Origin of the sequence: Pediococcus acidilactici DSM 20284 (genome assembly GCF_000146325.1) — a bacterium.
GTDB classification, from domain to species: domain Bacteria; phylum Bacillota; class Bacilli; order Lactobacillales; family Lactobacillaceae; genus Pediococcus; species Pediococcus acidilactici.
On record NZ_GL397067.1, the window covers coordinates 1,634,860 to 1,691,873 of the forward strand.

The window sequence follows — 57,014 nt, forward strand, 5'->3', positions numbered from 1 at the left end:
ATGCTAATTCACCCTGATAAGGTTGACATCGAGATAATTCATAAAAAATTGTTGACGGTGATCGGTTCAGCCGAACGCCCATTTGGATATTGGACAGCCCTAGTTCACAAAAGGTTTCGATTTTAATTCGTTTGGAATAGGTTATACTAGACAAAAGATCAGCTCCTAAAAGATGGGTTTGTGGTAAACACCATTTTAAAGGAAGCTGATCCTTTTTGTCCGAACAGCGTTCGGATTAATTTTACAATCTACCGTTTACTAAAGTTTTTTTCTTGGAATCTGATTCCGTGTTTATTAAACCATCGACGAGATGTCATACAAGAATGACACCCTGACTGTGTATACATCATGGTCATTTTTCATTTACCCACTTTTTTATTTTATTTAAGAAAAAAATGATTAATGCTAAGTTAACTGATCTATCCGAAATTACATATTGGTGTAGCTAATAATATAAGTTGACACCCAGTTAACCCAACACTAGCAATCTCAAAAATTGGTTAATGGACACTCCACTTGATCGGAGATATGAAACACAAATAATTGTTTTACATACCTATTTTATTGTTGAAACATTTATGAAATAAATAGCATGCACAGGAAATATTGTGAATTTGTTCAACAGCTTTGATCGTATGGTTTCCTTGCATCACACCCTTGATAAGGGTATAGTTATGCTTGTAATCATTATAGAACGTTTGTTCAAAAAAGGGGAAGTGAATTTTATGCATTGGTTATGGGTTTTAATTGTTGGTGCTGTTATTGGCGCAATTGCTGGTGCCATCACTAATCGAGGCGTAGCTATGGGCTGGATTAGCAATATTATCGCTGGCTTAGTTGGCTCATCCATTGGTGAAGCTATTTTAGGCAGTTGGGGGCCAAATATAGCTGGTATGGCCATTATTCCGTCAATTATAGGCACAATAGTTGTTGTAGCAGTAGTTTCTTTCTTTTTAAGTCGTAGCACAAGATAATTTTCCCCTATATGTTAAACTTTTTAACAATCTTTTAAATGAATCCATGGTTGTTATTAGCTGGTCAATTACTGTAGTAATTGGCTTTTTTATAAATGTTTTACTTTAATTTCATGTAAAGCCACTCTAATTATTAACAAGCTGAAAGAAGTGGACAAATTGGCCATGCAAAATAGAAGCGGCAGAAAATATGGATTATTAAACTACAGTGTTTACGTCATATCTTTGGGAGGATTCCTATTTGGGTACGATACTGGTGTTATCAATGGAGCTTTGGCTTTTATGAGCAAGACTAGCCAATTAAATCTAACTCCTTCCCGTCAGGGAATCGTGTCAAGCTCTTTAGTCTTAGGGGCTTGCCTTGGTGCATTCCTATGTGGAAAATGTGCTGATAAATATGGCAGAAAGGGTACACTTCGTTGGGGTGCAGTTATCTTTACACTGGCAACTGTATGTTGCGCATTATCACTCAATTATATCTTTATGACCACATTTAGGTTTATCCTGGGACTAGCTGTTGGTGCTGCCTCAAGTCTTTCTCCAATGTATCTTGCAGAAATATCCCCAAGGGAAGTTCGTGCTAGCAACGTCAATAAGAATGCAATTTTTATCGTTTTAGGACAACTAGTAGCGTTTATTATGAATGCCCTTTTAGGCAGTCTATGGGGTAACTGGAATCCAATTTGGCGCGTTATGATTTTAATGGCATGTGTCCCCTCTATTATCTTATGGATTAATTCATTCAATATTGCTGGGAGTCCTAACTGGTTAGTACAAAGAGGGCATTTAAAAAGAGCACGTAATTTAGCTCGTCGACTAGGATTCAAAAAACAAACTGCTAACAGGATCATTGATGGGCGTAAAAAGAATATCAAAACAGAGACAAAGCTCACTTGGAACCAAATCTTTTCGAATAAACGATTAGTCTACTTACTCTTGATTGGAATCGTTATTGCCTTGATTCAACAAGTATCGGGTATTAATACAGTTATGTATTATGGCACTATCTTGTTAGAAAAGGTTGGTATGGGAGAACGTGGTTCTTTGTATGCGAATATACTAATCGGCTTAGCATCTGTCATCGCTAGTATCTTTGGAACCAGAATAATTGCCAATCACAACCATCTGAAAATGTTAAAAATTGGGTTAATGGGTAATATTATCTTCTTAGCGTTGTTAGGGGCTATTATGCACGCAAACATGCTGCCACAGGTAGTTACAAATACTTTGGTTCTAGCAATGCTTGTTCTATTTCTAGCGAACCATCAAGGTATTGTTAGCCCTGTTACTTGGTTGATTATGGCAGAAATGTTCCCTAATAGTGTCAAAGCTAGATTTATGTCAATTGCTACAGCAACCACATGGATCACTAATTTTTCAATTAGCTTAGTTTACCCATTGCTAATTAATGCTTTAGGAACAGCCACTGTCTTTTTTGTATTTGCCATAACAAATGGGTGCAGTTTATTTCTTTCCTTGACTGTTATTAATCAAGAGAAAATGGAAAAATCCTATCAGGAAAGTTCCAGCAAATAAAATTAAAATGAGGAAAATAATATGGCCAACTTTTATATCAATCCTAATAACGTTGTACACGAATTGCCTAAAAACAATCAGCCCAAATTTTTTATGTTTGGTGTTCCTAGCTACACCAATCTTGGTGACCAGGCAATCTCATTAGCCGAACGAAAATATGTCGAAGCTGAATTTCCAGAATACCAATATATTGAAATAGTGGAGGAAGATGATGATGAGGCTATTCCTGTTGTAAAGAAAAATCTAAGTAGTGCAGATATTATTGCCTTTACGGGTGGTGGCAATATGGGAAATCTCTATTTAGACCATGAAAAAGCACGTAGAAAAGTATTTTCAACTTTTACTGATAACCTAACTATCTCATTCCCACAGTCTATTCATTTTGAGGACAATGAAGCTGGGCTTTATGAACGAAAGTTAAGTCAAGAGGCTTACCAAAAAAACCCCAATTTAGTTTTAGTAGCCCGAGATGCACAGAGCTACCATAGAATGCAGACTACCTTCAATAATAAAGTCATTTTTACACCTGATATGGTTTTATATATGCAATCTAAGAAAGCCCCAAAATCGAAGCGTCAAGGGTCATTATTTGTTCTCAGACGGGACAGTGAAAAAGTTGTCAAAGATAAGGTTATCCAAAATATGAAGGCTTTGCTTAGAGCCTACCAACCTATTGAATTTACGGATACTGTTTTAGATACGGTTAAAACTATTACACCTGATACCCGTGAAAAATTATTCAGAAATGAATTAAGCCTATTTTCAGGTCAAAAATTAATTATTACTGATCGATGGCATGCAATGGTATTCTCAGTTTTAACTGGAACACCTTGTTTACTAATGGGAAACAGTTATGGGAAAGGTAAACACGCTTACTTTGATTGGCTAGAGCATATCAACTGGGTTAGTTATACCGATGAGGAAGATACCGAAAGGATTAAACAACAAATAAACGCGCTCATGGAAGCCAAAACTCACGCTTATGATCTTATTCCTGATTTTAAACAGTTACATGATTTAATTGCACATAATCGGTAGGGAAAAGCCAACTTTTTGATAACATTTTTCATTTGATGTTAATCAAAAAATTGGCTTTTTATATAACTTTTTTAGTGTATCTCTTAATAAGGTGGTCATATGAAAAAGAAAATCAACCTTCAATGCATATTATTAACATTTCTAACGTTCACAATGGGTTTGAGTCAATTTATTATAATAGGAATTATAAATAATTTATCGACAGATTTTAGAGTTTCTATCGCAGACATTGGGGCACTCGTAACCATATTTGCAATCGTTTATGCAGTTGCAACACCAATAATTAACTTATCTATTGGTAGTATCGCTTTGCATAAAGTTATGCTCTTTTTTATGCTGATTTTTTCATTTGGAAACTTATTGACAGCTATAGCTAGTAATTTTAATGTACTACTTATGAGTAGAATTATAACAGCCCTATCGTCTGGGCCTCTGATGTCGACTGCTGTTACCTTTGCAGCTGCAATTGCTCCTCAGAGAAAAAGAGCTTGGCTAATATCTTGGGTGTTCTCAGGCTTCAGTATTGCTTCAGTTTTTGGCGTACCTTTAGGTACTTGGATAAGTGATAACCTTAACTGGCGATTAACTTTTTGGACAATTTTTTTGCCTCAGTCTTTATTACTATCGTAGTTTTCTATTTGCTACCCCATAATTTAACACAAAATGGAACACATAACATATTCAAACAGTTAGCTATCTTAAAAGACAAAAAAATCATCTGGGGTATTCTGGTCCCGGTCTTTAATTTTAGTGCCATTTATATCATTTATACCTATTTGAAGCCAATATTAATTAAAGAGTTAAGTTTCTCCCACAATAATGTCATAATTGTTCTATTTTTGTACGGACTATGTGGATTGGTAAGCAACCAAGTGAGTGGGCGTATAGCAAACATGAAATGGAAACGCAATTTAAAAAAATTTTTTATTCTTCAAGCTATTAGTATCTTTCTTATATTCGTAAGTGGAAATTTAACATGGCTAAAAATCAGTGCCATTCTCATAATGGCTTTAACAATGTCTATTTCTAACTCACCCATGCAATTGTATTACATGGATATTGCCAAACAAAATTATCCCCAATCATTGGTTTTAGCTTCTTCTTTTAATTCAATTTTTTCAAATGTTGGAGTTGCTACCGGATCTGCAATTGGAGGATATGTCGTGGCCACTGTAGGCTTAAGCGGTTTGGGCATTGCAGGTAGTGTCTTTAGTGTTTTCACAATAGGTGTTCTAACAATATTAATTAAGTATAACTATAATTAATAAGATCTTTTAATGCCTGTACTGATTTTGGCAATTATTATTCAGGTTCAGCATACCAGAGAATAAGTCTTAATATTTATGTTAGCTTCTTCATGTGAGGATAGATAGAATTTTAATAAACCATCAGCCCAAATTTTTATGCTTGTAAAATAGCAAGCTACAAGATAGTATGGTGGTTTTAAAATTGACTCGATAGGAAAACAATTTATTATCATAAAACACCACTTAACAAAAAGATTAAGTGGTATATAGGAACAATTAAATGAGAGCGTAAAATATCTTATGTAAATGCATAAAAGATTTCTGAATTGTATAGAAATAGGGAATGCCTTCCCTTATGATATTTAGTAACCACAGAAAACATCACAGGAGGCATTCCCCATGAATGAACTTACCACAGAAATTATCGCTGCACTAGCCCAAAAGCAAGATTTGGACGAAGTTTTTCGTCACCACCTCTAAATTGCGATTAACCAGCTGCTTCAAACCGAATTGGCAGAGTTTTTGGGTTACGAACGCTACTCATACGCTGGGATTAACACTGGTAATAACCGCAACGGCAGTTATGAGCGCTCGGTAAGCAGACCATGCCAGCGTATGACGGTCTTCCAAAAACCTTATGCATTGATGAATTTCGTTCAACTTCTAACCAAATGAGCTTCATTACAATTGATGGACAAAAGCATGATATTATCACCATTTTACCTGGTCGACAGACTAATGAAATTAAACAATTTTTTCTAAACCATTATTCGCTAAAAAATCGTGAACAGGTTACTCAAGTTGTAATGGATCTCAACGCACAATACCAAACTGTTATTCGTTATCTGTTTCCTAACGCCAAATTAATCGTCGACAACTTTCACTTGGTTCAAATGACCTTACGAGCCTTGAACCAAACTCGTGCCCAGTTAATGAAAAAGTATCACCCAGATACCCCCGAATACCGAGTGTTAAAACCGTATTGGTGCCTGTATCTTATGAACTATGAAGCTCTTGAGAAAAGTCAACCACAATGGTTTTCACATTTACGAAACAGACTGACTTAAGAACAACTTATCTGGTCTGGTTTAAATCTCAGTCATGAGTTTGAAAATACTTACTTCACCACTCATAAACTCGTCGAAGCTTTTCGTAACCGAGACTATGCAGCTTTTACTGCGACGCTTGATGAGGTTGAGAACGTTAGTCCTCAACTCTTTACGACCATCAAAACGTTTATTAAAAATAAAAAGCTCATCCAAAATATGACCAGTAGTACACTTCCCAACGGTCCATTGAAGGCGTCAATCGAAAGATTAAACAGATTAAGCGGACAGCATACGGATACCGGAACTGGAAAAACTTTGTTTTTCGTATTCAAATTGAATTTAAAATCAGAGTAAAGAAAAGGAGCCCCGTTCGCAAGTGAACGAAGTTCCACATAAATCCTCCATCAACACCCGTTGACAAAGAGCCCTTTTATGATGGTTTTTTTGTTTGTCGGAGTCTAAAACATGATAAGATTTAGTCAATTAGGAGAATAAAAATCGTGAAAATCAAATTTCTTACTAAAAAATTTTTTAGAGCGAGACTATCTGAATTTATCTCTGTTCAAACTGATAACTTTTTGAGGAAATTAAAGCCGAGACCGTCTTTTACAGAATATATCGAGCAAGTTTTCAGAAAGAACGTTGAACCTAACGTTAGCCAAAATTGCTTGACTTTATCGGTTTTAACGGACACTCATGAAAAAGCTGTTGCCAGTTCATCGTACTATGGTCTCAACGGTGTAAGGCATATTATTGAAGCCAATAAGGCTTGCGATTCATTGCCAGTGGATTACAATATTCATTTAGGCGATTTGATCGACGGTAGTGATAAGCCAGAGATCAGTCGAGGATTGTTACAATTCACGATGGAAAATTACCAAAATAGCCAGCGTCCTTTTTATGTGCTGGAAGGTAATCACGATGAAAATGATAAGTATGATGAACACAAATTTATTACTTCAGCCTCATTTAGACGTGACGACTACTATAATTTGGTAACGAAACATGATTTCGAACAACCTGAGATCAAACGCTTGAGTCTTGGTTCCAAAGTTGCTTGGATCGATAAAGGGGATATTCGAGTAATTTTCTTGAATACGAGCGATATTCCCTATATCCTAAATGGCGGGACCAAGAAGTACAACTTCAAAAAAGTCCGTGGTATCCGCGAGCAACAGATCGAAGATTTAATATCTATTTTAGAAAAGACAATTGATAAGCATGTCGTAGTTTTTGGTCATGCTAATTTGATCAGTCAAAGTGGTCGTTCAGCTTTGAACTTCAACGGTGACTTAGTTCAGAAGATTTTTACTAGCTTTAATAATAAGGATTCTGGACAACTTAAAAATGAATTATCCGGTGATTTTGGAGTTAATGTTCGCTATAACTTTACTGATACCGGTATTTCGACCATATCGAATTATATTTGTGGACACATGCATTATGAAAAGCGCTACAAAGTTAATGGGGTTAATCATATAATATTAAATTGTTCGGCTTTAATGGGTAAAAAACACGGCCTAACGACTGATTATAATAAAAAATGGGATCGCCGATATAATGAGATTTCCGAATTAGCTGGATATTTCATTAATATCAATCCCGACAAAATGTTGCTCCAAATATTTGGATATGGTGCAGCAGCCAGATTCGTAAGTTTTGAAATTTAAGCCTCGCAAGCATATTTTTTTATAAAACATAGCCAAAAGCTTAGCCAATTTTTGAATTAGCTATGTAAAACATTGGTATATCAACGTTTGTGAGCAGTCGGGTACAAAACCCGCCGACTCCATAGTTAAAACTTAATCCCGTTATATACAGCGTCAAAACGTTGATATGACGGGATTTTTTAATATTCTTAGATATGGTTCTCCAATAAACAAGTGTACATAGCAGCCTGAAAAAATCCCAAATCAACTCAATAGTTATCTCAATTATTTTTCCATTTTTAAATAAATATTTAATCAATCCTTATATCCGATTAAGGGATTCCAATAATATTTTTCCATAATAATGCCGGAATTTTCATATGCGCTTTATACTTTTTTGAGAGAGATTTCCTCTTAAGTTCTTTCATAAAATAATTTTATTAATGTGTTTGCGCTTCTTTAATCCTTAATACGTAAGTCAATAACCTTTTTCTCGCACATCTATTAAGGTTTGGTCCCCCAAAAGTCAGCTTCATTTTGCGCGTTTTTAATCTCACAGTCTTTAAAAAAATGTTTTTACATTGTAATATGGACAAAAGAATTACGTGTTTATCTAATTTAAACTAAATCCAGATTTTATAATTTAGCTTCTGGGGTTATTCTGTTCACAAATACCCGTCCTTTTGATGTTCTATATTATTAAATTTAATTAATTGCGAGGTCCTCAATAATGAAATACAAATGTCTGATTTTAGATCATGACGATACCGCGGTGGATAGTACCAGATACATCCACTACCCATCGTTTGTCGCTGCGCTTAAAGAACTGCGTCCAGAAGCTCCGGTTCTTACCCTTAATGAATTTGTCAATTACTGTTTTAACCCTGGCTTTAATAAATTATGTACTGATATTATTAAATTCACACCTGAAGAACAATCGCGTCAACAAGAAATTTGGCGACAGTACAATAGGGAAAGGATTGCAAAATTTTTCCCTGGTTTTCCTGAACTAATTAAACAATTTAAAGAACAGGGCGGGATAATAACCGTAGTATCGCATTCTGAGTCTGCAATGGTAAAAAGTGATTATATGAGAGCATGCGGTTTTGAACCAGATGCTGTTTATGGCTGGGAATTAGGAAAAGACAAAATTAAGCCTAATCCTTATCCAGTTTTACAAATCCTAAACCATTTTAGCTTACAACCTAAAGAGGCTCTAATCTTGAATGATTCTCGTTTAGGATTAGAAATGGCTAACAAGTGCAATGTTCCATTTGCAGCAGCAGGATGGTCTCCAAAAAATCTTACCATCCAAAAATGGATGCGGGAAAATTCGCCACTCTACTTTGATCATCTCAATAAATTAGTTAGATATATCGAATAATTTATCTTGAACAGCCGGAGAAACACCTCCTAGAAATAATATGCTTAGTTAAAGCTGCACCGTAACCCACAAAATCGGCGCCAACAAGAACTCAGTGATTTGATACAGTTTTTTTAAGAGAAAGACGATAATTTTATGGTTACGTTTGAATTACTAAACACATTTGCAATTAATTTGCTGCCGGCTAAGCAATCGTACTATTTAGTGAATAAATACATGAATCCCGAATCTGTCCAATCATGTTTTGCAAGCACCACAAGTACCCCTACAAAAATTGCTGATACGCCACAAAGGCAGTTAATCGCTCCCAATCAAATAAATCGGCAGCTATCCCTGTTCAGGAAATAACTGCCGATTTCTAGTTAATACTCATATTAACGCGTTCGGTTGCGCTTTATTCACTTACAATCAACAATGATTTAATCGCTTTGCGTTGGTCCATAGCTTCATAGGCAGCTTGGACGTCGTCTAGCTTGAAGCGTTGGGTAAATACCTTGCCAGGATTGATTTTACCGTCCAAAACCGCTTGTAGTAGTCCGTTACGATCGTGCGTAGTAACTGCCGCAATTCCGCCTCGCAAGCCAATATTACGTCTAAACAAAGCGTTGGTATCCATTTCAGGATTTTGCGGAATCCCAACTCGTCCCACAATTGCGCCAGGACGGCCAACTTTAGTGGCGGTATCTACCGACTGTTCAGTACCCACACATTCTAAAACGGCATCCGCTCCGTGGTTGTCAGTGATTTCCATTACTTTAGCTACAGCTTCGTCGCCCCGTTCTTCAACAATATCAGTCGCGCCAAATTCAAGAGCTAACCTTTGCCGATCGGCATGCCGGCTCATTGCGATGATGCGTTTTGCTCCGCGCAACTTTGCCGAAATCACCCCGCACAATCCAACGGCACCGTCACCCATGACCACCACCGTATCTCCAGGTTTCACTTCGGCGGTGAAGGCCGCATGGTAGCCCGTGGCCATAACATCAGATAGGGTTAAGAAATTATTCAGCATTTCGTCAGAATAATCGGCTGGTTGCCCCGGAATCTTCACCAGACCCCAGTTAGCGTTGGCATAACGAACGTATTCAGACTGGTAGGCATTATTACCTGGTTCGCGATTATAACAATCACCATCAAAACCAGCTAAACATGCGGGACAGTGCCCACATCCGTGCGTAAACGGAACGATAACAAAGTCCCCCACCGAAACGTTATGTACGTCGCTACCCACTTCTTCCACAATTCCAATTGCTTCATGGCCCACTGCTGAACCATGGTCGTGTTCCGAAATCCCTCTAAAAAACCATAGATCCGAGCCACACACACATGCTCTAAGCACTTTGATTACGGCGTCAGTTGGTTTCTTCAAAGTTGGCTTTTCAATTTCTTGGACTTCCACTTTGCCTGGTTCCATAAATACGGTTGCTTTCATGACGGTTCTCCTTTGTTGTTAACTATTTTCCTGTATTATAACGCAAATGAGCGTAAAAAAGAGAGTGGACAAAAGTCGGGTAGTTTGCGAGCATTATCTGAAAATTGCCCATCATGCCTGAATTGGGCATGATGGGCAATTTTTGGTTACGCGGAACTCATGAACTTTCCACTTATTATCCCACGTTAATAACAATCTTCCCCCGCGCATGGTTCGTTTGGCTACGTTCGTGTGCGGCTCGAAGACCATCTTCCGTAAGCGGGAACGTGCTATCAATGATCACCTTAACTTCACCCTTTGCCACTAAATCACCTAATTCAGCTAACTGTTTGCCATTAGGTTGGAGCCACCAGGCCGTTGCTGAAGGTTGCGCTTCTTGTTGCTGTTGGGTTGGATGTCCCGCAATCGTCACTAACTTACCAGTTGGTTTCAAGATTGCTAAGCCCTCATCCAAAGCATCGATTGTGTCAAAAACGGCATCGTAATCTTGAAGGACGTCTTCGATCTTGTGCTCATGGTAGTCGATCACTTCATCAGCCCCTAAGCCCTTCAAAAATTTCGCGTTTTTAGCACTGGCAGTAGTGGCCACGTAAGCACCTAAATGTTTGGCAATTTGGATCGCAAAAATACCCACTCCGCCGGCTCCGGCTTGAACCAAAACTTTGTCACCCTTTTGCACCTTTAAACGGTCTACGATTACCTGCCATGCGGTTAGCCCCGCCAACGGAATTGCCGCTGCTTCTTCAAACGAAACGTTGGCTGGTTTCAACGCTAGTTTATCTTCCTTAACCGCCGCGTATTCGGCGTAGGTTCCCTTCGTCCCGTCTTCATAGATGTCAGGACGGGCAAATACTTCGTCGCCGACTTTAAAATCCTTAACGTCCTTACCAACTTTGGTAATCACGCCCGAAAGATCCCATCCCAAAACCACTGGAAATTGCCAATCGTACATTTGCTTCAAAAGCCCCATACGCGCTTTCCAGTCAATTGGGTTAATGCTAGTATTCTTGATCTTAACTAAAACTTCGTCGTCCGCAATTTGCGGAATCGCTAATTCCTCTTCGTGAAGTTGGTTAACGTCCCCATATTCTCTAATCGTGATTGCTTTCATCGTCATTCCTCCTCAGCGAGTGTAACTTATTTTTTTAGGTATGTTTTACATTGTACCTCTTGTAAAAAGTAAGTTGTATAGAAAATGCTCATTTTCCTCATTCCTAATTCATAAAGTCCTCGTTGTTCTGCCTTCAGAAGCGTTAAATATTTTAAAGAGCTAGTTTTGCCTTCTGTAAATTCTTCAAGTTTAGCCTACGAATACGTTATATTTTCCGTTAAACAATCTTCCAAAAAATGCAATCGACATCCCATGGCGGTTAGGCCTTCTATTTTAGAAAAAATCATTTAGCGCTGGTCCTCCAGCCCGCACCAATGATTTTTGGACATATTTGTCGTATTTTTAAAAGTAGATTTTTCCATTAGAAAGTAGTAATCTTTTCCAATAATAAAGGGAAAGGTGTGATTAATAATATGCTTTCAGAAAATCAAGAATATTTAAAAATTTTAGCTGATTTAATTAAAATCAAGTCCGTTAATGACCACGAATTAGAGGTCGCAGAATATCTAAAAGATTTATTCCAAAAAAATGATATTCATTCAGAAATTCTCCCGATTAAAGGTCAACGTGCTAATTTAGTTGCTGAAATCGGTAGTGGTGCTCCCGTCCTCGCCGTTTCGGGGCACATGGACGTTGTCGATCCCGGAAATTTAGCAGCGTGGGATAGCGATCCATTTACCATGACTGAAAAAGATGGCAAGCTTTTTGGTAGAGGAATTACGGATATGAAGGCTGGTTTAGCAGCTTTAGTAATTGCCATGATTGAATTGAAAAAGCAAGGCCTACCTAAAAAAGGTACCATCCGCTTGCTTGCAACTGCCGGAGAAGAAGTTGGTGAAGAAGGTTCCGCAGCCTTTTACCGTGACCACTATATGGAAGACGCGGACGGTTTGCTGATCGCCGAACCTTCCTCAACTTACGGCACTACTTCTGAACAAAAGGGTTCTTTTGATATTAAATTTACTTCTAAGGGTACTTCTGTGCATAGTTCGACACCCGAAAAGGGCTATAACGCCCTAGTTCCTTTGATGCAACTACTAAATGAAGCTAACGAATACTTTGAAACAATCCCTGCTGGGGAAATGGGTCCGGTAAGATTCAACATTGATGTTTTAAATGGTGGAAATCAGATTAATTCCATCCCTGATTCAGCTACGGCCTTAATCAATGTTCGGACCATTCCAGAATATGATAATGACCAAGTAGCTAAGAAGATTGAAACATTGGTTAGAACTTATAATGACGCCGGCGCACAAATTAGTACGGAAATAATTATGAATGAGTTCCCGATTGCAACAAGTCCTTCAAACCAATTAGTTAAAACTATTCAATCAATCGGTAAGGAATACGCTGGACGTGAGATTGTCGTAGCTGCTAGCCCGGGGATTACCGATGCTTCTAACTTAGCAAAGGATAAACCAAACGATTTTCCTTTTGCGGTATATGGCCCAGGTGACGGCTCACAACATCAAGTAAATGAAAGTTTACCTAAAAAGATGTATCTTGACTTCATTGAAATCTATCAAAAATTGTTTATGGAATTCCTTGAAAAATAATATTATTTGAAGTTGGAGCTCCGTTTAGTTTCCAAATAAAAAAGTTCTAATCATCAAGCGGTTAGAACTTTTTTATTATCATCCTATTCTTCATCCAGCGCATCCTTAAACCGAGCCTTCAATTTATCCTCACTATATTTAAGCAACGTTTCTGGGGCGATATCAAATTTACTACTAATAATTAATAGTTGGTCCAAAACGTCGGCAAGTTCTTCCGTAAGGTTGTCGCGCAGCTGCTCCGCGTTGGGCTGCGGTTCTCCAGGATGGTCTCGACCAATTTTGATGGCCCGAATTGCTCGTGACAACTCCCCCACTTCTTCAGTTAAAAAATTAAGGCGCACAAACGGGGAAAGCTGATACCAATTCCGTTTTTGATAAAAATTAACTAGCCATTCTTGATGTTGATTAACTCGCAAAATCCTGCCTCCCTAAAAAATATTGCATCTAGCATAGCATAACTTTGATTGGGGTGGTGGATTAGGGAATGGGTTTCATATTAAAAATCTAATTCCATAATTAGATTCCCAGTTCCCTTTTCAACGCTTCGCTAGCAACCCGCGACACGTTAATATTCTGTTCTTTAGCCATTTCGTTCAAGTATTCTGGAACGGTAATCGTCTTTTTAACGGTTTTAGAATTCTTTTTTAGCCATTTGCTCATATCAACGGTAATGTAAACTAATTGATCATTTTTATTTAACTTCCAATTACTTGGATCTTGGACCTTAGGATAGGATTTCTCGCCATCTAACATGGTTCCAATGGCATCTTCCGCCCAGTAAACCGCGTCTTCGAACGTATCTCCCTGAGTAACCATCCCCTTTATATTAGGAGAAGTGACTACATAATAATGACCATCATCGTTATATTCGCTTATAATTACTGGATACATTAACTTCTTCCTCATAGTTACGTATTGAATGTGCCGCTAAACTAATTAAGTCCCGCTTGTTTTTTATAGCTTGTTCAGTTCCCTTTTTTATTTCCTTAGAATGAAAAGGTATTTCTGTTGTTCTACCATCGGGATGCCTATAACGTCGGTGACCTCCCTTACCTTTCCCCTTCTGAAGAATAAAACCAGCCTTTAAAATTTCACTTTCCAGCTGTTGTGGCTTTTTTGGCACGTCCTGCTCCTTTCTCTCCTTAATTATACTTATTTTATACGTATAAGCAAATCCAAGTGGCGTTTTTTTGAAGTTATGATGGTGCATTGTCTAGTCAGCCTTTCTATTTCCATAAGTACCAATTTGGGTTACAGGAAATAATAATATCCCCTATAAAAGCTAAACACGTTTATTATTTCATTAATTGATTACTAAAAAATGCGCAAATTAATACTAAATATTCTCTAAGATTAATAGAACGCTTGTAAATGTTAAAATGAAGTGCAAAATCAAACGTTGCATTAAGATTTTTAGCATAGAAAAATTAACTAGTGTTAAGAGTAATTCAAAGTTAAGGAGCACACTCATGAACCAGCAAATTGAAATCATCCAACGTTACTTCAACATGCGGAAAAATAAAAAGCTAATTGATTTAGCACAAATTTTCACTCCATCTGTGCATTACGTGGAATGCTATGGAGCGGAGTACGTTGGCATTCAAGAGATTCAGCGGTGGATAACTCATAAATTCAAGGTACAAACTGTGAATTGCTGGGACATTAAAAATATCTATCATGATGACGCTACCTATATCGTAGAATGGGTGTTTGCTTGCGTTGATCATGGAAAGAATTTCAAGTTTGACGGTATTTCCTTAATCACCTTTGAAGATTTACAAATTGCTGAAATCAAGGAATTTGAAAGCAAACATTCTCATTACCGTCCTTATCAATAAATAAAAGACTGCTATAAATAGAAACTATTTATGGCAGTCTCTTACTTTCATTAAATTATTTCTCGTCATTCTTCTCTCAAAAAATCACCAAACTTGGCATTTCCCCACCTAACCCATATAATTAAAAAACAATCATTGCATTGAAAACGTTTAACAAGGAGGCCGACCATGCATTTAGTTCAAGCATTTTTACTTTCATTCACCGCATTTTTTGCAATTATGAACCCCTTTGCTAACTTGCCAATGTTCGTCAGTTTGACTGCTGATAACAGCCGCAAGGAAATCAACGCGATTGCCCGGCTGGCTTTTATCGTGGCAACCGTCATCGTCGTGTTGTTTGCCTTTCTCGGAAATTACATCTTCACCATTTTTGGTATCAACCTTGCTGCACTCCGCATCATGGGTGGGATCATTTTGGGATTGATTGGTTATCACATGATTCAAGGTAACGTTTCGCCGATCCAGCACGATCCCGAAAAATCCGTTAAGGATTCCGTCAACAGTAGTAACACCAACGTCGCGATTTCCCCGCTAGCCATGCCGATTTTGGCCGGCCCCGGAACCATTGCTACCACCATGAACTTGGCTAGTGGGACCAACCCCTTCATCGTCGTGGCCGCGTTTGTTGTTTTAGCAGTCATTGCTTACTTCATTTTTATCTACGGTGAACAAATCATGGACAAGCTGGGCAACAACATCATGAACGTAATCACCAAGTTAATGGGGCTGATTTTAGCAACCATCGGCGTCAAAATGCTGATCGTGGGTGTGCAAGCCGCCTTCCATCTTTAAAATAAAAACGCACCCCCAAAGTCGGCTAGTTCGTGAGCATTAACAAAGAATCGGTGGTTATGCATGGACATGGTTACCAATTACCTATTAAGCAGCGCAAACTGACTTTGGGAGCACGTTTTGGCTCTATTATTTAAAAATGTTTTTCACTTTAATTTTATTATCAATCAATAAAGAACGGCGTTAATTCGCCGTTCTTTTTATTGGGCAAAATTTTGCATAGCGTTCGCAAATTTCACAGCTTTAGCCGATGCTGCCCTCCATCTGAAACTTAATCAACCGGTCTAACTCTACGGCGTATTCCATTGGCAATTGCTTGGTGAAGGGCTCCAAAAATCCCATAATAATCAATTGGGAGGCGGTCGCTTCGTCTAATCCCCGACTCTTCAAGTAGTACAGTTGGGCTTCGGAAATTTTCGAAACGTGGGCCTCGTGTTCAATCGTGCCGTCGCTCGTTTCAATGTCGTTAACTGGGAAAGTATCGCTGGCACTGTCTTGATCCATCAAAATCGTATCGCACTCGACGTGGGACTTAGCCCGTTTGGCCGCCTTTGTGTACTTAATCAATCCTCGGTAGTCCGCCCGACCGCCGTTATGACAGATTGCTTTTGAAACAATCGTACTATGGGTGTTCGGCGCTAAATGGATCATTTTGGCGCCGGTATCCTGGTGCATGTTGGCACCCGCCGCTGCAATCGACAGCATCGAACCGGTGGCGCCCGCGCCCGTTAGATAAATGCTGGGGTATTTCATGGTGACCTTTGAACCTAAATTACCGTCGACCCATTCCATGGTGCTATTTGCTTCGGCCTGGGCCCGCTTGGTTTCTAAGCTGTACACGTTCGTTGACCAATTTTGAATCGTTGTGTAGCGACAATAGGCGTCCTTTTTAACGAACACTTCTACAACTGCGGCGTGCAGACTGTCCTCCGCATAATTTGGCGCAGTGCATCCCTCGACGTAGTTAACGCTGCCGCCTTCATCGACGATAATCAGGGTTCGCTCAAACTGGCCCGTCCGGCCCGCGTTAATCCGGAAGTAGCTTTGGATCGGCACGTCGGCATGCACATTTTTCGGCACATATAGAAAGGTTCCACCCGACCAAACGGCGGTATTCAAGGCGGCAAACTTATTATCGCTTGCGGCAATTAATTTACCAAAGTACTGTCGGACTAGTTCCGGATGCTGTTTCAAAGCTGAATCAGTATCCATAAAAATGATTCCCTGACTTTCTAAATCCTGTTTGAGGTTGTGGTAAACCGCTTCGGATTCATACTGTGCCGCCGAACCGGCTAAGTACTTTCGTTCAGCTTCTGGAACCCCGATTCGTTCAAAGGTAGTCTTGATTTCGTCGGGCACGTCCTCCCAGTTGCGAGCAATGTGATCCGTTGCTCGCTGGAAATATTTAATTTCGTTCAGATCAATCTCACTAAGGTCGGGTCCAAAGCTCGGCATGGGCATGGATTGGTAAATTTGGTAGGCCTGTAACCGCAAGTCTAGCATCCATTGGGGTTCGTGCTTCGCCCGCGAAATGGCTTGGATGGTTTCCTCGTTAATTCCGACCCCGGTTGAAAAGACCGGCTGGACGTCATCCATCGGTCCCCATTCGTCCTTAAAATTTCCTGGTTGCATTGGACTGACTTCATCCATCAAAAACTTCCCCCTTCTCCTTTAAACCTTCTGCAAGCGCGTGCCACGCTAAGGTACCGCACCGCACCCGCGTCGGAAACTGGTGCAGACTAGCAAAAGCCGCTAAATCCCCCAGCTGATCGGAATCACAATCCGTTTGTAACACTAAATTTTGGAAATTTTCCCAGAGTTGGCGGGCATCCGCTAGCGTGCGACCATTTAATTGCGCAACCATCATACTTGCCGATGCCATGCTGATCACACAGCCCGTCCCCGTGAAACCCAGTTGCTGGATCCGTTGCGCGTCAACTTCGGCATAAACCGTAATCTCGTCGCCACATTCGGGATTGCGCAACGCCCCGACACAATTTGCGTGGGGGACTGTCCCGTAGCCCACCGGGTTCTTGGCATGATTTAAAATAATTTTTTGGTATAACTCTTGTAAATTGTTCATGATAAAATTCGTCCCACTTGTTCTACCGCATCCACTAAGCGTTGCAGATCGGCAACCTGATTTTCGAAGGTGAAGCTCGCCCGCACGACGCTGCTAACGTTTAAAGCTTGCATTAATGGTTCCGCACACAGGTGTCCGGCGCGCACGGCCACTCCCGAAGCATCTAAAATGGTGGCCACGTCATGAGCGTGGTGTTTACCGACGTTAAAGCTAACCGCTCCCACCCGTCGTTGATAATCTAACGAACCGTAAATTTTAACCCCCGGCACTTCCTGGAGTTCGGTAAGTAAAAACTGCATTAGGTGTGCTTCATGTTTTTGAATAGCGGCAAAGTCCTGTTTTTCTAGATACTTCACGGCCGCTCCTAGCCCTAATACGCCAGCAACGTTGGGGGTCCCTGCTTCTAAACGGATTGGTAACGGCTGAAAAGTTGCCGAAGTTGGCGTAACCAAGTCGACCATTTCGCCACCAAAACGGACCGGTTCCATCTCCTCTAACCGAGCTAGCTTGCCATAAAGCACCCCAATCCCTGTGGGGCCAAACATTTTATGTCCGGAAAACGCGAGAAAATCGGCATCCATGGCGGTAACGTCAATTGGCAAATGGGCGACCGCTTGGGCAGCGTCCACCACTAAGACTCCGTCATACTGATGGACTAGTTGAGCAACCTTTGCCACGTCAACCACCGTCCCCAGCACGTTGGAAACCATCGTGAGCGCAACTACCTTGGTATGCGTATTGATAAGCTCTGCTAATTGAGCATAATCCAGGTTACCTTGCGAATCCATTCCCACCATTCGCAAGTGCGCTCCAGTTTGGGCAGCCACCCGTTGCCAAGGCACTAAGTTAGAATGGTGTTCGAGTACACTGACGATAATTTCGTCACCCGGCTGCAACCGCGGCTGTGCATAGCCGAAGGCAACTTGGTTTAACGCGTCGGTAGTCCCGCTGGTAAAAACGACCGACTCTGGTTGGGGAGCATGCAGCCACTGGGCGATTTGTTCGCGAACCGCTTCATAAGCGCTGGTGACCCGGCCCGCAAGCTGATAAATCCCCCGATGGACGTTGACCTTGTTAAACCGGTAATAGTCGTCAATTACCGCTAAAACTTCCTCTGGCATGGGGGTGGTCGCCGCGTTATCCAAATAAGTTAAACTTTGGTAATCCGTCATCTTAGCCAACCTCCCCGTTGCGCAAACGCCAAATCGGTTCCATAAAGTTATCAATTAAAATTTGCTTTGCCGTCGCCATCGGCAGTCCCCGGCTTTGTAAGTAGTAAAGTGCATCTTCGTCATACTGGCCGACACTAGCAGCGTGGCCGGCCCGGACATCATTTTCGTCAATCACTAAGACCGGGTTAACGCTGCCCTTAGCGTGCGGTTCTACGGTCATTAACCGACTTTCCTGGTCCGCGTCCGCATCACTGGCCCCGTGATCAATTTGGCCAATGCTCGTAAAGTTGACCCGGGAATTTTCGTACAAAACTCCCCGCATGTTGATTCGGCTAAAAGTATGTTGGCCCAAATGCTTAATTTGTCCACGGATGCCCACCCAGTCATCTTGGTAGCCGTAACGCGCCAAGTTAAGGGTTGCCCGACTACCGGTTCCAGCAAGCGTTACGTTTAAATCACCTAACAGCTGGCCCTTCGTTTGCGGCCACAAGGACCAATCGAGGTTAGCATCCCGAGCACTCACAAAATCACCTAGCAATAAACTTCGGGTAGCCTGGTGGCTTTGCGTGTCGGTGATGAGTGTCAAATTGCTTTCGTCCGCTAAAGCCCCTCCTATCAAACAGTTAGATTGCTGCACCTCTCCCGCTAAATCTAGCGTTAGCTTCGTGGTCAACCGACTATGGACCCCTAAATCAAACCAAACTGTCCATTCCACGGGAAAAGCTGACTCCGTTCGCAGGGTTAAGTTTAGAGCTGGCGAAATTTCCGCGTGATCCGGCAAACTGATTACCACACCTTGGAGTTGGTTTTGCAAGTGCTGTTGCACAAATTGTTTGTCCGTGGAAGCTAGTAATTGGGGCAGACCGGATAGTTCCGCTGTCGCACCATTAATGCGCCGGACCGTACCTCCCGCTGCATTAATGACTTGCAAAGCTTCCGCGTTGGCCTCCCAGTCCCAAGCGGCCCTGGTAGAATCCGGCAAGGTAAAAGCTGCGGGGTCATACCGAATTCCTAAAATACGGGGATAGCTAGCGGTCGCCGTTTTATTCAAGGGAATCGCCATGGCTGGTTTCACTTCCTAACGTTTCCTCTAATTCAGCGTAGCCAGTCTTTTCCAGATCCGTAGCTAGTTCGGGACCGCCGCTTTTAACAATCCGGCCGTCCATCATGATGTGCACCACGTCAGGCGCCACGTAGTTCAACAGGCGCTGATAGTGTGTGACCATCAAGCAGCTAAAGGTGGTACTGCGCATTGCGTTGATCCCCTTCGCCACAATTTTGAGGGCGTCAATATCTAATCCGGAATCAATTTCATCTAAAATAGCCATCTCGGGTCGTAACATCATCATTTGCAGGATTTCGTTACGCTTTTTTTCACCACCGGAAAAATCGGCGTTAAGCCCCCGGTCCGCATATTCCGGATTAATTTCTAAAAATTCCATGTTCGCTTTAAGCTGTTTTAAAAAAGGCAGCACGGCAACCGGTTGGCCTTGGTTACGTGCGTTTAACGCTGCGTGAATGAAGTCGGCGTTGGAAATTCCCGCGACCTCCATCGGATACTGCATCGCTAAAAAGACTCCCGCCCGGGCCCGTTCGTCAACGCTCATTTCCGTGATGTCTTGCCCGTCTAACCAAATTTGGCCATCTACAATCTCGTAGAGCGGATTTCCCATAATCGTTTCCGAAAGCGTTGACTTCCCAGTCCCGTTAGGTCCCATCAACGCGTGAATTTCTCCCGGATTAATTTGTAAATTAACCCCGTTTAAAATGCGCTCATCACCCGCATTGACCTTTAAATTTTTAATTTCTAACTTACTCATCAAATTCTCCTACCTTAACGAAGCAATTTATCCCAAATGACGACTTGGTTTGCGGCTAACGATTTAGGCACGTCGATAATTCGTTGGTTGGAACTTCCCCGAAATTGAAGCGTCAAATCTTTTTTAGCTTCTAAAAACCGACCGTCCACCAAGATATCTAGTTCGCTTAACAATTCCAATTTATCGTAAGATTCCTGCATCAGTTCGTCCCAGGTGTAACCGGTCCACGACCAAATGTCCTTGTCGTGCCCAAATTCTTGGCGCACCCGCCGGACTAGCCGCAAGCAAACCTGCGTGTTTAAGAAGGGTTCTCCGCCTAACAGGGTCAGCCCCTGTACGTAACTTTGCCCCATGTCTTCGATAATTTGGTCTTCTAATTCCTGCGAATAGGGGCGTCCGTAATGGAAATTTTGCGCCGCCTTGTTGTAGCACCCCGGACAGTTGAATAAACAACCCGAAACGTACAAACTGCAGCGAATGCCTTCCCCATCAACCATGTTAAACGGCTTATAGTCGGCAATATATTCTAAACTGCGGTCCTTCGCCAGCCATTCTTGCGGCTGGGGATTTCTCGGTGACCGTACTCGTCGTTGTCTAACCACGTTTTCACCCCTATTCCATATTTTTAACCCGTGATGAAATTTCTTTGTGCCGTCCATGAACCATTGGCCGGATCATTGGGTTTCCTAAGTAACCACAAGTCCGTTTAACCACGTCACAAGTTTTGGGGTCGCGGTTCCCACATTGTGGGCATTCAAAACCGCGGGCCGTGGGTTTAAAGTCGCCATCGAATCCACATTTATAACAGTGGTCGATCGAAGCGTTCGTTCCTAAATAACCCACGTGGTCATAAGCCCAGGTCCAAACCGCTTCTAAAGCAGCCGGATTTTGTTTTAAATTTGGGTACTCACAGTAGTGAATAAAGCCGCCGGCCGCGTACTTCGGGTACTCTTCTTCAAAAGTAAGTTTTTCAAACGGAGTCGGATTTTTCCGGACGTCGTAATGGAAACTGTTAGTGTAGTATTCCTTGTCGGTAATGTCCTTGATCTTGCCGAATTTTTCAATATCATCCTCACAGAAGGTATCCGTCAGGGATTCGGCTGGCGTGGAGTAAACGCTGAAATGGTAGCCGTACTCTTTTTCCCAAGCTAAGCACTTTTCGTACAGGTACTTCACGATTGAAACCGTGAAATCGTGGGCTTCCTGATTATCTTCCCAATCGGGACCGAAAAAGGCGGTTCCCACTTCGTACAAACCAATGTAACCTAACGATATGGTCGCCCGTCGGTGATTAAACAGTTGGTCCACGTCGTCACCATCCTTGAGGCGGACTCCAAAGGCACCGTGCTTATACAAAATCGGCGCGTTTTGCGGTTGGGTATCCCGGCAACGTTTAATTCGGAAGAGTAAGGCTTTTTTCGCCAACGCCACCCGGTCTTCCATAATCTCCCAGAAGACTTCTCGGTCACCCTGGGCTTCAATCGCAATCCGTGGCAAGTTAACGGTAACGACCCCTAAATTCATTCGGCCACTATTAACTTCTTCGCCATCAGCGTTCTTCCAAGCTTGTAAGAAGCTCCGACAACCCATGGGCGCCTTAAAGTTTCCAGTTAATTCCACAATTTTGTCGTACATTAAGACGTCGGGGTACATCCGTTTAGTTGCGCACTCTACGGCCAACTGTTTGATATCGTAGTTGGGATCCTCCGGATTTAAATTTATTCCGCGCTTAATTGAAAAGACCAACTTTGGGAAAATTGCGGTCCGGTGCTGCTTGCCGAGCCCCTTAATGCGGACTTTTAAGATTGCCTTTTGAATTTCCCGTTCGATCCACGAAGTTCCCAGGCCAAATCCCACCGTGGTAAACGGCGTTTGTCCGTTGGAGGAAAACAGCGTGTTAACTTCGTACTCTAACGCTTGCATTGCGTCGTAAATATCTTTCTTGGTTTTTTCCTTAGCAAAGGTCTCCCGTTGTTCGGGGAGCACCCATTTTTCGGCTTCCTTCAAGTGCTTTTCGTAATTTAATTTTGCGTAAGGCGCCAACATTTCATCCGTCCGGTCTGACGAACAACCTCCGTATTGGCTCGATGCCACGTTCGCAATAATCTGCGACATCTGGGCGGTTGCCGTTTGAATTGACTTAGGTGACTCCACTTCCGCATTTCCAATCTTAAAACCATTCGCTAGCATACTCTTGAAGTCAATCAAACAGCAGTTAGTCATTGAAGTTAGCGGTGAATAGTCCAAGTCATGAAAATGAATGTCGCCGCGCAAGTGGGCCTTTGCTACGGTCTGCGGCATCATCGTTAACCCAAATGATTTGCCGACCATTCCGGCCGTTAAGTCCCGGCGGGTGCTGAAAATATTACTGTCCTTATTAGCATTTTCGTGAACTACCGTATCCCGTCCATCAAATAACTGGCTTAATTTATTTTGCGGGTCAATCGCGGCCTGCCACTTGGCTTCATCGGCTTGCCGATATTCAGCATATTTTTCCCACAAGTCGTCCCGTTGATAATCATGAAGGATTGTTTTGAAGACTACCCGAATTTGTTCTACCGTTAGCGGCGACGCCATTTGCGTTAACTGTTCTAAAATTGCTTGCGTAATTTTTTGCCGTTCAACCTCGTCCGTGGTTAATTGATCAACCACTAGCGCGATTTTATAGGGGTAAAATTGCATCCTTTCCCCATCTGCTTTAACTACTTGTTTTTGACGTAATTCAGTCCAAGCGTCGGTTGCGATTGCTTGCGAATTGATCATTTTAACCACCCGTCCTTTTCTAATTTTTTATTCCAATCTCGTTCAATTCTCGCTATAATAAACAACGTTATTATTTTCTGTTTATTTAAAGCTGTTTGATATTCGAAACTGGCTTGATTGGTTTCTCTTCACATCTTAGATTACTCCGATTTTGCAAAAAGATAAAGGTTGAAAACACAAGATATATGTGCTTAACGAACGATTAACCACTATATATGGTGCATGTAACGTAATTTAAAATAGCAATTAAAAAACCTGGTCACCGCAGTTTAGTTGCGGACCAGGTTTTTAGATTTAAACTGTTTTTCATCACAAAAGCATGGAAAATAATTTGGCTTCACGTCCATAGTTATGACTGAGAAGCACATTATAAATTTATTTTTTTAAGTTAACTATCTGTTCCTCATATATTTTCTACTCATTACCAATATCACTACCATTAAAAAACTGGCCCAAATAGGCTTATTTACCTATTTGAACCAGTTTTATTAATCCATTATTAAATTGAGTAGCGCGTTAAACCTATTGTGCCGTGTATCCGCCGTCCACCACAAATTCGGAGCCAGTCGAGAAGGAGGATTCATCGGAAGCTAGGTACAACACCATGTTGGCAATTTCTTCCGCGGTGCCTAGGCGGCCAACTGGATGTAGTTTCTCCAAGTCCGCCCGCATTTCAGGATACGCATCCACCATTGGGGTGTGGGCGTATCCCGGATGTACCGAATTAATCCGGATCGGGTAATGTTTCTCCGCACAGTACAAGGCTGCTGACTTAGTAAGTAAACGCACTCCACCTTTTGAGGCGTTATACGCGTACAGGTTAGAAATCCCAATCAGGCCCGCAATCGAAGCCATGTTGATAATCGAACCACCCTTTTCCTTCATGTGTCGAATGCCATACTTCACTCCTAACATGATGCCGTCCAGGTTGACCGACAAAATCTTGTGCCATTCGTCAAGTTCAATATTTTCAGCATCGTCAAAGGCTAAAATTCCCGCATTATTAACCAAAATATCCACTTTTTCGAATTTATCAATTGCCGTCCTAAAAACGGGTTCCCAATTATCTTCCACCGCAACGTCTTGTTTGACGAAAACGGCCTTATCTTCGCCAATTTCCTGCAATGCTTCACTTGCGCCAGCAACATCAACGTCCGTGATCACCACTTTTGCACCTTCCCGAACAAAAAGTTTGGCACAGGCTAACCCAAAGCCTTTTACTCCACCAGTAATAATCGCAACTTTTCCGTCTAGTCTACTCATTTCATTGGCCTCCTAAACCTATTTTATTCGGCGCATTCCCTATCAATTTAAGCATAAACCTACCAGTACCAATTTGCAATCGTTTTCACAAACCGTCCTATTACCCCTATTGTTTTTTCGGTTGGGTCCCCTGTCATATCTAACGTTAAGAATAACGTGACTTTACCAATCTGTTCTCATAATTTTTAGGTAGACCATTTGCAGCCAAGTAACCGCTTTACAAGCCGATTACAAAATGCTACGATTGCTTCATAGTAAAAACTTAAAAACAACAATGCTGGGGTGCCGTTTTGGCTGAGATAATACCCATTGAACCTGGTCTAATTAGTATTAGCGTAGGGAGATATTGGATAATAACAGCCAGTTTTTCGTTGCCGAAAAGCTGGCTATTTTTCTGGCTTCTTGTTTCTAAGTAAATTTATTAATTTACTGAGGAGGTTTTTTAGTTATGAATACTAAAAAAGCAAACTGGAATTACTCGTTACGAGACGTAGTCTTTATTGTGTTAATCGCGATTTTTTGTGGGGTGATCTTTTTCGCCACTAATTTATCGTATAGTTTTCTAACGGCGGGGTTGGCCGCAATTGGCCTCGGTCCGCTAGCTAACGACCTGTTACTTGGCCTATGGATGATTGCCGGGCCTTTAGGCATCATGCTCACCCGCAAAATTGGATCCAGTATCATCGCGGAAACTCTGGGAGGTCTGGTTGAAATGCTCCTAGGCGGTCAGTTTGGCGCTGGTGCAATTCTTTCCGGGCTCATTCAAGGAATTGGGAGCGAGCTTGGTTTCACCTTCACTGGCTACCGCCATTACGACAAACTGGCCTTATTTTTGTCGACCGTCACTAGCACCATCATTACCTTCGGCTGGAGCCTTGCCCAAGAAGGCTATGCCGCTTACCGTCCCAGCTTTCTAATCGTTTTGTTTATCGCTCGGTTTATTTCAATTAGTTTCTTCTGTGGCGTTTTAGTTGCCTGGATCAACCGGCTGGTAGAGCGTTCGGGCATTATGCGGCGGAAGTAGGCATCCAATTATGGAAAAAGTCACAATTAACAATTTAACTTTCAAATATCGGCAGGCAACTCAGCCGATTCTCAAACAACTTAACTTTCACCTAACGGCTGGTAGTTTCAACGTTTTGTACGGTCCGTCTGGTGGTGGAAAATCTACCCTGCTACGGATTATCGCGGGACTGTACCCTCACTTTGCGGGGACAATTATCCAAGGAACCGTCAAACTGGAAGAAAAGGACGTTACCACCTGGCAACCCGCGGAGCTGACCCAAAAATTGGCGTTGCTCTTTCAAAATCCACGAGAACAATTTGCCATGGACCAAGTCGAAAAGGAATTCATCTTCACCTTGGAAAACCTGGCTATTCCCGCTGATGAAATTGACGATTTAATTACCCAAGCGCTTAGTCAAGTGGGGATTGCTCACTTGCGTCACCGGCAACTCGCCACCCTTTCTGGCGGAGAACTGCAAAAAGTCGCCCTCGCGATTACTCTGGCAACCGGCAGTGACTTAATTTTACTTGATGAGCCATTTGCCAACGTTGACCTAAAATCTCGCAAAGCCCTCATCAAGCTTTTAAAAAAGCTGCAGGCACAAGAAGGCAAGACGATTTTAATTGCCGACCACGATCTCAACGACTATGCGGAAATTTGCGATCACTTATATCAGTTTGATCACCAACAAGTTAGCTTAATTACCGATCCACAACCGATTTTTGCGCGTTACCAGTTAACCACCCGCACGGCGTTCCCGATTCCTAACGCAAACGCCGCTGCAATCCTAAAGTTACAAGATTTTGGGATTGAAAACGGGGGCCGGTATCTACTTCAGGCCGTCCAAACGTCCTTTCCCAAGCAACACTTAATTTTGCTTACTGGTGAAAACGGCTCGGGAAAGTCGACGTTATTCGAAGCAATTGCCCGACTTCATCCCTATCAGGGCAAACTTTTTTACGATAATCGGCCGCTTTCTCAGTTCAACGCGCGAACTTGGGCGAAAACTGCTACGGTGGTCTTTCAAGATTCTGAAATGCAATTTCTTAAAATGACCGTTACAGAAGAAATCGACCTAAGCTTACAGCACGCCCGCGAACCCCAATATTGGACTGCCGACCGTATTCAAGACTGGCTGGAACGTCTTAATTTAGCGGGGTTACAAGATCAGATTGTTTATCAACTTTCGGGCGGGCAAAAGAAAAAGCTCCAAATCTTAACCATGTTAATTTTAGGCAACCCGCTCGTTTTACTTGATGAACCCTTGGCCGGCTTGGACTTAGCTTCCGTAAGGGTGGTTATGCAATTAATTCAAAAAGCTGCCCAAGTACAAAAACAAACCATCGTGATGATCAGTCACCAATTGACGGGCCTACCAGAATTTTTTGACTATCACTTGGCACTGACCGATCACCAGCTTATTTATCAGGAGGAGCTAAATGGATTCATCAGTTAAATTCATTTTAATTCTGGCAATTAGTTTTGAAATTGCCTTTGTTAAAAGTGTTCCTATTAACCTAGTGATCATCATCGGCGGGTTAGCCTACCTGCTTTGGAAACGAATTGCGGTGCGCAAACTGGGACTGCTTTTGGTAATCCCGCTGCTTCCTGCCGTAGCAACTTGGATTTCGTTTTATTTAAACGGGACCGGCAACGCGGTGCGGACCGCTTGGATAATGGCTACCCGGGTTTACGCCTACATTGTTTTGGGTGGGGCATTTTCTTTTACCGCGACCGTCGAAAGTCTGCTAGGTTCCTTGGAACAAAATTGGCATTTGCCTACCAAATTCGTTTACGGATCGTTAGGCGCCTTTTACTTCATCCCCCGAGTAAAGACGGCCGTTCAACAAATTAAAACCGCAGCCATGATGCGTGGTGAAGTTTTACACGTCTGGTCCCCCACAATCTTTTTTAAAGCGATTTTACTATCGCTGCGCTGGTCGGATAACTTGGCAATTGCCATGCATTCTCACGGCTTTAGCGAAAATCAGACGCGCACCCACTACCAAACTTACGCCATTCCCCGATGGAACTGGGGCGTTGCCGTGGGAACTTTTTTAGCTTTACAAGTACTGGTTTGGTATTTTAGATAGTAAATCAGGTGTTGGGCCTTTAATAAAGCCCAACGTACACCAAAAATTAGTTTGTTCCGCTTAACCAAAAATTGACCATTATGCCAAATTCAAGCATAAATGGTCAATTTTTTAGTTAACGCTCATAATTCCTCGACTTTTGTTTCCCGCGCTTATTTTTATCTAGTCTTTTTCTACTTTACCTGGCCAAGCTAACATTCCGCCGGCCACGTTGGTTGCATCAAAGCCCTGGACTTCGAGTACCCCGCACGCGTTTGCTGAACGTCTTCCCGAACGGCAAATCACGTAGTATGGGGTCGCTGGGTCTAATTCGGCTAACCGGGTGGACAGTTGGCTTAAGGGAAAATTACGCGCCCCCGCCACGTGCCCAGCCGCAAATTCGTCTGGCTCCCGCACGTCCAATAAAACGGCGGTAGTTAGCGGATACTTTTGGTAAAAATCTTCCATTGCAATTGTTTTAACCATTGCTTAACGCTCCTCATGTTAGTTTAAATTGTATATTGACCATGATAGCATTCCCTTTTCTAACTGAATAGTGATTGCCTATTTAGCTAATCGTGCTACCATTACAGTAAAAATCAATTGGAGGACAAGCACATGTTGAAAACTTGCACCACTATTTTAGTCGGTAAAAACGCTAGCCTGACGGGTTCCACCCTCATTGCCCGTAACGAAGACGGTGCCGATGATTCTAATGCCCAACGGTTCGTGGTCGTTAACCCCGAAGATCAGCCTCAACCCTATCATTCTGTCCATAGTGGTTTAACGATTCCCCTTCCCGACAATCCGCTCCGCTACACCGCCACGCCCGATGCCGATCCCACATATGGCATTTGGGGTGCTGGCGGCATCAACAGTAAAAACACGGCGATGACCGCTACCGAAACCATTACTACTAACGCCCGGGTACTTAGCGTGGATCCGTTAGTCGAAAAGGGACTTGGCGAAGAGGATTTTCTTACGCTAGTTTTGCCGTACATCGAGTCCGCCAAGGCGGGCGTCTTGCGCTTAGGTAAACTTTTAGAAGAATACGGTACTTACGAATCCAACGGAATTGCCTTCGCCGATCGCGAAGAAATTTGGTATATGGAAACCATCGGAGGCCATCACTGGGCTGCAATTCGAATTCCCGACGATGCCTATGCAATTGCGCCGAACCGCTGGAACATCACCGATTTCGACTTTAATTCAGCTGATTGCCTAGCCTCTGCGGATCTCCCGGAATTCATTGCCAAAAATCAACTTAATCCGGATCACGAAGGCCTTAATTTACGACACATTTTTGGTAGTGCCACGATTAAAGACCGGTACTACAATAACCCCCGGGCTTGGTACGTCCACCAATTTTTGGATGATAATTTTGTTAGGGAGCCTACCGACCAGGATTTACCTTTCATTAATCACGCAACCAAGAAAATTTCTGTGGAAGATTTGAAGTTCCTTTTGAGCTCACACTATCAAGAAACACCCTACGACCCTTATGGCGAAACTGTGTCCGAGAAACATTTTCGGCCAATCGGCATCAATCGCAATCTAGAAACTCACATTCTAGAGTTACGCAACCAAGTTCCCGATGAAATCGCGGGAATTCATTGGCTGGCCTTTGGTCCCAACACGTTTAACGCCATGGTGCCATTTTATAGTAACGTCACGGATACTCCGGCTTGCTATCGCGATACCCCCACGGTAGTGAATACCAACTACATGTACTGGATTAGCCGGGTGCTTGCCTTAATTGGGGACGGAAATTTTGCCCTCTACCAAGATTTACAAGACAACTTTGCCCAAACGGTACTTCAAAACGTGCTAAGAATGCAAAAAGAAACGGATTGCCAAGCGACCCCCACGGAAAAAACTTTAACGTCCGCTAACCAGGCAATGGCCGATTTCATCTTAGCCCAGGCTACTAAACTGCTTAACGATGCAATCAACCTCGGTTCCCGCAATATGAAGCTGCGGTTTTCGTTGGGGGATTAAAGTGCCCTCGTGATGCAGCCACTAAATATTAAAAAAAGCCTTGAATCCGTCATCGTCTGACTAAATTCAAGGCTTTTTGCTTACTATTAACGTTTCAAATTAGAAGCTGGCGTTACCCGGGGTCCGTGGGAATGGGATGACGTCGCGGATGTTTTCCACACCAGTAACGTACATCAATAATCTTTCGAAACCAATTCCAAATCCGGAGTGTTCCGTTTCCCCATATTTTCTTAATTCAAGGTACCACTTGTATTCTTCAGGATCCAAGTTAAATTCCTTAATCTTTTCGTTCAACTTAGCTAGTCGTTCTTCACGTTGGCTACCACCAATCAATTCGCCAATGCCAGGTACTAATAAGTCCACTGCGGCAACCGTCTTGTGGTCTTCGTTTTCCCGCATGTAGAAGGCTTTGATGTCCCGAGGGTAATCCGTGATGAACACTGGTTTTTGGTAAACTTTTTCGCTCAAGTATCTTTCGTGTTCAGTTTGGAGATCAATTCCCCATTCAACTTTGTTTTCGAATTCTTGGTCAGCAGCTAACAACTTGTCGATTGCTTCCGTATAAGTAATCTGGGCAAAATCGGCGTCGCGAGTTGCTTCCAAACGGGCCCGTAATTCTTGGTCCACGTTTTGGTTCAAGAAGTCGATTTCATCAGAAGCATTTTCCAAGAGGTAGTTGATCACGTACTTCAACATGTCTTCGGAAACGTTAATTACGTCTTGCAAGTTAGCAAACGCCATTTCTGGTTCAACCATCCAGAATTCAGCGGCATGCCGCGTAGTGTGTGAATCTTCCGCGCGGAAAGCCGGACCAAAAGTATAAACATCCCGGAAAGCCAACGCAAATGCTTCCGCGTTCAATTGACCACTAACCGTTAAGTTAGTTGGTTGCTTAAAGAAGTCCTTAGTAGAATCAACCTTGCCTTCTTCGTTCTTTGGAACGTTGTTAAGGTCTAAAGTAGTCACCTTAAACATTTCACCGGCACCTTCCGTATCACTAGAAGTAATCAACGGAGTGTTAACGTAGACAAAGTTATTCTTTTGGAGGAATTCGTGGATGGCAAAGGCTGCCAACGAACGAATCCGGAAAACTGCGTAGAAAGTATTGGTCCGCGGACGCAAATGTGCTTGTTCACGTAAGAATTCTGGTGTGTGGTGTTTCTTTTGAAGTGGGTAGTCACTGTCTGAGTTACCTAAAACTTCAATTTCAGTTGCGTGAATTTCAAACGGTTGCTTAGCTTTCGGAGTGTCCACTACCGTTCCGACTACTTTTAAGGTAGTGTAAATGGGAGCTTTCTTAATTTCTTCGTAGTTTTCCAACCCATTTTCCATGATTACCTGCACATTTTTAATGCAGGAACCGTCGTTAATTTCCAAAAAGCTAATTTTCTTGGAAGAACGGAGCGTCTTTAGCCAACCCGTTACTTCTACTGATACATCTTCATCATGCGTTGCTTGCGCATAAAGTGATTTAACCAACGTATTTTCCATTAAAAATCCCTCCATTATCTTCGTAAAAAGTCCGCCAATAAAAAAGTCTTCCATCCCGTAACAGGGACGAAAGACTTCGCGGTACCACCCAAAATTCGTTTAAAAATAAACATCTCTAAAAGCACATCTAAAATATGCTCTCCAAACGATAACGTATCGGTCACGTCTAGACTTACTGGACGCTTAATCGTTCAGCCTAGAAACAAAGAAGATGTTTTTCTTAAAAGAATAACTTCTTGAGCTTCCACCATCCTCAATTCGCTTTAAGTTACGGGCTTAAAATACTTGTTCTTCTTACGGTTTTTGATTATATTCAATTAGCTAGCTTCAAGATTAGCATAGAAAATTATTTTTGTAAATTGGGATTTCGTTGTTTTCACGCCTTTAGTATGCTATTCTATGCTCAAATATTTTCCCGAAACGGAGTATTATATTATGGTTAGTTTCGTATTGCTTTTGGCGATCTGTCTCATCCTGGCGACCGTTTACGTAACCTGGCTTAAAAATGACCGAAATCTCCACCTCGATTGGCATTCGCCACTTTTAATCCCCAAAGTATTTGGCTTTGGGGTGACCTTTAACCCGAATAATTTCTTTGGATTAAGCATGATTATCATCATTATTTTGTTAATTTTATTGCCTTTAATCCAATCACTCCACCTTTTTTAAAACTCGTCGACCCTATAAAATCCAGTTTGCTTTTATAGGGTTATTTTGTCTTTGTGTATCGCGACAATCCCCCAAAATATTAAGCTACGCATAAGGTAAGCAACGCCAAATCGTTTCAGTTCCCTTACTGTGATTTCTGATGTTATCATACGTTACGAACATCAAGAATTTATTTTACAGTTATGTTCTGGGGGGATAGTAACTATGTTATATAAAGATTTAAATGGAAAAGTTGCCGTAATCACTGGCGGCTCAAAAGGAATCGGCAGCGCGATTGCCGAACGCTTTGGGCAAGAAGGTATGCACGTCGTTATTAATTACAACTCTGATAAAGATGGCGCCAACGCCGTACGGGATCAAATTAACGCAGCCGGCGGTGAAGGCGTGGTCGTGCAAGCTGACGTATCAACCGAAGAAGGCGTTAAGCGTCTAGTCGACACGGCCGTCGATCAATTTGGCGACCTAGACGTTTGGGTCAACAACGCGGGGATGGAAAATCAACAACCAACTGCAGAATTATCGTTTGAAAGCTGGAAACGAGTGCTCGACGTCAACCTAAACGGCGTGTTTTTAGGTTCAAAAGCGGCCATTAATTATTTTCTTTCGCATGACAAACCCGGAAACATTATCAACATGTCTTCCGTTCATGAGAAAATTCCGTGGCCAACTTTTGCACACTACGCTGCTAGCAAAGGCGGCGTAAAGCTGTTCAACGAAACGATCGCGATGGAATACGCCGACCGGCACATCCGGGTAAACGCAATTGGCCCAGGCGCGATCAATACGCCAATCAACGCTAAAAAATTTGCGGATCCTGAACAGTTAAAAACCACCACTAGCATGATTCCTATGCAACGAATTGGGGATCCTGAAGAGGTCGCGGCCGCGGCGGCATGGTTAGCTTCTGCTGAATCAAGTTACGTCACCGGAATTACCCTCTTCGTTGATGGCGGGATGACACTTTATCCATCCTTCCAAGGCGGTAAAGGTTAATTAAAATAGGTATTAAAATAACAGCACTGAGAGTTCGCAAACTTCTCAGTGCTGTTTTGGTGACGACTTTTTTAAGGACCCAAAATCGGTAGTTACGCCCAATTTAGGCACAACTACCGATTTGGGGTTAGTGCTCGCAAGCCGCCCGAATTTTCCCACGTCCACCTACTTGTAAACCTGTTTTTCGGATTATTCGATGTGCTTTTTTAGCCAGGCTAAATGGGATGCTTCCCTTTCAACCGCCCGGGACAAAATTAAGTAATGTCCGTAATTTTCCTCAATCGCGGATGGTTCTTCAAACAGTAATTTTTGCCGTTGCTTTAAGTGAGCCACTTTTTGTTCGTGAAGATCCGCCGCCTGTTTTAAAATTTGCTGTAAAAGGGGATCATGTCGGTCAGCGATAAAGTACATTTTAAGTGACGTCAGTTCATCATTTTTGGCCGTAATCGGGGTAGCGAGCCATTCCCGCAAATCCGTTTGGCCCTTCGGAGTTATTGCGTAGTTAATGACTTTCCGATTTTGTTCATCGTCAACCACTTCAATTTGGCCTTCGTCCGTCATTCGTTGTAATTCAGGATACAATTGGCTGTGTGAAACCGTCCAGAACTCGCTAATTTCGTTCTTAAATTCCGCAATCATATCTTTTCCAGACATAACCCCATTCTTATTTAACAATCCTAAAACAATGTACGGTAAAACTCGTGGTCGTGGCATGCGAACTCCTCCAAAAATTAATTACTTGTTAATTCGCTTGTAGTTTTCATCAAAATACTTTCCGTTGCGAATGTCGCTGGTAATGCCATCGTATGGTTCTTCAGAAATAACATCTTCGTTATTTTGTCCAGCATCACCCATGTAACTAATTTTAGCAAATTCTGGAACAACTAGTTTAGGATAAGTTTCATATTTTTCACGAGATTCTTCCATTAAATCAATGTGTTCATTTTGGAAAGTAACCGTGATTTCAGGATGTTCTTCAACCCACTTAGGGAAGAAAATGGTTCCGTGTAACTTACCTTCGTTTGGCATGAAGTCTAACGCCACGTCCGTTCCAGTTGGTTCCGTCCAAGTAATCTTGTAAACACCTTCCGTCAACATTACGATGTCGGCTTCTTGGTCCTTAACCCAACGACCGGCAACCATTCCCCCATGAATTCGATAATCTACCGTATGGTCATTTTTAGCGTACCATTCATATTCCCAACCATTATCGTATGTGTAAATAAAGTGCGTTCCTAAAAAGTCTTCTAAAGTTTTAAATTGTTTTTCCATTATTACTTCACCTGCTTTTGAATGTTATGTCGTTATCGACAAAAGTAATTATATGACGTTATCGACATAAAAGTCAACAATGGATTTCCTAAAAATTTAGCTAGCTCACCCTCAAGGGTTTCTTTAAGGTATGCATGACATCTTTCAAAAATAAAATAGGACCCTCAGCTAATTACTGAAAGTCCCTATTTTTAATTAGTAACCATACTATTCGACATTAAACTATTACTTCAATTTCAGAGGAGTGTTTTTAAAACTCCTCGTCACCTTGTGCAACCATGGTGTATTGGAAAATTCCTTTTTGGCCCGCGCTTAAAAGTTCCTTAACCAAATCAGCTTTATCGAATTGGGTCCGGTAAACAAATAGCTGTAACAACATTGGAATATTCGTCCCCGTAATGATTTTTAAATCAGGAAAATCTTTGGTCAACGTCACTAGCGTGTTAAACGGTGTGCCCCCCTTTAAATCAGTTAAGCAAATCGGAGATCCATCTAATTCCGCAATTTCTTTTTTTAACTGGGCTTTGAAATCCGCTAAATCTTGCCCCATTTTGAAATCTACGGCCGCACATTTTTCTTGCTTACCACAAATCATTTCAGCCGAATCCCGCATTGCGGTGGCTGATTTTCCATGCATGCATATTAATACTGATGTCATTAGTTGAGCTCCACTTCTAGTAATCTAAAGCTCGATAGTAGCGCCGAATATCCATTGGATGACGATTGATATGTTCAATATTTACATCAATACGGTTGTTAATTGCATGGAAGACAAATGGTGACAGGGTGCCCCGGAATTTTTCTGAAAACCCTGGTAAATCATAGTCTTTAGTATCAATAATTGTGTAATTTCCACAAATTTCGGGTAGGAATTTAGCAACTCGCTCACTAAGCGAACGTTGACTATCTTCCCCAACATAAACTGTAACTGGCGTATCTCGGTCAACCACTTCAAACATTCCGTGGAAAAATTCAGCAGCTTCAACGGCACGAGTCCGAATCCAATGTTGTTCTTCCCAGTAACACATTGCGTATGAGTAAGTTGCGCCCCATTGGTTACCAGCTCCAACAAAGTAATGAATGTCATCATCATGATGTTGTTGCGCAAATTCTTGAGCAAATTTGTCCGCACCTTCTTCAATATTCGCAATATCTTCAGCAAAGTGTTGGTCCATTTCACTATAAAATTCTTCATATTCCGGAAATTCACCTTTAAGATACATTAAACGATCCGCAACCATGAAGAATTTAAGCTGCTCATTTTCTGGATACGAAATACAATGGGTTACTAAACTTGCTAAATCAGCTTCAGCCCTATCAATAAAACCTAGGATAGTCGCTCCCGCTGCTTTAATTTGTTTTACTGCGTCAACCACTTCCTTAGTATTACCAGTAACTGAAGAAGTGATTACTAAAGTTTGGTCAGTAATTCGGCGATTCCCGGTCGTTAGGTATTCAGCTGCATTTTGGTAAAATGTTTCAATTTCCGATTTTTCTTTCATATGAACTACTGCTTGCATTGAGGATGCATAGGTACCACCAATCCCTAACCAGCAAACGTTACGATAGCCTTGATCAGCAATTTGGTCTATTAATTGATTGATTTCACTCCGTAATTTAAGTGCACCTTGCATACCTGCGACTAATTGTTGTTTGTTAAATTTTCTCATGATGTTCTCTCCTTTATTGTTTAATTAGATTTTAGAAGCTGTAATTTGATCAAAATCTGGATAAGCCGAATGTTCTAAATCAACTCCCTTAATTTGGGAAAGTCGATAGGCCATTAAATGGATTGGCACGGTTAAAAATAATGCCGCCAGTAGTTCATTAGTTGCTATTTCAAAAGCTAAATCTCCGGTTGTCAAAGTACTCAAATTAACTTGGTTCGCATAAATTGTGTAAACATGGTTGACATGTTGTTTTAAGAATTTCCTTAATAACTGTGCACGATCAGCTAATTTACCATTCGGCTCTATGAAAACTATTATGTCTTCAGAGTGAAGTCCTAAATATGGACCATGCATATATTCTTCAAGTTCTTTTCCCCAAGCATTATTCCGTACTGCTTCAGTAAATTTGGTTTCTCCCTCACGAGCGACACCGTAAGCTGCACCATAACCGATAAAAGTAATTCTTTGCGCATTACTAAAGTCATCCACATGCTTTTCAACCCACTGATCGCTTTGTTTAATAACCTGTGGCAATTTTTTCGTGATTTCTTGAATAAGTTGCCAATACTTCTCATCCTCTTCAGCCGATATTTTCCCAAATTTTTTCGAAAGCACTAGCGCAATTAAGATTAAATCTAAAATAGTCACACTATATCCTGCACTAACGTATGGCATTTCTTCCACCGGCATTCCCATTTCAAGAACCCGGTTGCTAACTCGTGCCAATGGGCTATCCTTTTCACTAGTTAAGGCGACGACCATTTTTTGATTCTTTTGCAACCGTTCAACTAGCTTAACTACTGAATAACTATGCCCCCCTTGAGAAATTGCTAAACAAAGGGTGTCGTTTTCAATATTCATTAAATAATTTTCTGATATTGAAGGCTCTTCAACTTGAATAGGCATTCCTAGAATTTTGCTCATCAGTGGTAATGCACCAAAGGCCGCATTTGAACTAGAGCCCGTTGCATATATCATTACTCGCTTAAACTTACTTAAGTCCCACTGATTAAGCGGTTTCAAAAATAACTTTTCAACATTATCAAGAACTTGTTGATACAGCTTTGGTTCCAAATGCACATAATCATTAATCGATTTCACTATCTTGCTCCTCTCTATTTACTAACCAAGTAATCCACTCCAAGCACCAAAAATTCCGATTGCCGCAATCAATAACAAAATGTACTGTGCTTTCCATCCTTTTTTATCAAGCCAAAAAATAAATAGCGTAAATAATAACGGCAATATTCCTGGTACGATGCCATCAAAAATCTTTTGTACGGAAGTGGCATCCGCCCCTGTCCCAATTTTCATTGGCATTTTCAAAGTTACCATTGTAGCAACCATGGCTCCAACCACCCCGAGGCCTAAAACAGAAGCACCATACGTTAACTTATCCATCAATCCCGTTTTTTGCACCCGGTCAATAAATGACGCTCCAATGTTATATCCAATAAACAAGCCATAATATCGTGCAATGATTGCCGGAATGTTAAAAATCAGAAGAAAGAGTAACGGTCCTAATATATTTCCCTGGAAAGCTAACGAGGTTCCGATCCCGGTAGCAATAACTCTTAGAGTGCCCCAGAAAAATGAATCTCCAATCCCGCTTAACGGTCCCATCAAAGCAATTTTAATGTTATTAATGGAATCTTCATCAAAGTCGTCATTTAACGCATTTTGTTCTTCCATTGCGATCGAAATGCCTAGCGGAAAAGTACTTAACCATGGAGTAACGTTGAAAAATTCCAAGTGTCGCTTAAACGAACTTTTTAACTTGTCTTCTCTGTTTTGATAAATTTTCTTAAGAGCTGGAGTCATCGCATAAGAATATCCTAAGTTAGATTGTCGTTCGTAATTCCAAGCCCATTCCATGGTAAACGACCGCCAAAAGGTTGCCATTAGATCTTTTTTAGTAAGTAACTTAGAACTCTTCATCTTCATAATCGATTCCTCCATTTTGCCCACTATTCGTAGTTGAATTTCCACTTACAGCTGCTGGTTCAGCATGAAATTTATCTTTAAATGCTGAGTAACCCGTTAAAATCAAAGCTAAACATGCTCCGAAAATTGCGACGCCGGTAACTGGAATCTTCATATATACAGCCAGTGCAAACCCTAAAATAAAGAACGTAATGTTGTTTTTGTTGACCATCATCTTCAAAAGTAACGCAAAACCATAAGCCGGTAGGAGCCCCGTTGCAATACCTAAACCATTAATAATGAACTGTGGGATTACCGCTAAGAATGATTTAATTACCGGGCTACCCAGCAAATAGGAAACTCCTACAACTAATCCAATTGGTAAGTTAATTGAAAAAAATCCTCCAAGAAGATTCATTCGATCGAGTCCCTTGCTATTGCCTTGTTCCGCGTAATGATCTGCTTTATGCACAAAGTACGGCAAAATAAAGATAAAGCACAGATTTTTAATTACTAGCACTAACGAAGCAATTGGGATTCCTAACGTTAAAGCAACCGCCGTACTTTTACCAGCTCCGATTGCAAATGCAGTTCCCAATACGCTTCCTGAAATAATTTCTGGTGGAATCGATGCTCCGATTGAAAAGGAACCTACAAAAGCTAGCTCTAGAGTTGCTCCCATAATAATTCCTTGTTGCACATTACCCATGATTAGACCAGCTAACGTACACATTACTAACGGACGAGAAAGCATGGACGAACCTAAGAAATACTCTCCGTTCCCCAACATAGCAATCAAGGCTAGCAGTAAGGCTGTTAAATAGGCACTCATTTTTACACCTCCATAATTAATCTATTTTTTTGAATTCTTGCCGCTCTTCGCTAGGAACTTGTTGGATATAAACGTCTACACCACTTTGTTGTAGTTGAGTTAATTGTGCTCCCTCATCGTTAGTCAAATTAATTGTCTTAGAATAATTAATTGTTCCTTCGCGTGGCTTTGTACCTCCTAAGTTAAGCTCCCCAATCTTTCCGTCGGTTTCTTGAATTAGTTTGCTAGCGTCGGCAACTGATTCCACAACCACTAGCATTTTATATTTATCAGTGACGCCTGAATTAATTGCTTTAATGCTGTCTTCAATTGATTTCATCACCAACTTTGCATTATCTGGTTTCGCCAATCGAATTGCCGATTTACGAAAATCATCGCTAGCAACGGCGTCATTAGCCACCAAGATAGTGTTTGCTCCCAAACTGTTAAACCAAGAAACCGCTACTTGACCATGTAATAATCGATGATCTACTCTAACAAGTTTTATCATTTTAAATTCCCCCACTTTTAATCAAAGTCTATTGAATATTTAGTATCTAAAGCGCTCTGTAATTTGTATTCAATGGCAACCACTCGTGCCCGATCGTCTAAAAAGGTATTAGTTATTTTAAAAACTGGAAAGTCAGTTGCCACTTCTAACTGTTTACAATCTTCATCAGTAGCTTCCGTTAATTGAAAATCTTGGTAAACATCCTGGACACTCATTTTGCCAGTGTTAACTGCTTCAATAATTGCGGTAACCTTTAATATCTCCGGATCAAAGCCGGGAAAATAATCCAGTGGCAAAATTAACTTTTCATACGTGCGTTCACCTTCGGAAAACACTAAAAAACTAAGATAATAAATCAATTCATTCTCTTTGATTCCAAAGATTTTTGAATAGTAAACCCCTGCCTTACGCAAGTAGCTTTCCTTAATCTGTGTTTTCTCAGGTTCTAGCCCAGTAGAAGTTTTAATAATTCCGGTCATATCCAAAATGTTTTGCTTAGAAATTCCTGGGGCAACAAATAGTCCCACGCCTTTTTTACGCACAACTTGTTTTTCTTCAACTAGTTGTTCAACTGCCTTACGCACCGTTGTTCTACTAACTTGGTATATCTTTTGTAGTTCGCCTTCATTCGGTAAAACGCCACCCTTTTTATACACTCCGTTTTCAATTTTGCGTTTGATGTCAGCGTAAATTTCTTTAAATAGTGTCATTTTATAAATCCTCTTGATAATCAAAAATATTCTTTGCCTTGAAGTGGTACTTGAAGTTACTCCCAATAAGGTACTGAACCGTATGTTCAACTGGAACATCATTTTCTTCGTAGTTAAAACTGTCTACTTGATATAACGGTTTTCCCTCTTCCACTTGTAATGTGCGCCTTAAACTTTCGTCTGCTAACACACACGTGATAGTTTCATAGCCGTACGTGGGTTGAACCCCATAATTTTCTTTTAAGGCTTTATAAAGCGAATAGTTATTAAAATCAAAATCCACTAACTTCTCGAAACGCTGCGCATCTAGATATGCAATTTCAAATGAAAACGGCTGGTTTTTGTACAAACGAAGTCGTTTAAGCTCTAACGTTCGCTTGGTAGTACTTTCAAAAAAGCTTTCTAAACTATTTGGTGTATTAATTACTTTTGCGGAAAGCTGTTGAATTTGTTCATTTGATTCTCCTAATTCACTACTTAACGGGCGCATTCCTAGCAAATTAACATCTATTTTCTTGTTAACCCGAATTCCTTGACGATTTTTAACCCGAATATCACCTTCTTTTTGTAATCTCGCTAACGCATATTTGACCGCGTTACGACTTACTTGTAATTTCTCCGCTAATTCTCTTTGCGATGGCAATTGATCGCCATCCTTCAATTCCATAATCATTTCCCGAAGTAACTCTTCAGTAACGGTTGATGATGAAATATCTTTATACTCCATTGCAATACTCCCTTGGGACTTAAAATGCTGATTTTGTATTTATAAACTTGGTAAAAACCTTATTTTTTAACATGTCAAAGCATTCTAAGTAACATGTTAGTTTATTTTTGAGCCCACAGATAGTGTAAGCGCATTCAGATAATAAGTCAACATTTTTTTCTAAAATAAAAAACAGTGTGGGCTCTTTCACCTCCACACTGCTTTTAAACTATTTAGTAATGAAAAAAATTCAAATTCTTGATTCTTTAAGTTCCATTTTGCTGGACCCTTAATTTCGTAAGTTATCTCTTTTTATTTGTTGTTTCAAGCGAGTCTTACAACATTAATTCCCGCAACTGGTCATAAGAATGTGCCACCGCGGTTGGCTTGATTGGCGCATCCACCGCGATTTGTTGGGGATTATACCAAATGCTTTTGAACCCAGCTTGATTGGCCCCTAAAATGTCGGATTGCAACCGGTCGCCCACCATTGCGGTATTCTGGAAACTCATATCCGCATATTTATGCTTAATTGGCGCAAAGAAGCGTTCATCAGGTTTAGCATAACCAACGTCTTCTGAAATAAAGCAGTCGATAAAGTATTGGTCTAACTTGGAACCAGCGAGCCGACTCAACTGAGTCTTCTTAACCCCATTAGTTCCCACCATCAACCGAATTCCTGCCGATTTCAAATCCCGCAATAATGCTTGCGCGCCTTCAAATTGGTAGTAGCTAGTTGCCAATCGCTGGCGGTATTCCCGTTCAGCAGCGACCCCATCGCCATCCACTCCGAGTGCCGCAAAGGTTTTCGAAAACCGGGTTTTCAACACTTGATCCCGAGGTGCACCTTGCTCAATTGCTTCCCAGACCTGCTGGTTAATTTTTGTGTAGGTTGCCAATCCAGTCGTCAAATCTTGCACGCCATACTTACGTAAGACTTCGGTAGCTTTGATACGTTCACCCTTCTTAAAGTCCAGTAAAGTATCGTCTAAATCAAAAATCGCGTATTTTAACATTCCGATACCCCTTAAATAATTTTTCATCTATCGTAACGGATTCTTTAACATTTAGCAAACAAACGTTTGTGTAAATACTTTAAATTTACTATAATTGTTGATGCTGTTGAAATTATTAAACGTAATTACGTTTAACGGGTTTATTATGAACGGATATAAGACATGGCTAAAGCAAAGAAATTCAAACGTCCCAAAATCTTTTCTAAATCTAACTTAACCGTAGTTGTTTTGGCAATTCTGGGTTTTCAAACTTACCCTAATTTTACCAATCAACAATTAGATATTCATTCAAATACTGATTCCTATGGCAAGGAAAACGCCTCCAACGAGACCACCTTGATTGAAAATCAAATTGCGGATAGTTTTAACGGTCGCCTGCCTTTTCAAGTTAACTTTACGGACTCCCAGATTATCATTCGGGTCCCTAAGTTAAACTTGTTTGATTTCACCCAGCTTTACGCACCCAATATGGTCCATATTCTGAAGAAAATCCAGGGCGACACACTTCCCCGTTCGTTGAAGAAAATTCGGCTAAGCGTTGGCGACCAAACCCAAGTTTTTTCAATCAGCGCAATTAAAGAGGCTAACTTTAGTACCGAAAAAATTAAGGAATTTAGCCAAGAACAATGGGGCCAAATTTCCAAACAAACCTACCAAGATTACTACCAAAACTACGTCCTTCCCAAAATCACTCGTAAGTAGTAAAAGTACGCGTGACGGACTTGAAAACTTTACTAAGTCCTAACCCAAAATGCTAAGAGCAGGACAAAAGTCGGGTAGTTTACAAGCATTAATAAAAAATCGATCGTTGCCTAAATTGGCATAACGATCGATTTTTTGTTAAGCGGAGCAGCTGATTTCGTTGACGCTTCATTAAAATCAAACACTCAAATCAACTTTTAGTATTATTAAATAGATAATTTTAACGGAACATGGTCCGGGTTGCCTTCAAAAGCACCTTTGGATTCTTCTCGTAGTGGTGCACTGGGGTCATTTTTTCTTCAGGAATTCCTAAGAAATGGTAGACTGCCCGTTGTGCCGCCCGGAACGAGTATTGTTCGGTAAAGACCATGTCAAATGGCATTTCTGCAAATTGGCTGACAAACGCCAAGTTTTTCGAGTGCTTTGGCACTACTTCGGGACGGTCTCCGACAGCTCGCGTATTGAACAGTGCACTAGCGTACGGCATGTAAACCGGAATTACGTTAACGATGCTATCCATGATTTCCTCTTCATGGTAAACAATGCTATCCGTTGCTTGATCAACTTCTGCCAAATGACCTAGTAATTCTTGCAGCATTTCTTTTCCGGTCATTTCAATTACCGGTTTGTCCACATAATCCCCATTTTTACGTGGGAACATGAAGTAGCCCCAGAAGACCGTTTCGTTTTCCTTTTGGGCGTGGAAATGTGGTTGATGATGAACCACGATGGATAACAAATTATTACTGTCTACCCAAGTATTTAAAGCATTCCCCGGTTCTTGTTGGGTAATCCGGCTAATTTGGTTTACCAAATAGTGGTTCTTCGTGGTTACCGTAAAGCTCATCCATTCACTTTGGGCACGGTCGTTAAAGAACTTGTCCGGATTTCCTAGATTATAGAAATGTTCGGTGGCTTGTTTCCATAATGCTGCGCTAGGAGCGTATTCCATATTTTCCTTAATTGGGGTGTTGAAATCACCAATCGATGAACTATCGGTAATCGCGCCGTTGATATCGAAAACGAGGTCATTTTCGTCAACCGGGATTGTGCCGGTTTGCTTATTTTCCCCTACGTCTTCGTACTCTAAGCCAGTAACGATGATATCATCGCGCAACGGAGTGTCCTTGAATTGGAAGGCGGTAATCTTACGGTTGTTGATAAAGGTAACCCCGTGGTCGCTCAAGTACTTACGCATCGGTAGAATGATACTTTCGTATTGGTTATACGGCGTTCTGGTAACCCCTTCAAGGGTGTTAATCCGACTAAATTCCAGAATCATCCGGTTCATGTAACGCCGCAATTCCATTGCGGAACTTTCCTTCTTAAACGCAAAGGTAGTTTCCCACATGTACCAGAAGTTAGTGGTGAAAATGTGCGGACTATCCTTAAACCATTCTGCAATGCTGACGTCGTTAAGCTTTGCTTCTTGGCTTTCAGGCATCATCATTAATTTGGTTAACAACTTCCGGTCTTGGTTATTAAATTGCATATGCGAATAGTCGTCCGCACCGCCATTATTCCGGATCCCGTTACGCTTATCCATTAGCCGGGCCACGTCATGGGTTGGATGAGCATGGTCAAAGTTTAAAATGTCATCCGTAACCGATTGCCCTGGGTGATCCAAAGACGGCACGCTCCGCAAAACGTCCCACAAGTTTTCATAGGTCTCTTCGTTAAGCATCCGACCGCCCTTGGCTAAAAAGCCCCGATCGTTAGATAGCCGCTGGTTGCCGTATTCCGTCTCGTAATCCGCAACCGCTGCCCCATCGTTAGCCCCGTGTTTATCGAGTCCGAACATGGTAATTTGATTACCGCTCCAACCACCATCACGAATCAAATATACGCCGGCAGCTAAATTTGCAACTCCTGTACCAATCATAAACGCTTTTCTCATCATCGATTCCCCCTTGTGGAAACAAACCTGATTATTCTTATATTTAAATTCAAGAATAGATTAACACGAAAAGCGAATTTTTGCGAGCGTTTACACTTGCGAATAAAAATTATTTTTTCTGGTACAAAAAAACTGCGAAAACCAAAAAATGCTTTCCCAGAATTAAAAAATTCTAGAAAAGCATTTGAATTACTTGAATTGTATAATGCAAAAACAGGCCTTAAAAGCCAAGTAATTATTCTTTATTAGCACTGATATGATTTTCGTGTAAAATCGCGTTGAAGTCCTTCATAATCCGGTCATCTTTTTGCCATTCTTCCCACGAAGTCATGTTTTCGTCGGGCATTTCGTAGCGTTCCCCGATGTATTTTTCATAATTAATTACATGTTGCGAATGCGATATGTTCAGCTGCATAATCCGCACTGATTTAATATAACCACGCTCGGCCGCTAGCTCAGCGCGACCATTCATCATCATGTTACCAATTTCAATGTATTTAGTACCATCCAAACGGGTAATCTCTTGAATCAAGGTGAATGTCTCATTGCTCTTCATTCTCTCGCCTCCACTTATCTAGTATAAAGCGCGTTACCGACTCCTGTCTAGAATTATTATGGCACCAAAAAAGGATCCGGACTTGTACGAGTCGGATCCAGCATAAGAGAGAAAGAGAATTGATTGTGCAGGTAGGAGATGCGCCACTACCTTACAACCCTATGTTAGCGCTTACACATAATAATGTCAACCTAAATTTCAAAAATATTCAAATTAAAATTTAGGCGACTTTGCACTGCTCTTCCTCCTATTCTACCGTGACACTCTTAGCTAAATTACGCGGTTGGTCAACGTTGTAACCCCGTTGCAAGCAAGCATAGTAAGCCAATAATTGAGCAGCAATGACGCTAACCAACGGCATCAACATTTCATCAACGTCAGGAAGAATTACGTCATCCGTATTCTTGGCGAGGCTTTGGCTAGCGAAGGTAATCACCTGTGCTCCGCGTGAGATCACTTCTTCTAAATTGCTCCGGGTGTGATCGGCAGTTTTACCTTGGGTAATGATCCCGATAACCGGAGTCCCTTCTTCAATTAAGGCAATCGTGCCGTGCTTCAATTCGCCGGCTGCAAAACCTTCTGCTTGAATATAAGAGATTTCCTTAAGCTTAAGGGAAGCTTCTAGGGCTACTGCATAATCTAACCCCCGGCCAATGTAAAAGGTGTTACGCGCCTTTAAAAGGGTGTCTTTGGCCAATTGTTCGATAGCTGCCTTTTCATCCACCACCGTTTGAATTGCGTTTGCCACCATGCTTAATTGTCCTGCAATGTCAAAATCAGTTGCCGCATTGATTTGCTTCATCCGCCCCATTGCTACCGCTAGAAGTGCTTCTACGGCAATTTGCGCGGTGTAGGCCTTGGTCGACGCTACCGCAATTTCCGGACCCGCTTCTAAGGTTGCCGAGAATTCTGCTTCGCGCGCCAACGTTGAGTTAGCCACGTTAGTAATCGTGAGGCTTGGCTTTTGCCATTCATCATTTACCCGGACTAAAACTTGCCGACTATCAGCAGTTTCACCACTTTGACTAAGGAAGATGAAGAAGGCATCTTTTTCAATAATTGGATCGTCGTAGGCAAATTCGGATGCTAGCACTACTTCCGTTGGCACCTTGGCAAAGCGTTCCAATAACTTCTTGCCCACTAAACCAGCATGATAACTGGTTCCCGCACCCACAATGTAAATTTTACCGGCTTGGTTTAATTTATCTAACATTGCTTTATCGAAATGAACTGCACCCTTTGAATCAAGGTATTTTTCTTCGATGCGCCGGATTACGGCTGGTTGCTCGTCAATTTCTTTTAACATGTAGTATGGGTAAGTTCCCTTATCAGCATCGGACTGGTCAATGTCAACTTCAAAAGGTTCCCGCTGAATTGCTTGGCCATCTGCATCAAATAGCTCCACTTTATCAGGGGTGATTTTAACCACGTCGCCATCGTGCAACTCCACAAACCGTTTCGTCACGTTGATCATTGCTAAAGCATCGCTGCAAACTACGTTAAAGTCGTCGCCTACCCCAATTAATAACGGGCTCTTGTTCTTAGCTACAAAGAGGGTGTCCGGCATTTCCCGGTCCATTAAAACAAACGCGTACGAAGAATCCTTCAACAAGCTCAAAGTTTTCTTGAAAGCGTCCATGGTCGATAAACCTTCTTTAGCGAAGTGGTCAACTAATTGAACCACTACTTCAGTATCAGTATCGCTTTGGAAAGGCACGTCTGCTAAATAAGTTTGTTTTAACTCCTTGAAGTTTTGGATAACTCCGTTGTGCACGAGGTAAAACCGGTTGTCTGCTGAAAAATGCGGGTGCGCGTTAGCCACGCTCGGAATTCCGTGAGTTGCCCAGCGCGTGTGCCCAATTCCGGCACTGCCGTTCACGTCATCAGAAAGTTGAGCTTCTAAGTTTTGAATCTTTCCTTGCGCTTTAACTAGGTAATCCTTGTCTTGACCATTATTTACGTAAATTCCCGCAGAATCATATCCCCGGTACTCCAATTTTTTCAAACCATTCACTAAAAGTTTCGTCGTATCTGCTCTACCTGTTACTCCAACAATTCCACACATAATCCCTGTTCTCCTAAATTCATCTATTTGTTTTTATATAATTGGTATAATTAACGATTCTTAATATATTACCGCTTAAGGCGATTGTCAAACATTATTTTTTGTAATTGGTATATATCAAATGTGGGAATAGGTATAGCACAAGGGATTAGACCCCCTTAAATTTTTTACCCCAAACTCATTTTATTAGACAATCAAAAACGGGCTAGAGATTTTCTCCGCCCGTTTCTTTTTTTTATTATTTAATTACAGCCGTTAATCAACGCCAACTTCACTCTTAACTACCGCAACAATCCGGTCAACGTATTGGTTAACCGCTTCTTCAGTAGGAGCTTCCGCCATCACCCGAAGTAAGTCTTCAGTTCCGGAAGGACGAACTAATACCCGGCCTTCGCCAGCCATTTCGTCTTCAACCTTTTTAATAATGTCCTTGATGGCTTGGTTTTCAAGCGCTAATTTCTTGTCTTGAACCCGTACGTTAACTAACTTTTGAGGATACGTAGTTACCTCGGCAGCTAATTCGGAAAGTTTTTTACCAGTTTGCTTAACCACGTACATTAACTGGATAGCCGTAAGCATGCCATCCCCAGTAGTGTTGTGGTCTAAGAAAATAATGTGGCCGGATTGTTCCCCACCAAGGTTATAACCATCCTTCAACATTTCTTCCACCACGTAACGGTCACCAACTTGGGTTTTAACCGAATGCATACCGTGTTTTTCTAACGCTTTGTACATTCCGAGGTTACTCATTACGGTCGTTACCACGGTGTCTTCCTTAAGGCGACCCCGTTCACTTAGAAACTTCCCGCAGATGTACATGATCTTATCACCGTCGACGATATTTCCCTTTTCGTCCACTGCGATACAACGGTCGCCGTCCCCATCAAAGGCAACTCCCATATCCGCGCCCTTTTCAACCACGAATTTTGCTAGAGCTTCTGGATGAGTCGAGCCGACTCCCGCATTGATGTTTAACCCATCGGGATTGGTTGCCATCGTTTCAAATTCAGTATTTAAGTCAGCAAAGATTTGGGAAACGTAGCCGCTAGTAGCACCGTTAGCAGCGTCAACCGCGATATGTAACCCTTCTAGGTCGTCCGGAATCGTTTGTTCCAAGAATGCCGTGTAGTTTAACCCACCTTCAGGGTAATCCGTTACGGAACCAAGTCCCTTAGCCGATGGCCGGGGAAGGTTATCTTTTTCAGCATCTAAGAGAACTTCGATTTCAGCTTCCAATTCGTCAGATAGCTTGTAACCGTCCGAACCGAAGAACTTAATCCCATTATCCTCTACTGGATTGTGCGAAGCGGTAATCATCACTCCCGCGTCAGCTTCTTGCTTACGAACTAAGTAAGCAACCCCGGGCGTTGTAACGATTCCCATATCCATTACTTCGATTCCTACTGACAAAAGACCCGAAATCAAGGCGTGTTTTAACAACTGGCCAGAAACTCGAGTATCTCGTGAAACCAGCACCCGGGGACGCTGATCAGCATCCTTAGCGTGCTTAGTTAATACGTATCCGCCAGTTCGCCCTAATTGGAAAGCTAGTTCTGGTGTCAACGTTTCGTTTGCAATTCCACGAACTCCATCTGTACCAAAATACTTCAATTTCATTATTGAAAATCTCCTTCTTTGCGACAAGACCTGTAGTCCGCCGTCAATCTCTTTTAACTCATTATCTAAATCACAAAATCAGCAATTTAATTAGCACAGCTCCCAAGCTAGTTTTCACTTATGAATCACTGTTGGAGCTGCGGATTCCCGTCACTGCTAGTATCATCCACGGACGAACTCTCGTCACTACTTGCTGAACTCGAAGAACTTTCTTCACTACTCGATGAGGATGCGCTACTTGCTGATTTTTCCGAACTGCTAGAAGAGGACGTAGCTTGACTGCTTGCCTCACTAGATTCCTTAGCTTTTTCTGTTTTCACCTTGGAAACTGGAATAGTGACATTTACCGATTGCGGAGTCAAGACTACATTTACAATGTTACCGTTTGAGTCCAAAGCTTGCAACACAGAACGCGCAGAAACATCCTCTGTAGTGTCACTAGGGACGTTAACGTCGGCAACCACTTGGCTAATCCGGTCAATTTCTGATGCGGAGCCCGTTGCTTGAACCGTCGTTACCGAGGTCTTTACGTTCCCCATCGTATAGCCTTTCTTAACCATGTTAGTATCGTAACGGTAGCGAATTTCAAATTTCTTCGTCTTCCGGTGGGCAATTGTTATTTTGGATTTTTCTGGTTGGATTCGGTAACGAATATCCTTACCGAGTCCTTCCACTTGATACTTAACCGTATGCTTACCCGGTGCATAATCCTGCAATGCAAGGTACACCTTAAAATTACGGGTGTTGGTTAAAGTGGTAATCATTGCGCTGGAGCCGGTCAACGTAATTTTAACGCGTTCTTGGTAACCACTAACTACGTACTTACTTGAATCCACATCTAAATCCACCGGCATCGTAATTGTAGCCGTCTTGGTGGACATCAACGCGGTTTTATTCTGATTTGCGTCGGTCCCCGAAACCCGCGTTGAAGTAAGGTGATCGGTCTTTACGTACGCAAAAAGCAAAAGGGCTAAGACTAACGCAATCAACCGATAGCTAAAATTTTTGGTAAAAAATTTCTTCATCTAGTGCCGCCCCCTTTTTCCCTTAAAGAAGGCCGAAATATTTTCCGTAACCGAAGTGAAGAACGGGGTTGGCCCTTCATCACTGGTAATTAATTGAGTCCGGAAATACCGTAAATAGGATTCTTGCGACATATCCCGCAATAGTTCGCCGTCCTTCATAATAGAAACTTCTCCAGTTTCTTCTGAGACTACGATGGTTAATGCATCGGTAACTTCACTCATTCCGACTGCCGCACGGTGACGAGTTCCAAGTTCCTTAGGGATTAAGTTGCTCTGTGACAAAGGCAAATAAGCAGCTGCCACGGCAATCTTACCGTTTTTAATAATCACCGCACCATCATGTAACGGGGTGTTCGGGATAAAAATATTGATTAACAGCTCTCCCGAAACGTCGGCATCCAGAGGAATTCCGGTTTCAATATAGTCATCAAGCCCGGTTTCCATCTGAATTGAAATCAACGCTCCAATTCGGCGTTTAGCCATGTACTGAATTGCCTTATCCAACGCCTGAATCATTTTTTCTTCCGCTTCTTTTTGCGAATGGTTCTTTGCAAAAATCGACCCGCGACCTAAGTGTTCCAGTCCCCGGCGAATTTCCGGCTGAAAGATGATCACCATCGCAATTACTCCCCAATTGATGACCTGATTCATAATCCAGTAAACCGTGCTTAATCCGATATACCAGCTTCCCGCCATAATTATAATAATGACGATAATCCCACGAAATAACTGTACCGCTTTGGTTCCCCGCAGCAGCATAATCAATTCATAAATTACAAACCAAACCACGAGTACATCAATAATATTGATGACGTCGCTCCAAGTTAACAACTGGGACCAATTTATGTTCATACCTGTCCCTCCAAATTCATATTCAGGGATAATTATACCAGAGAGAATATAAAGTGACCTCCTATTTGTTGCAGGGGGTTAATTTATCGCACATTTACGCTTCAAGTATGCATAACTGCACTTCACCTGCTTGTCAAATCGGAGGTCACTTCGTTTAAATATTCAATTTATTTTTCTTCACCAATGATCCGGACTTCAGTTTCCAACTTAACCCCAAACTGTTTAAATACCGTGGCTTGCACATGGTGAATCACGTCTAAGTAGTCAGTTGCCGTAGCATTCCCGATGTTAATGATGAATCCGGCGTGCTTTTTAGAAACTTGGGCGCCGCCAATCGTGAAGCCTTGCAAACCAGCTTCATGAATTAACTTTCCGGTAAAGTAACCGGTGGGGCGTTTAAACACACTTCCGCACGATGGATATTCCAACGGCTGCTTGGAAGCACGGAGCCGATTCAGCTCATCCATCCGCGCCCGAATCTTAGTTTGATCGCCGGGACGCAACTTAAATGATGCTGAAATTACCACATCGTGATAATCCTGCACGCTGCTATGTCGGTAACCAAAATCCAATTCGTGATTATTCAGCCGTTTAATTTGGCCATCTGGCGTTAACACTTCGGCACTTTCCACAATTTCACTGATTTCACCGCCATAAGCTCCGGCATTCATGAAAATCGCACCACCTACTGAACCCGGAATTCCAGCAGCGAACTCAAAACCGGTCAATCCCGATTGGTAAGCGACTTCGGTGGCTTGAATTAAAGCTGCCCCCGCTTCCGCAATCACGGTATTGCCGTTAACTTGGATATTGTCCATCTTGGTTAAGATTAAAACTAGTCCGCGAATTCCTCCGTCACGCACAATCAAATTACTTGCATTTCCAATCACCGTTAGGGGCGTAGCGGTTTCCTTAGCCCAAATCATCAACTGCTTAGTTTCAGTCACCGACTTGGGAAATACTAGCAAATCCGCTGGTCCGCCCGTTTGTGTATTGGTGTATTTTGACAACGGTTCATCTTTGTAGACCTTAATTTCTGGAAATGCCGCGGTTATTGATTGATCCATCATACTTTCCCCTCTTACCTCGTTTACATTGTGAATCCTCACGATTCATCGAAAATCTCTTCGCTTATTTTATCACTTTCATACTCTGGATTAAACGGTCACATAGCGTATGGGACTTAATCACCGAAGCCGGAGCTACCGGGTTGGGACCGTCATTTTCCACCGCCCGCAAAAAAGCTTCAATTAACGGCGCAAATCCCCGAGTTACCAGCATTTTTTGCCAGTCTGGCGTACTTTGGATCGTCCGTTTCCCGTCGTGATCACGGGTTAACGTTTGTAAGTTTTCCACTCGGGCGACGCCGTGATCGCTAACTACCTCTGCTACTTCAGTATTCGCACCAGCGCGCAAATCAATTTGGGCCACGCCAGAAGCATCCCCGTTGGTTAGTTCGACCTCCGCCCAGACCAACTGACCATCCTGTTCTCGTAGGCGGCCATCCACGTATTCCACTTTTGATGATCCCATTAAAAACTGGACCAAATCAATTACGTGAATCATTAGGTCATAAACGGCAAACTGGGGACTTTGATTTTCCATCACCCGGGTCTTAGTTGCCCGAACTAAATGCGGGGTTCCCAATTGCCCGAACGCTTGGTGCAGTGGCGCAAACCGCCGATTAAATCCACAGGTTAATAACACGTGCTGCTCAGCAGCAATTTGGTAAAGTTCTTTCACCTCCGCCAAATTTTCTGAAATGGGTTTATCCACATAAACGTGAACCCCGTGTTGCAGAAACTTTTTGATAATCGCGTAATGGGTGGAGGTAGCGGTATGAATGAACACCGCCTGAACGTTTTCCTCAAACAAATCATCCATCCGGGTCGTCCCGTGTTGAAAACCGTACTTTTTCTGCAAATATTGCAATTTTTCAGCTTGCCGGCTGACCAAGTACCACTCGAAGCGATCTTGCAACTGACTATCTACCGGCAAATAAGCCTTTTGAGCGATGTTCCCCAATCCAATTACCCCAACTTTAATCATTGGAAAAACTCCTTTACGCACTAATCTTTATTCGTTAAACTTGACTTAAAATAATATAAGGACAGTGATATTTTTGAACTTTGTTGCCATTGATTTTGAAACTGCCGCGCCCGCGCGGGCAAGCGCTTGTTCAATCGCGCTGACGGTGGTTCAAAATGATCAAATCACCGACGAACTGTACTCTTTAATTAACCCGGAAACCAAATTTCATTGGCGAAACGTTCAAGTACACGGAATCCACGAAGCCGACGTTCAGGACGCACCCACCTTTCCGGAGCTATGGCCGATTTTACAGCCGTTCTTTACTCCCGACCAACTTGTTGTGGCCCACAACGCCAACTTCGACAATAGCGTTTTAAAGAAGACGCTGGAGCGTTACGAACTTAACCGGTTGCCTTACCAAACTTTGGATACTTTGCGGACTTCCCGCAGCTTTTTCCCTAATTATCCTAACCACAAGCTCAACACGCTTTGTGACAATTTAGGAATTGAATTAGAGCACCACCACAACGCCTTAGACGATAGTTTGGCATGTGCGAACATCTTGTTATATGAGAAGAAACAATTCGGTGCGGACGCCATCAGTAGCTTTATTCGTAAAGTTAGCTAAGCTTACGTGCCATTCGTTTTAAACTCTGGCCCTGATCATCCTTGATCGGGGCTTTTTTAGTTGTAAAGCCCATCTTTTCGTATAGGTGGATAGCCGGCTCGTTATCCGTCAGGACATCTAGCCAAATGGTCGATAAGGAGCTGTAATTTTTAGCCCAATATAATGCTTCATCGACTAATAGGGTTCCAATCCCGTTGTGCCAATACTTTTCAAGCACGCCGACTCCCAACTCTGCCTGTCCTTTTTTAGCGTCCGTTTCCACAATCGTTAGCAAGCCGATTGGAGCATCCCCCAACTTTGCCAACAATAAAAAGTTAGTCGGACTTTGCTGAATTAACGCTAAATTTTGTTGAACCAGCTTGAGCTCCAGCTGATGGATGGTTGGGTCAAACTCAATTGAATCCGTCTCCGTTTCTAATTGGTCAATTAGCCTCACGATCGCTTGGGCGTCCTCGGGAGTTCCCTCCGTTAGGTAAACTTCATCTTCCCTATTGGCCATTGATTTGATCCTCAAGGAACTTTTCAAATTGCTGGTACCGTTCGCCGTTGGGTTCGATAGTTAGAAACCGCTGGGTGTTATCGTGGTTCCGGTCCAACCCAATCTTCAAGTATTCTTCGGGCAGGTATTCCTTAATAAACTGAGCCCACTCAATAACGGTAACCCCATCACTTTCAAAATATTCTTCTAAACCGATGTCGTCGGCATTCCCATCTTCCAACCGGTACGCGTCAATGTGATAAAGCGGCATCCGCCCGTCATGGTACTCGTGGATGATTGTGTAGGTGGGGCTTTTTACGTAGCGTTTAATCCCTAAAGCTTGGGCAATGCCCTTCGTTAAGGTGGTCTTCCCCGCCCCGAGATCTCCGTCTAACACAACCACATCGTTAGGATGCAGAAGTTTACCAATCATTTTGCCAAATTCAATGGTCATTTCTTCGTTTCGTAATTGATAAGTTTGCATTTATTTTTCCTCTTCTACGTGTTCTGGTAGTTGCCAATCAATCGGCTTTTCCCCCATTGCTTCCAAAGCTGCGTTAGTTTTGGAAAACGGCTTGGAGCCAAAAAAGCCCCGGTATGCCGATAACGGACTGGGATGCGCAGATTGAATAATAATGTTTCTGGACTGGTCAATTAACTTAATCTTGTCACGCGCGGCCCGCCCCCACAAAATAAAGATCACCGGCTTTTCACGTTCCGACAACCGTTTAATTGCCGTGTCGGTTAGTCGTTCCCAGCCGTGACCTTGATGTGAAAAGGCCTGACCGTTGCGCACCGTTAATACGGAGTTAAGCAACAGTACTCCTTGGTCCGCCCATTTCTTCAGGTATCCGTGTTGCACCGGTTTGACTCCTAAATCATCCTGCAATTCCTTGTAGATATTTTGTAAAGACGGGGGCACCGGCACTCCAGGGCGCACCGAAAAACTTAGTCCGTGCGCTTGGTGAGGGCCGTGATACGGATCCTGCCCTAAAATAACCACTTTGACCTCCGAAAACGGCGTCCATTCGAACGCTTGGAAAATGTGATACATATCGGGATGGATATTTTGGGTTGCGTACTCCTGCTTTAAAAACTGGTGGAGATTTGCGTAATAATCCTTTTCAAATTCACTTTCTAAAACCTTCTGCCAATCGTTATGAATAATTGTTTTCATACCTCAATCTTCCTCGAACAATTTGTTACTTCCATTCTAACTGATTTCTGAAAAAAATGGCGGGGTTCATGTTAAAATTAGGATAAATATATGGATTGGATGTGCATAACATGATTTCAGTGATTGCTTCAGATATGGACGGAACGTTACTTAACGAAGAAATGCAAATTTCACCAGGTAATGCTGCGGCGATTAAAAAAGCGCAGGACGCCGGAGTTCATTTCGTCGTGGCAACGGGTCGCGAATATCGTGAAGCGAAACCCCTTTTAGAGACTTACGGGCTTTCCGTACCACTCATCACCCTCAACGGTGCCGCAATTTTTGACACCGAAGGCAAAATTCTTGATGAAGTGCCGATTACTAAGCCTAACGCGCAGTTAATCATGCACCAACTCGAGAAACGCGGACTTTACTACGAAATCACCACCAACCAAGGCGTGGTTTCCAACAGTCGGACCCGGCGGATTGAAACGGTCTCTCACCTTTTAGAGACCGTTAACCCAGATACGCCATTCAAACTAGCAGTGGCCATGTCTTCTGCCCGGGTAGAATTAATGAACATCCGGTACGTAGATAATTACCAAGTGCTACTTGACGATCCAAAAATTCAAATTTTGAAGCTGGTTGCGTTTGGTCAAAACGGCCAAAAGGGATTAAAACCCGTCCGGGAAGCTATTCAACAACAGGTTGACGTAGCAATTTCATCATCGTTTGAAAATAACATTGAAATCAACAGTCCCCGTGCGCAAAAGGGACTTGCCGTACAGAATTTTGCGGACCAACTTGGGATTCCGATGTCCCAAGTGATGACGATTGGTGATAACTTAAACGACGCTTCCATGTTGCGCGTCGCGGGCGTTAGCTATGCCATGGGCAATGCAATTCCCGAGATCAAGCGCCTGGCAAACCACCTCACCGTAACTAACAACGAGGATGGGGTTGGAAAAGCCATCCTGGAACAGCTTGCCGAAAATCAATAATAATTAAAAAGAGGCTAAGCCGATGCAGAGATTCTATCTAAAAAGTCAAGGACTAGAAAATAAAGGTGCTACCACGGTTAGCGATGAAAACCATAATTCCAAATACCTTCTAGTTGGCAAATGGGGCATCAAACGTGATGCCCTTTCTGTTTACGATATGCAAGGCCAGCTCCGAGCTGAGCTTAAGCAAATCGCGGTAGGACTATTACCCAAGTTTAAATTGTTCTTAAATAACCACGAAGTTGGAACAGTGACGACTCCCGTAGGCTTCATTCGCGGGCTCTTGTACGTTCACAACCTTCGCTGGATTATTATTGGAGATACCGTTACCTGCCACTTTAAGGTTTTTCATGGCTTAACTAAAATTCTTGAAGTTAACCGCGTTCAAATCAACGGCAGTGCGTATATTGAATTGAACGTTTTCGTAGAATCCAATACGCCACTGTTTATTTGCTTAGCGGCGATTCTCGACCGCTGGATTCAAAAGCGCCCCCCACTTCGGGAACCTAAACTAGTTCGAACTTGGAAGATTGAGTCAGACACGGCTGGCTATAATAATTTTTCGAAGGAGAATTCTAATGCAAATCACTAAGGCCACTACTGAAGACATGCCCCAAGTTGTTGAACTACTCAAAATCATTCTCGATGAAATGGAGCTGCCTTTTTATTTGAAAAACGATCCTCAAGAAGTTACTAAACTATTCGTAGCAACTTTCCAAAGTCCCCTATACCAAGAGGCCGCCGACGTGGTTGTTGCTAAGATGGATAACCAAGTTGCGGGAGTCGCCTTTGGCTATCCAGGCGCTAACGAAGAGAAGTTAAAGGATGAATTTCAAAATCATTTTGACCAAGTTGCCCTCGCTCCTCAGCCCATTTACGAAGAAGCTGAAGCTGACGATGACGAGTGGTACCTCGATTCGCTAGTAGTTAACCCTGATTTCCAAAATCACGGAATCGGTACTAAGTTGCTTAATGCCCTTCCCGAATACGCAAAAGCTCGTGACTTAAAAATGGTTGGGCTATTGGTTGATGATTTGAATCCTGACGCAGAACGCCTTTACCGGCGAATTGGTTTCCAACTCGACCACCGGCAAATTGTTTCTGGTCACCACTACCAACACTTAAAAAAAGAAGTTTAACCTTCTCGAATTCTCATTAAAGCATCCGAAACAAAAAATAGCTATGGATTATCCCCCCCGATGGAGGGAGTTATCCACAGCTATTTTTTATTATTCACTTATCAATAAACGCCGCCCGTTTAACGGTTCTTCAACGCGCGTTCAATTTCCCGTTGTTGGTCACGTTTCTTCAAAGTTTCTCGTTTATCGTATTCGTGCTTTCCTTTAGCAACCCCGATCAGCACCTTCGCAAAACCATGCTTAAGGTAAACTTTTAAAGGCACAATCGTGATTCCTTTATTTTGGCTAGCTTCTTGTAACTTTTGAATTTCT

At 42.2% G+C, this 57,014-nt stretch carries 59 protein-coding genes, 2 pseudogenes, 1 riboswitch and 1 other annotated feature (1 of these 63 running past the window's edge); of the genes and pseudogenes, 22 read left to right on the plus strand and 39 right to left on the minus strand.

The features are described from left to right. Window positions 1–154: helix-turn-helix domain-containing protein (locus HMPREF0623_RS09570; protein WP_143121393.1), on the minus strand; the 154-nt coding region annotated here is incomplete at its 3' end. Window positions 155–725: 571 nt separating this feature from the next. Between HMPREF0623_RS09570 and HMPREF0623_RS07820 the strand changes: the two genes are divergently transcribed. From HMPREF0623_RS07820 to HMPREF0623_RS07855, 9 genes and pseudogenes are all read left to right on the plus strand, one after another. Then, window positions 726–974: a GlsB/YeaQ/YmgE family stress response membrane protein gene (locus HMPREF0623_RS07820; protein WP_036671510.1), complete on the plus strand. Its 249-nt coding sequence runs from the start codon at window positions 726–728 to the stop codon at window positions 972–974. A 165-nt stretch (window positions 975–1,139) separates the two neighbouring features. Next, on the plus strand, window positions 1,140–2,510 hold the full coding sequence (locus HMPREF0623_RS07825) for a sugar porter family MFS transporter (protein WP_004166633.1): 1,371 nt from the start codon (window positions 1,140–1,142) through the stop codon (window positions 2,508–2,510). A gap of 21 nt (window positions 2,511–2,531) precedes the next feature. Then, the gene (locus tag HMPREF0623_RS07830) at window positions 2,532–3,548 is read left to right on the plus strand and encodes a polysaccharide pyruvyl transferase family protein (RefSeq protein ID WP_004166634.1); all 1,017 of its coding nucleotides are present in this window, start codon (window positions 2,532–2,534) and stop codon (window positions 3,546–3,548) included. A 99-nt stretch (window positions 3,549–3,647) separates the two neighbouring features. After that, entirely contained in the window at window positions 3,648–4,178 is a 531-nt protein-coding gene (locus tag HMPREF0623_RS09805; RefSeq protein WP_004166635.1) for an MFS transporter, read from the plus strand. 8 nt (window positions 4,179–4,186) lie between these two features. Then, window positions 4,187–4,813 (plus strand): MFS transporter, encoded by a 627-nt coding sequence (locus HMPREF0623_RS09810; protein ID WP_251951390.1) that lies wholly within the window; start codon window positions 4,187–4,189, stop codon window positions 4,811–4,813. 381 nt (window positions 4,814–5,194) lie between these two features. After that, window positions 5,195–5,389, plus strand: a pseudogene (locus HMPREF0623_RS09580) (transposase); the annotation flags it as partial. Beyond that, window positions 5,386–6,224, plus strand: a pseudogene (locus HMPREF0623_RS09835) (ISL3 family transposase); the annotation flags it as partial. The pseudogenes HMPREF0623_RS09580 and HMPREF0623_RS09835, both read left to right, overlap by 4 nt. Before the next feature lie 120 nt (window positions 6,225–6,344). Continuing rightward, window positions 6,345–7,514 (plus strand): metallophosphoesterase family protein, encoded by a 1,170-nt coding sequence (locus HMPREF0623_RS07850; RefSeq protein ID WP_004166638.1) that lies wholly within the window; start codon window positions 6,345–6,347, stop codon window positions 7,512–7,514. Window positions 7,515–8,223: 709 nt separating this feature from the next. Next, on the plus strand, window positions 8,224–8,877 hold the full coding sequence (locus HMPREF0623_RS07855; RefSeq protein WP_004166639.1) for an HAD family hydrolase: 654 nt from the start codon (window positions 8,224–8,226) through the stop codon (window positions 8,875–8,877). A 394-nt stretch (window positions 8,878–9,271) separates the two neighbouring features. On the opposite strand, the gene HMPREF0623_RS07860 is transcribed toward HMPREF0623_RS07855, so the two are convergent. Beyond that, window positions 9,272–10,309 (minus strand): zinc-dependent alcohol dehydrogenase family protein, encoded by a 1,038-nt coding sequence (locus HMPREF0623_RS07860; protein WP_004166640.1) that lies wholly within the window; start codon window positions 10,307–10,309, stop codon window positions 9,272–9,274. Between the two features lie 175 nt (window positions 10,310–10,484). After that, window positions 10,485–11,420, minus strand: coding sequence for an NADP-dependent oxidoreductase (locus tag HMPREF0623_RS07865; RefSeq protein WP_036671419.1), 936 nt, complete (start codon window positions 11,418–11,420; stop codon window positions 10,485–10,487). 413 nt (window positions 11,421–11,833) lie between these two features. Here HMPREF0623_RS07865 and HMPREF0623_RS07870 point away from each other — a divergent pair, with 413 nt between their 5' ends. Further along, the gene (locus HMPREF0623_RS07870; RefSeq protein ID WP_004166642.1) at window positions 11,834–12,976 is read left to right on the plus strand and encodes an ArgE/DapE family deacylase; all 1,143 of its coding nucleotides are present in this window, start codon (window positions 11,834–11,836) and stop codon (window positions 12,974–12,976) included. 83 nt (window positions 12,977–13,059) lie between these two features. Here the strand turns inward: HMPREF0623_RS07870 and HMPREF0623_RS07875 are convergent, their stop codons facing one another. From HMPREF0623_RS07875 to HMPREF0623_RS09280, 3 genes are all read right to left on the minus strand, one after another. Further along, window positions 13,060–13,392 carry a MazG nucleotide pyrophosphohydrolase domain-containing protein gene (locus tag HMPREF0623_RS07875; RefSeq protein WP_002831181.1) on the minus strand — a complete coding sequence of 111 codons (333 nt, stop codon included), beginning with the start codon at window positions 13,390–13,392 and terminating at the stop codon, window positions 13,060–13,062. Between the two features lie 100 nt (window positions 13,393–13,492). Further along, on the minus strand, window positions 13,493–13,867 hold the full coding sequence (locus HMPREF0623_RS07880) for a type II toxin-antitoxin system HicB family antitoxin (RefSeq protein ID WP_004166643.1): 375 nt from the start codon (window positions 13,865–13,867) through the stop codon (window positions 13,493–13,495). After that, on the minus strand, window positions 13,839–14,099 hold the full coding sequence (locus HMPREF0623_RS09280) for a type II toxin-antitoxin system HicA family toxin (RefSeq protein WP_080542514.1): 261 nt from the start codon (window positions 14,097–14,099) through the stop codon (window positions 13,839–13,841). The genes HMPREF0623_RS07880 and HMPREF0623_RS09280 overlap by 29 nt, the downstream gene beginning before the upstream one ends. Before the next feature lie 346 nt (window positions 14,100–14,445). On the opposite strand from HMPREF0623_RS09280, the gene HMPREF0623_RS07890 reads away from it, so the two are divergent. Continuing rightward, a complete protein-coding gene (locus HMPREF0623_RS07890) occupies window positions 14,446–14,814 on the plus strand; it encodes a nuclear transport factor 2 family protein (protein WP_036671423.1) in 369 nt (122 codons plus the stop codon). Between the two features lie 168 nt (window positions 14,815–14,982). Further along, window positions 14,983–15,606 carry a MarC family protein gene (locus HMPREF0623_RS07895; RefSeq protein ID WP_002829857.1) on the plus strand — a complete coding sequence of 208 codons (624 nt, stop codon included), beginning with the start codon at window positions 14,983–14,985 and terminating at the stop codon, window positions 15,604–15,606. A 243-nt stretch (window positions 15,607–15,849) separates the two neighbouring features. Here the strand turns inward: HMPREF0623_RS07895 and sufB are convergent, their stop codons facing one another. The 8 genes from sufB to HMPREF0623_RS07935 form a co-directional block, all read right to left on the minus strand. After that, window positions 15,850–17,256: a Fe-S cluster assembly protein SufB gene (sufB, locus tag HMPREF0623_RS07900; RefSeq protein WP_004166646.1), complete on the minus strand. Its 1,407-nt coding sequence runs from the start codon at window positions 17,254–17,256 to the stop codon at window positions 15,850–15,852. Next, a complete protein-coding gene (gene sufU, locus HMPREF0623_RS07905) occupies window positions 17,249–17,689 on the minus strand; it encodes a Fe-S cluster assembly sulfur transfer protein SufU (protein ID WP_004166647.1) in 441 nt (146 codons plus the stop codon). The genes sufB and sufU overlap by 8 nt, the downstream gene beginning before the upstream one ends. Further along, on the minus strand, window positions 17,686–18,861 hold the full coding sequence (locus HMPREF0623_RS07910; protein WP_004166648.1) for an aminotransferase class V-fold PLP-dependent enzyme: 1,176 nt from the start codon (window positions 18,859–18,861) through the stop codon (window positions 17,686–17,688). The genes sufU and HMPREF0623_RS07910 overlap by 4 nt, the downstream gene beginning before the upstream one ends. A 1-nt stretch (window position 18,862) precedes the next feature. Further along, the gene (locus HMPREF0623_RS07915) at window positions 18,863–19,912 is read right to left on the minus strand and encodes a SufD family Fe-S cluster assembly protein (protein ID WP_232362410.1); all 1,050 of its coding nucleotides are present in this window, start codon (window positions 19,910–19,912) and stop codon (window positions 18,863–18,865) included. Then, entirely contained in the window at window positions 19,905–20,681 is a 777-nt protein-coding gene (gene sufC, locus HMPREF0623_RS07920) for a Fe-S cluster assembly ATPase SufC (RefSeq protein WP_004166651.1), read from the minus strand. The genes HMPREF0623_RS07915 and sufC overlap by 8 nt, the downstream gene beginning before the upstream one ends. Before the next feature lie 14 nt (window positions 20,682–20,695). Then, window positions 20,696–21,283 (minus strand): anaerobic ribonucleoside-triphosphate reductase activating protein, encoded by a 588-nt coding sequence (gene nrdG / locus HMPREF0623_RS07925; RefSeq protein ID WP_002829866.1) that lies wholly within the window; start codon window positions 21,281–21,283, stop codon window positions 20,696–20,698. Window positions 21,284–21,293: 10 nt separating this feature from the next. Next, window positions 21,294–23,444, minus strand: coding sequence for an anaerobic ribonucleoside-triphosphate reductase (nrdD, locus tag HMPREF0623_RS07930; RefSeq protein ID WP_004166653.1), 2,151 nt, complete (start codon window positions 23,442–23,444; stop codon window positions 21,294–21,296). 522 nt (window positions 23,445–23,966) lie between these two features. Next, window positions 23,967–24,707 (minus strand): glucose 1-dehydrogenase, encoded by a 741-nt coding sequence (locus HMPREF0623_RS07935; protein WP_002831168.1) that lies wholly within the window; start codon window positions 24,705–24,707, stop codon window positions 23,967–23,969. Between the two features lie 268 nt (window positions 24,708–24,975). Further along, a riboswitch (TPP riboswitch) is annotated at window positions 24,976–25,067 on the plus strand. 88 nt (window positions 25,068–25,155) lie between these two features. Here HMPREF0623_RS07935 and HMPREF0623_RS07940 point away from each other — a divergent pair. Genes HMPREF0623_RS07940 through HMPREF0623_RS07950 form a run of 3 tightly spaced genes read left to right on the plus strand, consistent with a single transcriptional unit; the run spans window position 25,156 to window position 27,806 of the window. Continuing rightward, on the plus strand, window positions 25,156–25,731 hold the full coding sequence (locus tag HMPREF0623_RS07940) for an ECF transporter S component (RefSeq protein ID WP_002831167.1): 576 nt from the start codon (window positions 25,156–25,158) through the stop codon (window positions 25,729–25,731). 10 nt (window positions 25,732–25,741) lie between these two features. Then, the gene (locus HMPREF0623_RS07945) at window positions 25,742–27,169 is read left to right on the plus strand and encodes an ABC transporter ATP-binding protein (protein WP_004166655.1); all 1,428 of its coding nucleotides are present in this window, start codon (window positions 25,742–25,744) and stop codon (window positions 27,167–27,169) included. Beyond that, entirely contained in the window at window positions 27,153–27,806 is a 654-nt protein-coding gene (locus HMPREF0623_RS07950) for an energy-coupling factor transporter transmembrane component T family protein (RefSeq protein ID WP_002829872.1), read from the plus strand. The genes HMPREF0623_RS07945 and HMPREF0623_RS07950 overlap by 17 nt, the downstream gene beginning before the upstream one ends. 162 nt (window positions 27,807–27,968) lie before the next feature. Here HMPREF0623_RS07950 and HMPREF0623_RS07955 read toward each other — a convergent pair whose 3' ends face one another. Beyond that, complete coding sequence (locus HMPREF0623_RS07955) at window positions 27,969–28,271, minus strand: rhodanese-like domain-containing protein (RefSeq protein ID WP_004166656.1); 303 nt, start codon at window positions 28,269–28,271, stop codon at window positions 27,969–27,971. Between the two features lie 132 nt (window positions 28,272–28,403). On the opposite strand from HMPREF0623_RS07955, the gene HMPREF0623_RS07960 reads away from it, so the two are divergent. Beyond that, window positions 28,404–29,783: a C69 family dipeptidase gene (locus tag HMPREF0623_RS07960; protein ID WP_004166657.1), complete on the plus strand. Its 1,380-nt coding sequence runs from the start codon at window positions 28,404–28,406 to the stop codon at window positions 29,781–29,783. A 99-nt stretch (window positions 29,784–29,882) separates the two neighbouring features. Here HMPREF0623_RS07960 and asnS read toward each other — a convergent pair whose 3' ends face one another. Next, window positions 29,883–31,274, minus strand: a complete 1,392-nt coding sequence (asnS, locus tag HMPREF0623_RS07965) for an asparagine--tRNA ligase (RefSeq protein WP_002829876.1) — start codon at window positions 31,272–31,274, stop codon at window positions 29,883–29,885. 59 nt (window positions 31,275–31,333) lie between these two features. After that, window positions 31,334–31,581 (minus strand) — a binding site (T-box leader). 566 nt (window positions 31,582–32,147) lie between these two features. Here asnS and HMPREF0623_RS07975 point away from each other — a divergent pair. After that, window positions 32,148–32,936: a glucose-1-dehydrogenase gene (locus tag HMPREF0623_RS07975; protein WP_002831158.1), complete on the plus strand. Its 789-nt coding sequence runs from the start codon at window positions 32,148–32,150 to the stop codon at window positions 32,934–32,936. Window positions 32,937–33,125: 189 nt separating this feature from the next. Here HMPREF0623_RS07975 and HMPREF0623_RS07980 read toward each other — a convergent pair whose 3' ends face one another. From HMPREF0623_RS07980 to HMPREF0623_RS08030, 11 genes are all read right to left on the minus strand, one after another. Beyond that, entirely contained in the window at window positions 33,126–33,650 is a 525-nt protein-coding gene (locus tag HMPREF0623_RS07980) for a PadR family transcriptional regulator (protein WP_002829878.1), read from the minus strand. Window positions 33,651–33,671: 21 nt separating this feature from the next. Next, window positions 33,672–34,208 (minus strand): phenolic acid decarboxylase, encoded by a 537-nt coding sequence (locus tag HMPREF0623_RS07985; RefSeq protein ID WP_002829879.1) that lies wholly within the window; start codon window positions 34,206–34,208, stop codon window positions 33,672–33,674. Window positions 34,209–34,458: 250 nt separating this feature from the next. Further along, entirely contained in the window at window positions 34,459–34,866 is a 408-nt protein-coding gene (locus HMPREF0623_RS07990; protein ID WP_002829880.1) for a PTS sugar transporter subunit IIA, read from the minus strand. 16 nt (window positions 34,867–34,882) lie between these two features. Beyond that, window positions 34,883–35,878: an SIS domain-containing protein gene (locus HMPREF0623_RS07995; RefSeq protein ID WP_002829881.1), complete on the minus strand. Its 996-nt coding sequence runs from the start codon at window positions 35,876–35,878 to the stop codon at window positions 34,883–34,885. A 24-nt stretch (window positions 35,879–35,902) separates the two neighbouring features. Beyond that, complete coding sequence (locus tag HMPREF0623_RS08000) at window positions 35,903–36,979, minus strand: SIS domain-containing protein (protein WP_004166659.1); 1,077 nt, start codon at window positions 36,977–36,979, stop codon at window positions 35,903–35,905. Window positions 36,980–37,000: 21 nt separating this feature from the next. Then, window positions 37,001–37,822, minus strand: coding sequence for a PTS system mannose/fructose/sorbose family transporter subunit IID (locus HMPREF0623_RS08005; RefSeq protein WP_002831154.1), 822 nt, complete (start codon window positions 37,820–37,822; stop codon window positions 37,001–37,003). Continuing rightward, a complete protein-coding gene (locus HMPREF0623_RS08010) occupies window positions 37,803–38,633 on the minus strand; it encodes a PTS mannose/fructose/sorbose/N-acetylgalactosamine transporter subunit IIC (protein ID WP_002829885.1) in 831 nt (276 codons plus the stop codon). Before HMPREF0623_RS08010 ends, HMPREF0623_RS08005 begins: the two co-directional genes overlap by 20 nt. 16 nt (window positions 38,634–38,649) lie before the next feature. Next, window positions 38,650–39,123, minus strand: a complete 474-nt coding sequence (locus tag HMPREF0623_RS08015; RefSeq protein WP_002829886.1) for a PTS sugar transporter subunit IIB — start codon at window positions 39,121–39,123, stop codon at window positions 38,650–38,652. A gap of 17 nt (window positions 39,124–39,140) precedes the next feature. Beyond that, window positions 39,141–39,833: a GntR family transcriptional regulator gene (locus HMPREF0623_RS08020; RefSeq protein ID WP_002829887.1), complete on the minus strand. Its 693-nt coding sequence runs from the start codon at window positions 39,831–39,833 to the stop codon at window positions 39,141–39,143. Window position 39,834: 1 nt separating this feature from the next. Continuing rightward, the gene (locus HMPREF0623_RS08025) at window positions 39,835–40,560 is read right to left on the minus strand and encodes a GntR family transcriptional regulator (RefSeq protein WP_004166661.1); all 726 of its coding nucleotides are present in this window, start codon (window positions 40,558–40,560) and stop codon (window positions 39,835–39,837) included. A 314-nt stretch (window positions 40,561–40,874) separates the two neighbouring features. Continuing rightward, complete coding sequence (locus HMPREF0623_RS08030; protein WP_036671433.1) at window positions 40,875–41,555, minus strand: YjjG family noncanonical pyrimidine nucleotidase; 681 nt, start codon at window positions 41,553–41,555, stop codon at window positions 40,875–40,877. A gap of 162 nt (window positions 41,556–41,717) precedes the next feature. Between HMPREF0623_RS08030 and HMPREF0623_RS08035 the strand changes: the two genes are divergently transcribed. Next, window positions 41,718–42,257 (plus strand): hypothetical protein, encoded by a 540-nt coding sequence (locus HMPREF0623_RS08035; protein ID WP_004166663.1) that lies wholly within the window; start codon window positions 41,718–41,720, stop codon window positions 42,255–42,257. Window positions 42,258–42,477: 220 nt separating this feature from the next. On the opposite strand, the gene HMPREF0623_RS08040 is transcribed toward HMPREF0623_RS08035, so the two are convergent. From HMPREF0623_RS08040 to HMPREF0623_RS08075, 8 genes are all read right to left on the minus strand, one after another. Further along, window positions 42,478–44,157 (minus strand): oleate hydratase, encoded by a 1,680-nt coding sequence (locus HMPREF0623_RS08040; protein WP_004166664.1) that lies wholly within the window; start codon window positions 44,155–44,157, stop codon window positions 42,478–42,480. Between the two features lie 232 nt (window positions 44,158–44,389). Beyond that, window positions 44,390–44,710 (minus strand): hypothetical protein, encoded by a 321-nt coding sequence (locus tag HMPREF0623_RS08045; RefSeq protein WP_002829893.1) that lies wholly within the window; start codon window positions 44,708–44,710, stop codon window positions 44,390–44,392. Between the two features lie 247 nt (window positions 44,711–44,957). Continuing rightward, window positions 44,958–46,775: a glutamine--fructose-6-phosphate transaminase (isomerizing) gene (gene glmS / locus HMPREF0623_RS08050; protein ID WP_004166666.1), complete on the minus strand. Its 1,818-nt coding sequence runs from the start codon at window positions 46,773–46,775 to the stop codon at window positions 44,958–44,960. 255 nt (window positions 46,776–47,030) lie between these two features. Then, window positions 47,031–48,392: a phosphoglucosamine mutase gene (glmM, locus tag HMPREF0623_RS08055; RefSeq protein WP_002829896.1), complete on the minus strand. Its 1,362-nt coding sequence runs from the start codon at window positions 48,390–48,392 to the stop codon at window positions 47,031–47,033. 125 nt (window positions 48,393–48,517) lie between these two features. Continuing rightward, a complete protein-coding gene (locus HMPREF0623_RS08060; protein ID WP_004166667.1) occupies window positions 48,518–49,417 on the minus strand; it encodes a CdaR family protein in 900 nt (299 codons plus the stop codon). After that, window positions 49,418–50,269: a diadenylate cyclase CdaA gene (gene cdaA, locus HMPREF0623_RS08065; RefSeq protein WP_002829898.1), complete on the minus strand. Its 852-nt coding sequence runs from the start codon at window positions 50,267–50,269 to the stop codon at window positions 49,418–49,420. A gap of 167 nt (window positions 50,270–50,436) precedes the next feature. Beyond that, window positions 50,437–51,339: a UDP-N-acetylmuramate dehydrogenase gene (gene murB, locus HMPREF0623_RS08070; protein ID WP_002829899.1), complete on the minus strand. Its 903-nt coding sequence runs from the start codon at window positions 51,337–51,339 to the stop codon at window positions 50,437–50,439. Between the two features lie 61 nt (window positions 51,340–51,400). Beyond that, window positions 51,401–52,318 (minus strand): Gfo/Idh/MocA family protein, encoded by a 918-nt coding sequence (locus tag HMPREF0623_RS08075; RefSeq protein WP_004166668.1) that lies wholly within the window; start codon window positions 52,316–52,318, stop codon window positions 51,401–51,403. 73 nt (window positions 52,319–52,391) lie between these two features. On the opposite strand from HMPREF0623_RS08075, the gene HMPREF0623_RS08080 reads away from it, so the two are divergent. Then, entirely contained in the window at window positions 52,392–52,928 is a 537-nt protein-coding gene (locus HMPREF0623_RS08080; protein ID WP_002829901.1) for a 3'-5' exonuclease, read from the plus strand. Here the strand turns inward: HMPREF0623_RS08080 and HMPREF0623_RS08085 are convergent. From HMPREF0623_RS08085 to HMPREF0623_RS08095, 3 genes are read right to left on the minus strand one after another with little or no spacing between them, the layout of a single operon-like run. Continuing rightward, on the minus strand, window positions 52,921–53,427 hold the full coding sequence (locus tag HMPREF0623_RS08085; RefSeq protein ID WP_004166670.1) for a GNAT family N-acetyltransferase: 507 nt from the start codon (window positions 53,425–53,427) through the stop codon (window positions 52,921–52,923). The two genes, HMPREF0623_RS08080 and HMPREF0623_RS08085, sit on opposite strands and share 8 nt — an antisense overlap. Further along, on the minus strand, window positions 53,417–53,890 hold the full coding sequence (gene tsaE / locus HMPREF0623_RS08090) for a tRNA (adenosine(37)-N6)-threonylcarbamoyltransferase complex ATPase subunit type 1 TsaE (RefSeq protein WP_004166671.1): 474 nt from the start codon (window positions 53,888–53,890) through the stop codon (window positions 53,417–53,419). The genes HMPREF0623_RS08085 and tsaE overlap by 11 nt, the downstream gene beginning before the upstream one ends. Then, entirely contained in the window at window positions 53,891–54,583 is a 693-nt protein-coding gene (locus HMPREF0623_RS08095) for a uracil-DNA glycosylase (protein ID WP_002831140.1), read from the minus strand. A gap of 110 nt (window positions 54,584–54,693) precedes the next feature. Between HMPREF0623_RS08095 and HMPREF0623_RS08100 the strand changes: the two genes are divergently transcribed. The 3 genes from HMPREF0623_RS08100 to HMPREF0623_RS08110 are packed head-to-tail and all read left to right on the plus strand — an operon-like array spanning window position 54,694 to window position 56,702. Beyond that, entirely contained in the window at window positions 54,694–55,563 is an 870-nt protein-coding gene (locus HMPREF0623_RS08100) for a Cof-type HAD-IIB family hydrolase (protein WP_004166672.1), read from the plus strand. Window positions 55,564–55,585: 22 nt separating this feature from the next. After that, the gene (locus HMPREF0623_RS08105) at window positions 55,586–56,155 is read left to right on the plus strand and encodes an LURP-one-related/scramblase family protein (protein WP_002831139.1); all 570 of its coding nucleotides are present in this window, start codon (window positions 55,586–55,588) and stop codon (window positions 56,153–56,155) included. After that, window positions 56,142–56,702, plus strand: coding sequence for a GNAT family N-acetyltransferase (locus HMPREF0623_RS08110; protein WP_004166673.1), 561 nt, complete (start codon window positions 56,142–56,144; stop codon window positions 56,700–56,702). Before HMPREF0623_RS08105 ends, HMPREF0623_RS08110 begins: the two co-directional genes overlap by 14 nt. Window positions 56,703–56,821: 119 nt before the next feature. On the opposite strand, the gene smpB is transcribed toward HMPREF0623_RS08110, so the two are convergent. After that, window positions 56,822–57,014, minus strand: partial view of an SsrA-binding protein SmpB gene (gene smpB / locus HMPREF0623_RS08115; RefSeq protein WP_002829908.1) — the 3' end only. 275 nt of this gene lie beyond the right edge of the window; only the last 193 of its 468 coding nucleotides appear in the window; its start codon lies beyond the right edge, outside the window — the gene reads right to left on this strand; its stop codon occupies window positions 56,822–56,824.

Bases quoted from the DNA above. Each gene is read 5' to 3' on its own strand.
- HMPREF0623_RS07820 (WP_036671510.1), top strand. From the start codon at position 726: ATGCATTGGTTATGGGTTTTAATTGTTGGTGCTGTTATTGGCGCAATT.
- HMPREF0623_RS07825 (WP_004166633.1), top strand. From the start codon at position 1,140: ATGCAAAATAGAAGCGGCAGAAAATATGGATTATTAAACTACAGTGTT.
- HMPREF0623_RS07830 (WP_004166634.1), top strand. From the start codon at position 2,532: ATGGCCAACTTTTATATCAATCCTAATAACGTTGTACACGAATTGCCT.
- HMPREF0623_RS09805 (WP_004166635.1), top strand. From the start codon at position 3,648: ATGAAAAAGAAAATCAACCTTCAATGCATATTATTAACATTTCTAACG.
- HMPREF0623_RS07855 (WP_004166639.1), top strand. From the start codon at position 8,224: ATGAAATACAAATGTCTGATTTTAGATCATGACGATACCGCGGTGGAT.
- HMPREF0623_RS07860 (WP_004166640.1), bottom strand. From the start codon at position 10,309: ATGAAAGCAACCGTATTTATGGAACCAGGCAAAGTGGAAGTCCAAGAA.
- HMPREF0623_RS07865 (WP_036671419.1), bottom strand. From the start codon at position 11,420: ATGAAAGCAATCACGATTAGAGAATATGGGGACGTTAACCAACTTCAC.
- HMPREF0623_RS07870 (WP_004166642.1), top strand. From the start codon at position 11,834: ATGCTTTCAGAAAATCAAGAATATTTAAAAATTTTAGCTGATTTAATT.
- HMPREF0623_RS07880 (WP_004166643.1), bottom strand. From the start codon at position 13,867: ATGTATCCAGTAATTATAAGCGAATATAACGATGATGGTCATTATTAT.
- HMPREF0623_RS07890 (WP_036671423.1), top strand. From the start codon at position 14,446: ATGAACCAGCAAATTGAAATCATCCAACGTTACTTCAACATGCGGAAA.
- HMPREF0623_RS07895 (WP_002829857.1), top strand. From the start codon at position 14,983: ATGCATTTAGTTCAAGCATTTTTACTTTCATTCACCGCATTTTTTGCA.
- sufB (WP_004166646.1), bottom strand. From the start codon at position 17,256: ATGGATGAAGTCAGTCCAATGCAACCAGGAAATTTTAAGGACGAATGG.
- sufU (WP_004166647.1), bottom strand. From the start codon at position 17,689: ATGAACAATTTACAAGAGTTATACCAAAAAATTATTTTAAATCATGCC.
- HMPREF0623_RS07910 (WP_004166648.1), bottom strand. From the start codon at position 18,861: ATGACGGATTACCAAAGTTTAACTTATTTGGATAACGCGGCGACCACC.
- sufC (WP_004166651.1), bottom strand. From the start codon at position 20,681: ATGAGTAAGTTAGAAATTAAAAATTTAAAGGTCAATGCGGGTGATGAG.
- nrdD (WP_004166653.1), bottom strand. From the start codon at position 23,444: ATGATCAATTCGCAAGCAATCGCAACCGACGCTTGGACTGAATTACGT.
- HMPREF0623_RS07935 (WP_002831168.1), bottom strand. From the start codon at position 24,707: ATGAGTAGACTAGACGGAAAAGTTGCGATTATTACTGGTGGAGTAAAA.
- HMPREF0623_RS07940 (WP_002831167.1), top strand. From the start codon at position 25,156: ATGAATACTAAAAAAGCAAACTGGAATTACTCGTTACGAGACGTAGTC.
- HMPREF0623_RS07945 (WP_004166655.1), top strand. From the start codon at position 25,742: ATGGAAAAAGTCACAATTAACAATTTAACTTTCAAATATCGGCAGGCA.
- HMPREF0623_RS07950 (WP_002829872.1), top strand. From the start codon at position 27,153: ATGGATTCATCAGTTAAATTCATTTTAATTCTGGCAATTAGTTTTGAA.
- HMPREF0623_RS07955 (WP_004166656.1), bottom strand. From the start codon at position 28,271: ATGGTTAAAACAATTGCAATGGAAGATTTTTACCAAAAGTATCCGCTA.
- HMPREF0623_RS07960 (WP_004166657.1), top strand. From the start codon at position 28,404: ATGTTGAAAACTTGCACCACTATTTTAGTCGGTAAAAACGCTAGCCTG.
- asnS (WP_002829876.1), bottom strand. From the start codon at position 31,274: ATGGAAAATACGTTGGTTAAATCACTTTATGCGCAAGCAACGCATGAT.
- HMPREF0623_RS07975 (WP_002831158.1), top strand. From the start codon at position 32,148: ATGTTATATAAAGATTTAAATGGAAAAGTTGCCGTAATCACTGGCGGC.
- HMPREF0623_RS07980 (WP_002829878.1), bottom strand. From the start codon at position 33,650: ATGCCACGACCACGAGTTTTACCGTACATTGTTTTAGGATTGTTAAAT.
- HMPREF0623_RS07985 (WP_002829879.1), bottom strand. From the start codon at position 34,208: ATGGAAAAACAATTTAAAACTTTAGAAGACTTTTTAGGAACGCACTTT.
- HMPREF0623_RS07990 (WP_002829880.1), bottom strand. From the start codon at position 34,866: ATGACATCAGTATTAATATGCATGCATGGAAAATCAGCCACCGCAATG.
- HMPREF0623_RS07995 (WP_002829881.1), bottom strand. From the start codon at position 35,878: ATGAGAAAATTTAACAAACAACAATTAGTCGCAGGTATGCAAGGTGCA.
- HMPREF0623_RS08005 (WP_002831154.1), bottom strand. From the start codon at position 37,822: ATGAAGATGAAGAGTTCTAAGTTACTTACTAAAAAAGATCTAATGGCA.
- HMPREF0623_RS08010 (WP_002829885.1), bottom strand. From the start codon at position 38,633: ATGAGTGCCTATTTAACAGCCTTACTGCTAGCCTTGATTGCTATGTTG.
- HMPREF0623_RS08015 (WP_002829886.1), bottom strand. From the start codon at position 39,123: ATGATAAAACTTGTTAGAGTAGATCATCGATTATTACATGGTCAAGTA.
- HMPREF0623_RS08020 (WP_002829887.1), bottom strand. From the start codon at position 39,833: ATGACACTATTTAAAGAAATTTACGCTGACATCAAACGCAAAATTGAA.
- HMPREF0623_RS08025 (WP_004166661.1), bottom strand. From the start codon at position 40,560: ATGGAGTATAAAGATATTTCATCATCAACCGTTACTGAAGAGTTACTT.
- HMPREF0623_RS08030 (WP_036671433.1), bottom strand. From the start codon at position 41,555: ATGTTAAAATACGCGATTTTTGATTTAGACGATACTTTACTGGACTTT.
- HMPREF0623_RS08035 (WP_004166663.1), top strand. From the start codon at position 41,718: ATGGCTAAAGCAAAGAAATTCAAACGTCCCAAAATCTTTTCTAAATCT.
- HMPREF0623_RS08040 (WP_004166664.1), bottom strand. From the start codon at position 44,157: ATGATGAGAAAAGCGTTTATGATTGGTACAGGAGTTGCAAATTTAGCT.
- HMPREF0623_RS08045 (WP_002829893.1), bottom strand. From the start codon at position 44,710: ATGAAGAGCAATGAGACATTCACCTTGATTCAAGAGATTACCCGTTTG.
- glmS (WP_004166666.1), bottom strand. From the start codon at position 46,775: ATGTGTGGAATTGTTGGAGTAACAGGTAGAGCAGATACGACGAAACTT.
- glmM (WP_002829896.1), bottom strand. From the start codon at position 48,392: ATGAAATTGAAGTATTTTGGTACAGATGGAGTTCGTGGAATTGCAAAC.
- HMPREF0623_RS08060 (WP_004166667.1), bottom strand. From the start codon at position 49,417: ATGAAGAAATTTTTTACCAAAAATTTTAGCTATCGGTTGATTGCGTTA.
- cdaA (WP_002829898.1), bottom strand. From the start codon at position 50,269: ATGAACATAAATTGGTCCCAGTTGTTAACTTGGAGCGACGTCATCAAT.
- murB (WP_002829899.1), bottom strand. From the start codon at position 51,339: ATGATGGATCAATCAATAACCGCGGCATTTCCAGAAATTAAGGTCTAC.
- HMPREF0623_RS08075 (WP_004166668.1), bottom strand. From the start codon at position 52,318: ATGATTAAAGTTGGGGTAATTGGATTGGGGAACATCGCTCAAAAGGCT.
- HMPREF0623_RS08085 (WP_004166670.1), bottom strand. From the start codon at position 53,427: ATGGCCAATAGGGAAGATGAAGTTTACCTAACGGAGGGAACTCCCGAG.
- tsaE (WP_004166671.1), bottom strand. From the start codon at position 53,890: ATGCAAACTTATCAATTACGAAACGAAGAAATGACCATTGAATTTGGC.
- HMPREF0623_RS08095 (WP_002831140.1), bottom strand. From the start codon at position 54,583: ATGAAAACAATTATTCATAACGATTGGCAGAAGGTTTTAGAAAGTGAA.
- HMPREF0623_RS08100 (WP_004166672.1), top strand. From the start codon at position 54,694: ATGATTTCAGTGATTGCTTCAGATATGGACGGAACGTTACTTAACGAA.
- HMPREF0623_RS08105 (WP_002831139.1), top strand. From the start codon at position 55,586: ATGCAGAGATTCTATCTAAAAAGTCAAGGACTAGAAAATAAAGGTGCT.
- HMPREF0623_RS08110 (WP_004166673.1), top strand. From the start codon at position 56,142: ATGCAAATCACTAAGGCCACTACTGAAGACATGCCCCAAGTTGTTGAA.